Annotated in this window: 57 protein-coding genes (2 of these 57 running past the window's edge); 35 read left to right on the top strand and 22 right to left on the bottom strand. The window is 64.8% G+C overall.

All coding sequences use genetic code 11. The annotated features are described in order from the left end of the window. From ACTU6V_RS08535 to ACTU6V_RS08505, 7 genes are all read left to right on the top strand, one after another. Nucleotides 1-1,074 carry the 3' portion of an ATP-dependent DNA helicase RecG gene (locus tag ACTU6V_RS08535; RefSeq protein ID WP_443468176.1) on the top strand. 1,110 nt of this gene lie to the left of the window's left edge, so only the last 1,074 of its 2,184 coding nucleotides appear in the window; the start codon falls outside the window, past its left edge; it ends in the stop codon at nt 1,072-1,074. Nucleotides 1,075-1,101: 27 nt separating this feature from the next. Then, a complete protein-coding gene (coaD, locus tag ACTU6V_RS08530; protein WP_443468177.1) occupies nt 1,102-1,599 on the top strand; it encodes a pantetheine-phosphate adenylyltransferase in 498 nt (165 codons plus the stop codon). 121 nt (nt 1,600-1,720) lie between these two features. Beyond that, on the top strand, nt 1,721-2,218 hold the full coding sequence (locus ACTU6V_RS08525; protein ID WP_443475566.1) for a YceD family protein: 498 nt from the start codon (nt 1,721-1,723) through the stop codon (nt 2,216-2,218). Nucleotides 2,219-2,220: 2 nt separating this feature from the next. After that, nucleotides 2,221-2,430 carry a 50S ribosomal protein L32 gene (rpmF, locus tag ACTU6V_RS08520; RefSeq protein WP_076680491.1) on the top strand — a complete coding sequence of 70 codons (210 nt, stop codon included), beginning with the start codon at nt 2,221-2,223 and terminating at the stop codon, nt 2,428-2,430. A 16-nt stretch (nt 2,431-2,446) separates the two neighbouring features. Continuing rightward, nucleotides 2,447-3,139 (top strand): ribonuclease III, encoded by a 693-nt coding sequence (gene rnc / locus ACTU6V_RS08515; protein WP_443468178.1) that lies wholly within the window; start codon nt 2,447-2,449, stop codon nt 3,137-3,139. After that, on the top strand, nt 3,132-3,998 hold the full coding sequence (mutM, locus tag ACTU6V_RS08510) for a bifunctional DNA-formamidopyrimidine glycosylase/DNA-(apurinic or apyrimidinic site) lyase (protein WP_443475420.1): 867 nt from the start codon (nt 3,132-3,134) through the stop codon (nt 3,996-3,998). The genes rnc and mutM overlap by 8 nt, the downstream gene beginning before the upstream one ends. Nucleotides 3,999-4,159: 161 nt before the next feature. After that, a complete protein-coding gene (locus ACTU6V_RS08505) occupies nt 4,160-5,128 on the top strand; it encodes a hypothetical protein (protein WP_443468180.1) in 969 nt (322 codons plus the stop codon). An 11-nt stretch (nt 5,129-5,139) separates the two neighbouring features. Here ACTU6V_RS08505 and ACTU6V_RS08500 read toward each other — a convergent pair whose 3' ends face one another. From ACTU6V_RS08500 to ACTU6V_RS08480, 5 genes are all read right to left on the bottom strand, one after another. After that, on the bottom strand, nt 5,140-6,462 hold the full coding sequence (locus ACTU6V_RS08500) for a permease (protein WP_443468181.1): 1,323 nt from the start codon (nt 6,460-6,462) through the stop codon (nt 5,140-5,142). Beyond that, nucleotides 6,459-7,157, bottom strand: coding sequence for an ABC transporter ATP-binding protein (locus tag ACTU6V_RS08495; RefSeq protein WP_443475419.1), 699 nt, complete (start codon nt 7,155-7,157; stop codon nt 6,459-6,461). The genes ACTU6V_RS08500 and ACTU6V_RS08495 overlap by 4 nt, the downstream gene beginning before the upstream one ends. Nucleotides 7,158-7,231: 74 nt before the next feature. Continuing rightward, complete coding sequence (locus tag ACTU6V_RS08490) at nt 7,232-8,308, bottom strand: GNAT family N-acetyltransferase (RefSeq protein WP_443468183.1); 1,077 nt, start codon at nt 8,306-8,308, stop codon at nt 7,232-7,234. Continuing rightward, entirely contained in the window at nt 8,305-9,396 is a 1,092-nt protein-coding gene (locus tag ACTU6V_RS08485; protein WP_443468184.1) for a GNAT family N-acetyltransferase, read from the bottom strand. Before ACTU6V_RS08485 ends, ACTU6V_RS08490 begins: the two co-directional genes overlap by 4 nt. Before the next feature lie 15 nt (nt 9,397-9,411). After that, nucleotides 9,412-9,714, bottom strand: coding sequence for a hypothetical protein (locus ACTU6V_RS08480; protein ID WP_443475418.1), 303 nt, complete (start codon nt 9,712-9,714; stop codon nt 9,412-9,414). 495 nt (nt 9,715-10,209) lie between these two features. Between ACTU6V_RS08480 and smc the strand changes: the two genes are divergently transcribed. The 4 genes from smc to ACTU6V_RS08460 are packed head-to-tail and all read left to right on the top strand — an operon-like array spanning nt 10,210 to nt 17,281. Next, nucleotides 10,210-13,755 (top strand): chromosome segregation protein SMC, encoded by a 3,546-nt coding sequence (gene smc / locus ACTU6V_RS08475; protein WP_443468186.1) that lies wholly within the window; start codon nt 10,210-10,212, stop codon nt 13,753-13,755. Between the two features lie 39 nt (nt 13,756-13,794). Beyond that, nucleotides 13,795-15,858 (top strand): MprF family protein, encoded by a 2,064-nt coding sequence (locus tag ACTU6V_RS08470; RefSeq protein WP_443475417.1) that lies wholly within the window; start codon nt 13,795-13,797, stop codon nt 15,856-15,858. Nucleotides 15,859-15,883: 25 nt separating this feature from the next. Next, nucleotides 15,884-16,759: a signal recognition particle-docking protein FtsY gene (gene ftsY / locus ACTU6V_RS08465; RefSeq protein WP_443468188.1), complete on the top strand. Its 876-nt coding sequence runs from the start codon at nt 15,884-15,886 to the stop codon at nt 16,757-16,759. 21 nt (nt 16,760-16,780) lie between these two features. Then, on the top strand, nt 16,781-17,281 hold the full coding sequence (locus ACTU6V_RS08460) for a DUF2004 domain-containing protein (protein WP_443468189.1): 501 nt from the start codon (nt 16,781-16,783) through the stop codon (nt 17,279-17,281). Nucleotides 17,282-17,363: 82 nt separating this feature from the next. Here the strand turns inward: ACTU6V_RS08460 and lipA are convergent, their stop codons facing one another. Both lipA and lipB read right to left on the bottom strand, forming a co-directional pair. After that, nucleotides 17,364-18,356 carry a lipoyl synthase gene (lipA, locus tag ACTU6V_RS08455; protein WP_443468190.1) on the bottom strand — a complete coding sequence of 331 codons (993 nt, stop codon included), beginning with the start codon at nt 18,354-18,356 and terminating at the stop codon, nt 17,364-17,366. Next, entirely contained in the window at nt 18,353-19,006 is a 654-nt protein-coding gene (lipB, locus tag ACTU6V_RS08450; protein WP_443475416.1) for a lipoyl(octanoyl) transferase LipB, read from the bottom strand. Before lipB ends, lipA begins: the two co-directional genes overlap by 4 nt. Before the next feature lie 78 nt (nt 19,007-19,084). On the opposite strand from lipB, the gene ACTU6V_RS08445 reads away from it, so the two are divergent. Together ACTU6V_RS08445 and ffh are read left to right on the top strand one after the other, a co-directional pair. Beyond that, nucleotides 19,085-19,672, top strand: coding sequence for a TetR/AcrR family transcriptional regulator (locus ACTU6V_RS08445; protein ID WP_443475415.1), 588 nt, complete (start codon nt 19,085-19,087; stop codon nt 19,670-19,672). Nucleotides 19,673-19,720: 48 nt separating this feature from the next. After that, entirely contained in the window at nt 19,721-21,271 is a 1,551-nt protein-coding gene (gene ffh, locus ACTU6V_RS08440) for a signal recognition particle protein (RefSeq protein WP_443475414.1), read from the top strand. Nucleotides 21,272-21,278: 7 nt separating this feature from the next. Here ffh and ACTU6V_RS08435 read toward each other — a convergent pair whose 3' ends face one another. Continuing rightward, complete coding sequence (locus ACTU6V_RS08435) at nt 21,279-22,178, bottom strand: EamA family transporter (RefSeq protein WP_443475413.1); 900 nt, start codon at nt 22,176-22,178, stop codon at nt 21,279-21,281. Between the two features lie 78 nt (nt 22,179-22,256). On the opposite strand from ACTU6V_RS08435, the gene ACTU6V_RS08430 reads away from it, so the two are divergent. Then, nucleotides 22,257-23,135, top strand: coding sequence for a LysR family transcriptional regulator (locus ACTU6V_RS08430; RefSeq protein ID WP_443475412.1), 879 nt, complete (start codon nt 22,257-22,259; stop codon nt 23,133-23,135). Here the strand turns inward: ACTU6V_RS08430 and ACTU6V_RS08425 are convergent. After that, nucleotides 23,125-24,837 carry a glycerol-3-phosphate dehydrogenase/oxidase gene (locus ACTU6V_RS08425; protein WP_443475411.1) on the bottom strand — a complete coding sequence of 571 codons (1,713 nt, stop codon included), beginning with the start codon at nt 24,835-24,837 and terminating at the stop codon, nt 23,125-23,127. The genes ACTU6V_RS08430 and ACTU6V_RS08425 overlap by 11 nt on opposite strands. Before the next feature lie 84 nt (nt 24,838-24,921). Here ACTU6V_RS08425 and ACTU6V_RS08420 point away from each other — a divergent pair, with 84 nt between their 5' ends. Both ACTU6V_RS08420 and glpK read left to right on the top strand, forming a co-directional pair. Continuing rightward, nucleotides 24,922-25,890 (top strand): sugar-binding transcriptional regulator, encoded by a 969-nt coding sequence (locus ACTU6V_RS08420; RefSeq protein ID WP_443475410.1) that lies wholly within the window; start codon nt 24,922-24,924, stop codon nt 25,888-25,890. Between the two features lie 104 nt (nt 25,891-25,994). Beyond that, complete coding sequence (gene glpK, locus ACTU6V_RS08415; RefSeq protein ID WP_443468198.1) at nt 25,995-27,494, top strand: glycerol kinase GlpK; 1,500 nt, start codon at nt 25,995-25,997, stop codon at nt 27,492-27,494. A gap of 1 nt (nt 27,495) precedes the next feature. Here glpK and ACTU6V_RS08410 read toward each other — a convergent pair whose 3' ends face one another. Beyond that, nucleotides 27,496-28,680, bottom strand: coding sequence for a glutamate--cysteine ligase (locus ACTU6V_RS08410; protein WP_443475409.1), 1,185 nt, complete (start codon nt 28,678-28,680; stop codon nt 27,496-27,498). A gap of 167 nt (nt 28,681-28,847) precedes the next feature. Here ACTU6V_RS08410 and rpsP point away from each other — a divergent pair, with 167 nt between their 5' ends. From rpsP to trmD, 4 genes are read left to right on the top strand one after another with little or no spacing between them, the layout of a single operon-like run. Next, on the top strand, nt 28,848-29,279 hold the full coding sequence (gene rpsP / locus ACTU6V_RS08405; RefSeq protein ID WP_417511752.1) for a 30S ribosomal protein S16: 432 nt from the start codon (nt 28,848-28,850) through the stop codon (nt 29,277-29,279). A gap of 5 nt (nt 29,280-29,284) precedes the next feature. After that, nucleotides 29,285-29,515: an RNA-binding protein gene (locus ACTU6V_RS08400; protein WP_417511754.1), complete on the top strand. Its 231-nt coding sequence runs from the start codon at nt 29,285-29,287 to the stop codon at nt 29,513-29,515. Then, on the top strand, nt 29,499-30,095 hold the full coding sequence (gene rimM / locus ACTU6V_RS08395; protein ID WP_443468200.1) for a ribosome maturation factor RimM: 597 nt from the start codon (nt 29,499-29,501) through the stop codon (nt 30,093-30,095). Before ACTU6V_RS08400 ends, rimM begins: the two co-directional genes overlap by 17 nt. 20 nt (nt 30,096-30,115) lie before the next feature. Continuing rightward, entirely contained in the window at nt 30,116-30,799 is a 684-nt protein-coding gene (gene trmD / locus ACTU6V_RS08390; RefSeq protein WP_443475408.1) for a tRNA (guanosine(37)-N1)-methyltransferase TrmD, read from the top strand. A 29-nt stretch (nt 30,800-30,828) separates the two neighbouring features. Here trmD and ACTU6V_RS08385 read toward each other — a convergent pair whose 3' ends face one another. From ACTU6V_RS08385 to ACTU6V_RS08375, 3 genes are read right to left on the bottom strand one after another with little or no spacing between them, the layout of a single operon-like run. Beyond that, on the bottom strand, nt 30,829-31,653 hold the full coding sequence (locus ACTU6V_RS08385) for an SURF1 family cytochrome oxidase biogenesis protein (RefSeq protein ID WP_443468202.1): 825 nt from the start codon (nt 31,651-31,653) through the stop codon (nt 30,829-30,831). Continuing rightward, entirely contained in the window at nt 31,650-31,838 is a 189-nt protein-coding gene (locus tag ACTU6V_RS08380; RefSeq protein ID WP_443468203.1) for a hypothetical protein, read from the bottom strand. Before ACTU6V_RS08380 ends, ACTU6V_RS08385 begins: the two co-directional genes overlap by 4 nt. Beyond that, nucleotides 31,838-32,200, bottom strand: a complete 363-nt coding sequence (locus tag ACTU6V_RS08375) for a DUF3099 domain-containing protein (RefSeq protein WP_443468204.1) — start codon at nt 32,198-32,200, stop codon at nt 31,838-31,840. The genes ACTU6V_RS08380 and ACTU6V_RS08375 overlap by 1 nt, the downstream gene beginning before the upstream one ends. 110 nt (nt 32,201-32,310) lie before the next feature. Between ACTU6V_RS08375 and fabG the strand changes: the two genes are divergently transcribed. Then, complete coding sequence (gene fabG, locus ACTU6V_RS08370) at nt 32,311-33,021, top strand: 3-oxoacyl-ACP reductase FabG (RefSeq protein WP_443468205.1); 711 nt, start codon at nt 32,311-32,313, stop codon at nt 33,019-33,021. Here fabG and ACTU6V_RS08365 read toward each other — a convergent pair. Genes ACTU6V_RS08365 through ACTU6V_RS08355 form a run of 3 tightly spaced genes read right to left on the bottom strand, consistent with a single transcriptional unit; the run spans nt 32,974 to nt 35,677 of the window. Further along, entirely contained in the window at nt 32,974-33,699 is a 726-nt protein-coding gene (locus ACTU6V_RS08365; RefSeq protein ID WP_443475407.1) for an alpha/beta fold hydrolase, read from the bottom strand. The two genes, fabG and ACTU6V_RS08365, sit on opposite strands and share 48 nt — an antisense overlap. Nucleotides 33,700-33,759: 60 nt before the next feature. After that, nucleotides 33,760-34,395 carry a phosphoserine phosphatase SerB gene (serB, locus tag ACTU6V_RS08360; protein ID WP_443468207.1) on the bottom strand — a complete coding sequence of 212 codons (636 nt, stop codon included), beginning with the start codon at nt 34,393-34,395 and terminating at the stop codon, nt 33,760-33,762. Nucleotides 34,396-34,432: 37 nt separating this feature from the next. Further along, nucleotides 34,433-35,677, bottom strand: a complete 1,245-nt coding sequence (locus ACTU6V_RS08355) for a glucose-1-phosphate adenylyltransferase (protein WP_443468208.1) — start codon at nt 35,675-35,677, stop codon at nt 34,433-34,435. A gap of 46 nt (nt 35,678-35,723) precedes the next feature. Here ACTU6V_RS08355 and glgA point away from each other — a divergent pair, with 46 nt between their 5' ends. The 3 genes from glgA (at nt 35,724) to ACTU6V_RS08340 (ending at nt 38,054) form a co-directional block, all read left to right on the top strand. After that, nucleotides 35,724-36,917, top strand: coding sequence for a glycogen synthase (gene glgA / locus ACTU6V_RS08350; RefSeq protein WP_443468209.1), 1,194 nt, complete (start codon nt 35,724-35,726; stop codon nt 36,915-36,917). Nucleotides 36,918-36,927: 10 nt separating this feature from the next. Continuing rightward, the gene (locus ACTU6V_RS08345; protein ID WP_443468210.1) at nt 36,928-37,713 is read left to right on the top strand and encodes an ABC transporter ATP-binding protein; all 786 of its coding nucleotides are present in this window, start codon (nt 36,928-36,930) and stop codon (nt 37,711-37,713) included. A gap of 86 nt (nt 37,714-37,799) precedes the next feature. Then, complete coding sequence (locus ACTU6V_RS08340) at nt 37,800-38,054, top strand: type B 50S ribosomal protein L31 (protein WP_417511774.1); 255 nt, start codon at nt 37,800-37,802, stop codon at nt 38,052-38,054. A gap of 51 nt (nt 38,055-38,105) precedes the next feature. Here ACTU6V_RS08340 and ACTU6V_RS08335 read toward each other — a convergent pair whose 3' ends face one another. Beyond that, nucleotides 38,106-38,831 (bottom strand): 3'-5' exonuclease, encoded by a 726-nt coding sequence (locus ACTU6V_RS08335; RefSeq protein WP_443468211.1) that lies wholly within the window; start codon nt 38,829-38,831, stop codon nt 38,106-38,108. Between the two features lie 77 nt (nt 38,832-38,908). Between ACTU6V_RS08335 and ACTU6V_RS08330 the strand changes: the two genes are divergently transcribed. Beyond that, entirely contained in the window at nt 38,909-39,817 is a 909-nt protein-coding gene (locus ACTU6V_RS08330) for an alpha/beta fold hydrolase (protein ID WP_443468212.1), read from the top strand. Here ACTU6V_RS08330 and ACTU6V_RS08325 read toward each other — a convergent pair. Then, a complete protein-coding gene (locus tag ACTU6V_RS08325; RefSeq protein WP_443468213.1) occupies nt 39,789-40,262 on the bottom strand; it encodes an Lrp/AsnC family transcriptional regulator in 474 nt (157 codons plus the stop codon). The genes ACTU6V_RS08330 and ACTU6V_RS08325 overlap by 29 nt on opposite strands. A 169-nt stretch (nt 40,263-40,431) precedes the next feature. Here ACTU6V_RS08325 and pdhA point away from each other — a divergent pair, with 169 nt between their 5' ends. The 3 genes from pdhA to ACTU6V_RS08310 are packed head-to-tail and all read left to right on the top strand — an operon-like array spanning nt 40,432 to nt 43,938. Beyond that, entirely contained in the window at nt 40,432-41,544 is a 1,113-nt protein-coding gene (gene pdhA / locus ACTU6V_RS08320; protein ID WP_443468214.1) for a pyruvate dehydrogenase (acetyl-transferring) E1 component subunit alpha, read from the top strand. 1 nt (nt 41,545) lies between these two features. Then, the gene (locus ACTU6V_RS08315) at nt 41,546-42,556 is read left to right on the top strand and encodes an alpha-ketoacid dehydrogenase subunit beta (protein WP_443468215.1); all 1,011 of its coding nucleotides are present in this window, start codon (nt 41,546-41,548) and stop codon (nt 42,554-42,556) included. Next, on the top strand, nt 42,553-43,938 hold the full coding sequence (locus ACTU6V_RS08310; protein ID WP_443475406.1) for a dihydrolipoamide acetyltransferase family protein: 1,386 nt from the start codon (nt 42,553-42,555) through the stop codon (nt 43,936-43,938). Before ACTU6V_RS08315 ends, ACTU6V_RS08310 begins: the two co-directional genes overlap by 4 nt. Nucleotides 43,939-43,957: 19 nt before the next feature. Here ACTU6V_RS08310 and ACTU6V_RS08305 read toward each other — a convergent pair whose 3' ends face one another. Continuing rightward, nucleotides 43,958-44,554 carry a TetR/AcrR family transcriptional regulator gene (locus ACTU6V_RS08305; protein WP_443468217.1) on the bottom strand — a complete coding sequence of 199 codons (597 nt, stop codon included), beginning with the start codon at nt 44,552-44,554 and terminating at the stop codon, nt 43,958-43,960. A 97-nt stretch (nt 44,555-44,651) separates the two neighbouring features. Between ACTU6V_RS08305 and ACTU6V_RS08300 the strand changes: the two genes are divergently transcribed. The 5 genes from ACTU6V_RS08300 to ACTU6V_RS08280 are packed head-to-tail and all read left to right on the top strand — an operon-like array spanning nt 44,652 to nt 50,578. Beyond that, entirely contained in the window at nt 44,652-46,205 is a 1,554-nt protein-coding gene (locus ACTU6V_RS08300; protein WP_443475405.1) for a carboxyl transferase domain-containing protein, read from the top strand. 2 nt (nt 46,206-46,207) lie between these two features. Next, nucleotides 46,208-48,160 carry an acetyl/propionyl/methylcrotonyl-CoA carboxylase subunit alpha gene (locus tag ACTU6V_RS08295; protein ID WP_443475404.1) on the top strand — a complete coding sequence of 651 codons (1,953 nt, stop codon included), beginning with the start codon at nt 46,208-46,210 and terminating at the stop codon, nt 48,158-48,160. Next, a complete protein-coding gene (locus tag ACTU6V_RS08290; RefSeq protein WP_443468220.1) occupies nt 48,157-49,305 on the top strand; it encodes an acyl-CoA dehydrogenase family protein in 1,149 nt (382 codons plus the stop codon). Before ACTU6V_RS08295 ends, ACTU6V_RS08290 begins: the two co-directional genes overlap by 4 nt. Then, nucleotides 49,302-49,775, top strand: a complete 474-nt coding sequence (locus ACTU6V_RS08285; RefSeq protein WP_443475403.1) for a MaoC family dehydratase — start codon at nt 49,302-49,304, stop codon at nt 49,773-49,775. Before ACTU6V_RS08290 ends, ACTU6V_RS08285 begins: the two co-directional genes overlap by 4 nt. Next, nucleotides 49,775-50,578, top strand: coding sequence for an HpcH/HpaI aldolase/citrate lyase family protein (locus tag ACTU6V_RS08280; RefSeq protein ID WP_443468222.1), 804 nt, complete (start codon nt 49,775-49,777; stop codon nt 50,576-50,578). The genes ACTU6V_RS08285 and ACTU6V_RS08280 overlap by 1 nt, the downstream gene beginning before the upstream one ends. On the opposite strand, the gene ACTU6V_RS08275 is transcribed toward ACTU6V_RS08280, so the two are convergent. Both ACTU6V_RS08275 and ACTU6V_RS08270 read right to left on the bottom strand, forming a co-directional pair. Further along, nucleotides 50,575-51,159 (bottom strand): histidine phosphatase family protein, encoded by a 585-nt coding sequence (locus ACTU6V_RS08275; protein ID WP_443475402.1) that lies wholly within the window; start codon nt 51,157-51,159, stop codon nt 50,575-50,577. The genes ACTU6V_RS08280 and ACTU6V_RS08275 overlap by 4 nt on opposite strands. After that, nucleotides 51,156-51,995, bottom strand: a complete 840-nt coding sequence (locus ACTU6V_RS08270) for a Sir2 family NAD-dependent protein deacetylase (protein WP_443468224.1) — start codon at nt 51,993-51,995, stop codon at nt 51,156-51,158. Before ACTU6V_RS08270 ends, ACTU6V_RS08275 begins: the two co-directional genes overlap by 4 nt. A 66-nt stretch (nt 51,996-52,061) precedes the next feature. Between ACTU6V_RS08270 and ACTU6V_RS08265 the strand changes: the two genes are divergently transcribed. Beyond that, nucleotides 52,062-52,862 (top strand): TrmH family RNA methyltransferase, encoded by an 801-nt coding sequence (locus ACTU6V_RS08265; RefSeq protein WP_443468225.1) that lies wholly within the window; start codon nt 52,062-52,064, stop codon nt 52,860-52,862. A gap of 5 nt (nt 52,863-52,867) precedes the next feature. Here ACTU6V_RS08265 and ACTU6V_RS08260 read toward each other — a convergent pair whose 3' ends face one another. After that, a complete protein-coding gene (locus ACTU6V_RS08260; protein ID WP_443475401.1) occupies nt 52,868-53,710 on the bottom strand; it encodes an SGNH/GDSL hydrolase family protein in 843 nt (280 codons plus the stop codon). A gap of 56 nt (nt 53,711-53,766) precedes the next feature. Here ACTU6V_RS08260 and ACTU6V_RS08255 point away from each other — a divergent pair, with 56 nt between their 5' ends. Then, nucleotides 53,767-54,908 carry the 5' portion of a DEAD/DEAH box helicase gene (locus ACTU6V_RS08255; protein ID WP_443468227.1) on the top strand. It continues 601 nt past the right edge of the window, so only the first 1,142 of its 1,743 coding nucleotides appear in the window; its start codon is at nt 53,767-53,769; its stop codon lies beyond the right edge, outside the window.

Below are 54,908 nucleotides of genomic sequence, written 5' to 3'. Positions count from 1 at the left end.
TTGCGCGTCGCCTCCGGTCAAGCGCTGATCGTGGTCGGCACACATGCGCTGCTGGGAGAGAAGACGACGTTCGCCGAACTCGGGCTCGTGGTCGTCGATGAACAGCACAGGTTCGGCGTCGAACAGCGCGAAGCACTGCGCGCGAAGGGCACCAGTCCGCACGCGCTCGTGCTGACAGCGACGCCTATCCCGCGCACCGTGGCGATGACAGTCTTCGGCGACCTCGACACTTCGGTGATCCGCACGATGCCGGCGGGGCGAGCAGGCATCCAATCCTTCGTGGCGCCTCTGGCCGAGCATCCGGGATGGTTCCAACGGGTGTGGGATCGTGCGGCGGAGGAAGTCGCGCAGGGGCACCAGGTCTTCGCGGTCTGCGCGGCGATCGATACGACCAAGAAGACGGATGCCGCCGGTGAAGAAGGCGCGGCGCTGCTTCCGACTGAAGAGGGCGCGACAGGTCCGCAGTGGGGGGTGGTCCAGCTCGATGAAGCGCTCCAGACGCACCCGACAGTCGGAAAGCTGCGACGCGCGGTGCTGCACGGCAAGATGCCATCGGATCAGAAGGATGCCGTCATGCAGGCATTCGCGCGCGGCGAGATCGATGTGCTGATCGCGACCACTGTCATCGAGGTCGGGGTTGATGTTCCCAACGCGTCGACGATGATCATCCTGGATGCGGATCGGTTCGGTGTCTCGCAGCTCCATCAGCTGCGTGGACGCGTCGGTCGAGGCTCCATCCCGGGCCTGTGCCTGCTTGTCACCGAAGCCGAAGAGGGCTCACTCGCGCGTGAGCGTGTCGAGGCCGTAGCCGCGACGCTCGACGGATTCGCCCTCGCCGAGGTTGATCTCGAGCTGCGCGGCGAGGGTGATGTGCTCGGTTCGACGCAATCGGGCGTGCGCTCCTCGCTGCGGCTGCTGCGCGTGGTGAAGGACTCCAAACTCATCGCCCGTGCACGTGAGCTTGCGGAGAAGATTCTCGAGACGGATCCGAGTCTCGCCGAGCACGCTGGGCTCCGCGACGTGATCGCACGCCGGGTCACCGAGGAGGATCGTGCGGCTCTTGCCAAGAACTAGTCACTCGACGTGCAATAGGGTGAGATCATGAGCAGTCGGATCGCCGTCGTCCCTGGTTCCTTCGACCCGCCGACCCTCGGTCATCTCGATGTGATCCGGCGAGCGGCGAAGCTCTACGACGAACTGCACGTGCTGGTCGTGCACAACCCGGGCAAAGAAGCGATGCTGCCCATCGCTCAGCGACTCTCGCTGCTTGAGCAGTCCATTGCTGAAGATGGGATGCCGGGGAACATCGTGATCGGCTCCTGGAGCATGGGTCTCCTCGTCGACTACGCTCGCGACGTCAACGCAGGGGTGCTGGTCAAGGGCATCCGCTCTCAGATCGACGTCGCCTATGAATCGCCGATGGCGATCGTCAACCGCCACCTCGCTGATATCGAGACGGTGTTCCTGCTGCCGGATCCCTCGCACGCGATGGTGTCCAGCTCACTCGTCCGCCAGGTCGCCGGTCTCGGCGGCGACATCTCGCCCTTCGTTCCCCGCGCCGTCGCAGCCTTCCTCGACACAGGTGCACGCGGACTCTGAGCGCACGGTCAGCGGATACTGAGCCTGGAGAAAGTCCCGCCGGTAGCATTGAAGCGTGAAGACTCGACTTAACGGCCCCTTCGTGGTGCCCGTGCGCGATATCGTCCGACGACCCGGTGAGATGCGTGAGCATCAGTTCTCCGTTGCCCTCCCAGACCAGTGGGGAGAGGGGATCGTCTCCTTCGAGGCGGGCACCGATCTTGACCTGGAAGTCCGGGTGGAGTCCGTCCACGAGGGCATTCTCGTCTCCGGAACAGCGGAGGCTGAGTACAAGGGCGTCTGCGGAAGATGCCTCAAAGACATCGCCGAGCCTGTCGAAGTCGAGTTCCAGGAGCTTTTCGCGTATCCTGGTGAGGAAGAAACTGACTTCGAGGTTCAAGACGACCACGTGGATCTTGAAACTCTTGTCAGGGAAGCGGCAGTTTTGTCGCTTCCATTTCAGCCGGTGTGTCAGCCGGACTGCCCCGGGCTTGACCCGAACACGGGTGAGCGGCTGACCGGAAGCACCAGGGTAGAGGATGACGCTCCCATCGATCCTCGATGGAGTGCGCTCCGACAGATCGCAGACCAGGGGAGTGCGGCAGAGAGCCGCGGTCCCGAGAACACAGAAGAGAGTTAGCCATGGCTGGTAACCCCCCGAAGCGCAAGGTTTCCCGTTCCAACACCCGCTCGCGTCGCGCGCAGTGGAAGGCGGAGCCGATTGCTCTCGTCAAGACCGTTGAGAACGGCAAGACCGTCTACAGCCGTCCGCACCAGGCGAAGGTCGTCACCGACTCGCAGGGCACCGAGCTGTTCCTCGAGTACAAGGGCCGCAAGGTCGCAGACGTCTGATCACGGTCTCACGATCGTGACAGAGGTCCCGCAAGGGACGGCGAGTCTCGCAGCGAAGCTCAGGGTCGATATCGACCCTGAGCTGCTTGCGTTAGCGTTGACCCACCGTTCGTACGCATACGAGCACGGCGGCATCCCGCACAACGAGCGCCTGGAGTTCCTCGGCGACTCTGTGCTCGGCCAAGCCGTCACCGTCATGCTGTTCGTCACTCACCCCGACATCGATGAGGGGCAGCTTGCCAAACGGCGCGCGAGCGTCGTCTCGACCGTTGCCCTCGCCGAGGTTGCGCGAGCCATCGGGCTCGGTGAGCACCTTCTGCTCGGCCGTGGTGAAGAACGCACCGGTGGGCGCGACAAGGACTCGATCCTGGCCGACACCATGGAAGCGGTGTTCGGCGCCACCTACCTCTCCGCAGGTCAGGATGCTGCGACCGAACTCGTGCTGCGATTGACCGAGCCTCTGCTCGACGATCCAGAACGCTATGGTGCCGCGATGGATCCGAAGACGAGCCTGCAGGAGCTCGCTGCCCGCATCGGCGCCGCACCTCCCACGTACTCCGTGTCGGCTACAGGCCCAGACCACGATCGCCGTTTCACGGCGATCGTCACGGTCGGCGACGTCAGCATGAGCGGTGAGGGCACGAGCAAGAAGACCGCCGAGATGGCGGGTGCCCTCAACGTGTGGCGCGCACTCAGCGAGCGTGCCTGAGCTTCCCGAAGTCGAGGTCGTCCGCGCAGGCCTCGCTCCCGCAGTCATCGGCGCGACGATTACGAGCGTCTCGGTATTCGATGAGCGAGCGCTCACGCGGCATCCCGCAGGAGCGGCGGACTTCGCCGCCCGTCTGGAGGGCGCATCGATTGTCGGCGCATCCAGACGCGGCAAATTCTTGTGGCTTCCCATGGCAGGGGAGACTCACGCGCTCACTGCCCATCTGGGGATGAGCGGTCAGATGCTGCTGCGCACTCCCGAGGCTCCCACTGAGCGTCATGAACGCATCCGCATCGGCATCCAGCATCCACAGCATGGCGACTTCGCCGTTGTTTTCGCAGACCAGCGCACGTTCGGTTCGCTGGCAGTCGATGAGCTCACTGCCGACGGCAGCGATCTGATTCCGACACAAGTACGGCATATCGCGCGCGACCCACTGGATGCCGCGTTCGACGACGATGTCTTCATCGGCGCCGTGCGACGTCGGGCGAGCGCGGTCAAGAGGATTCTGCTGGATCAGACCGTCGTCAGCGGAATCGGAAACATCTACGCTGACGAATCGCTCTGGGCTGCGCGCATCCACCCTGAGTCACACGGGCGCACATTGACGGGTGCTGCAGTTGACCGCCTTCTTACAGAAGTGCGACTGGTGCTTGAGAAGGCTCTCGCCGAGGGCGGGACGAGCTTCGATGCCCAGTACGTGAACGTCAACGGCGAGGCGGGGTACTTCGCCCACTCGCTGAACGCTTATGGACGAGGCGGGCAAGCCTGTCCGCGCTGCGGGGGCGAGATCCGCCGGGAGGCCTTCATGAATCGGTCGTCGCACTTCTGCCCGCGGTGCCAGCGCAAGTCCAGATAGCCTGAGATCTGAACAAAAGCGGGGGACGACTGGTGGATCTGTACTGGCTTTCGGCTCCTGATCGCGAAGTCGCGGAGGCGATGCACCGGCGCAGGATCAGCTCACGCCCTCGGTGGGTGCCGACGAAACGCCGAGTGCTCTCGGACATCAACGATTGTCTGATGCTCTGGTATCTCTGCATCGTGTTGATGGTTCTCGGGGTCCGCATCGACACACTGCAGGACAACCGCATCGAAGCGCGGGACGTCGGGGACATCACGATCTGCAGCGCCATTCTCGTGGCGTGGATCGTCTTCGCCGTCTGGCTGCACAGATGGTCGGCAAGGCCGCCATCGCCGCGGATGCGGATTCGGGCGTGGCGTCAGGAGCTCACCGCGCTCTCAAACGGGTTCGAGCCTCAGTCGGGGGGAGGTGCTGCTTTCGCCTCGCTCATCACCGCGGAAGATCGCATCCACTCATCTGCGCGTTTCGTCGCGGATGGCATCGAGTTCGGCAATATTCGGTATCGGAGCCGATCGCGGTCTGGATCTTGGCAGTACATCGCGCTCCACCTGCACGCACCGCTTCCGCACATGCTGCTCGAATCACAAGCGGGCAAGAGCCTCGCGCGCATGCTGCCCGTGCATATCAGCGGTTACCAGACACTCTCGCTGGAGGGCGATTTCGACCGCTGGTTCCGACTTTTCGTGCCAGCGGGTTACGAGCGGGATGCTCTGTTCCTGCTCCCACCGGATGTGATGGCGGCCTTGATCGATCACGCGCCGGCGTTCAGCATGGAGACGATCGCAGATCGAATGGTCTTCTTCCGGTCGTCAGCCGCCGACTTCGCGAACCCCGAGCCGTGGAAAGTGGTCGCAGAAGTCATTGAGGGAGCGGCGAAACCGTTCGTGCGCAACGCCTCGGGCTACCGCGACGAACGCATTCCTGAACAGGACACGCCATACGCCGTGGAGATGATGCCCACAGGTCGTATTGCAAGCGATGGCACTCGGCTTGATCTGCGAGATCGGCGCACCGGCATCTGGTGGATACTCGGTGCAACCGGATGGGCCGCAACGCTCGTGTTTCTGTACGCGGTACCCGCGATCTTCGCCTTCGCAGGCCTCATGTCGATCGTCGACGGCAGATAAGACGGCGATCATCACGCAGGCGCAAAGGCGCGAGCCAGCAGCGGACGAGTGAGACGGGTGCTCAGCCACACGATGCCCACCCCGGAGACGAGTACCGCGAGGATCGTCACGATCGAGAGGGGCTGCACGATCAGCGCGAGGCCGATCAGCGGCAGCACCAGAACAGCCGCGCACAATGCCGAGCAGATCGCTGTGACCAGCAGAGGCGCCATGACAGCGCGGGTGCGTGCGGAATCGACGACCTCCAGAGGCACTCCGAAGAAGTGCAGGCTGCGGTGCAGTTCCCCCTGATCGATGATTGCGGATGCTTGATTGACTCCGACTGAGACAGCGACCATGACGAACGAGGCGACGAGCGTAATGATGAGCCCGGTGCGGATGTCACCGATCAGTACGAGGGTCGCATCATCGGCAGCCGCAGCAGATGCTGTGTCGACCATGGCAACGCCCGCGCCCGCGAAGACGGCCATGAAGCTGGCCATCGCCACTCCGCTCACCTGGCGCCAGGCGGCCTTGGGAGATTCGAGGATGAAGCGCATGGCGAGCAATCGACTCGGCTGTTCCGCGCGTCGCAGTCCACGTCGGGCATGCGCTTTCAGAGCCCAAGGCCCGACCAGGTTCAGCACCGCAAGCGCTGCGGCGAACATCCCTGCCACGACGATGATCGTGACGACGACGCCTGTCGTACCGGGGAACCACATCATGGTCGCAAAGGCGAGCGCGATGACAGCGATCGCGCCGACGGCACGCATCCAATGCACTCGCGGCACTGCAGCACGCGTTCGCACGCCGAGCGGCGAGATCACGACCAGCCTCAGGCCGATCACCGCGCTCACCCCGGCCAGAGCGATCATGCACGCAGCGATTCCGGCGATGGCGAGCGGCGACAGCAACACGGCGGTGAGCCCCAGGGGTGTCCCGCGGAAAGTGATGAGACCGAGCAGCGGGACGCACGCGATGTAGAGGACGATTCCCGCGAGCGCACCCGCCGCAGCGAGGAGCGTCGATTCCACAACCGTGGCAGTGATGACGCCGCCAGGAGAAACACCCATCAGGCGCAGGGTCGACAGCCGCTCGTCACGGCGTCGTGCAGACAACCGTGCCGCCGCACCGCCGAGGCTGACCAATGGCACGACCAGCAGCACCAGGGCGATGGCCGCGAGAGCGTGGTAGATGCTGGCTTCCGGATCAGTCCAGCTCCAGAACGCCTGGGCGCCGCCCATGACGACCAGCACGATTGCGGTCACCAACGCGAAGGCGATCATCGGAAGCGCGATGATGCCGCCTTGGCCAGGACCGGGACGCAGGAGCAGAGCCAGAACACGGGCGTTCATGCCTGCGCTCCGGCAGCTGCGGTGATGCGTCCATCGCGCACGTGGACGGTGCGCGAGCAGCGAGATGCGACATCGGCATCATGGGTCACCACGATCAGCGTGCGGCCCTGACCCGTCGTCGACCACAGGAGCGCGTTCATCACGTCTGCCGAGGTCTGACTGTCCAGAGCACCAGTGGGTTCGTCCGCGAAGACGAGTTCCGCACCGGTCACCTGTGAGCGTGCGATTGCGACGCGCTGTGCCTGTCCACCGGATAGCTCGCCGATTCGGCGATCCTCGAACCCCACGAGACCGAGTGATGCCATCCACCCCGCCGCACGCTCGATGGCTGTCCGACGCGGTGTCGCGTTGATCATCAGAGCGAGGGCGATGTTCTCGATCGCCGTGAGCTCAGGAATCAGCAGCCCCTGCTGGAAGACGAACCCGAAGGACTCTCGTCGCAATCGCGAACGGTCACGCTCATTCATCGTGGTGACATCCGCGGCAGGCCCGGTGACCGGGGAGAACAGCACTCGACCAGCATCCGGCGCGGTGATTCCCGCAAGAACGTGCAGCAGCGTCGTCTTGCCGGATCCGGACGCGCCCATGATCGCGACGGACTCGCCGCGCTGCACCGTGAGGTCCACACCGGCTAGTGCAGTCGTGGTGCCGAATGCCTTGGTCAGGGACTTCGCTTCGATGACGGAAGAATTCATGCTTTCAGCCTCGCGAGCAGGATTGGTCGTGTCGTCAGCCTGGAGTCGCCACTGCATACATCGCTCGGATGATCTCAACGAAGCTTCTTCTGCCACCCTCCCGCGTAGGATGCTGGCACGAACCCGATTGCTTCGTTGATACCGAGCATCGGTCTGTTCTCCTCGGCGTTGAACGTCGTCACCTTCGGCGAATCCGGTGCAATCTCCCGCCAGCGCAGAAGGTTCGCGCACTTCACGATCGTGCCGAGCCGCTTGCCCCGATGCTCACCCAGGACGAGCGTGCCCCACTGCTGGGTGACACCTGCGCGGTCTTCACCGACGGCCAATTCATTGAACGCGACCATCTGTCCTGATGGCTCATGCACAACGGCAACGATCGACAGCGTCTGTCCGGCGGCCATGATCCGCTCGTCGTGACGCACGAGCTTGTCTTCATCCCATTGCTCTTCCTGCGTGACCAGATCACCGGTCGGAATGTTGGTGATCATGCTGGCGATCAGGTGCGCATACCCGGTGCGAAACGGCGGTGGTGTCGGCAGACTCCAGGAAACAACGCGGTAGTCGGGCCCAGCGTAGGCGCTGGCCTCTTCGAGACGGGCACACACATCCTCGAGCGGCCCCTGCAATGGCAGCACGCTGTTCCGCTCGACCTGCTCGAGGGCGTAGCCGCGCGCGATGAGCAGGTCTGACATCGGCGTCGAAGAGACAGAGCCCCAGCCCGTTGCAGGGGTGAGAGTCCCTCCGGAGTGGCGTGCCGGGTGCAGGGTCCACGTCTGCAGCACTGAGCGTCCCAGGGATGCGGCCTCGTGTTCGAGGCGATCGAGCAGCACCTGAGCGGTACCCCCTGGGAACTCGGCGGCCGGCACCATCAGAGCGAGATCTGCAGCAAGCGTGCCGGCGGCGGTGGACGTGGAGAGCTCAGCCGCACCGACGATCTCATCACCTCGTCGGGCGATGAAACCCGCGCGGAGTTGGTCGGTCTGATCCAGCCAGGATGGCAGGGATTCCGCGACGGTCTCGTCGAGGTCATCGATCCCGGCATCCTTCCTCGCCATTTCATTCCCGAGACGCACCATCGCGCGCAACTCATGTGCCTCTGGTGTATCCAGGTGGGAGGGCACCACCATCGGGGTGATGACGATGTCACTCATGTGAGGTCCTTCTTCCATGCGCCCTCATACGACATGGGCGCGAATCCGATCGTCTCGTTGATGCTTAGCATCGGACGATTCTCTTCCGCGTTGTACGTGATCACGCGCGGTGACTGAGGGTAACGGTCATGCCAGCGGAGGAGTCCCGCGGTCTTCACGAGCGTCCCGAGGCGATGCCCGCGATGACCGGCCAGCACGAGAGTGTCGTACTGGTGTGTCGTCCCGGCCGGTTCGCAGAGGTTGATGGCGAGTTCGTTGAACGCGCACAGCTCGCCGCCCGCGATGTGCTCAGCCGCAGTCACCTGAATGGTGAATCCCTTCGCAGCCTGCCGCTGCTCGAGCTCAGCGACACGTTCGGCGTCCCAGACCTCTTCAGGAATCCCAAGTTCTGCATCAGGCACATCGGTAGACATGCGCGACTTCATCCAGGCATAGCCGTCGACGAACTCGGGAGGTGTGGGCAGAACCCACTGGACGACCCGGTAGTCGCGCGCGTGCTCCTGGGCAACGTTGAGAGATCGAGTCAATCGCGTGTGCGTTTCCGCTGACCAGACGAGTTCGCTCGCGCGCTCGACCTGTTCCAGGGCGAAGCCGCGATTCTCCAGGAACTCTGCGGTTGCGTCCCGCGGAACCGCTCCGAAACCGGTTGGTGAGTGAAGCGAGTTCGTCTGGTCGCCGTGATGCTCGGCCCAGCCGAGAAGCGCCCGCACGCCTGCGGCGCGGAGTTCGGTTTCCAGCACCGCGAGGGCAGCCGTGCCGATGCCCTGGCGCCAGTGCGAGCGCAGCAGAGCGATGACGGCGATGGCGGTGTCCGCGGATGCATCCTGCAGCATGTCCACGGCCATGCATCCGACCATCTCGCCGGCATCCATAACGAACCACTGCCGCTTTCGCGACGCGCGACTGCTGTAGAGCACGGGCAGAAGCGCTGCGGCAGACAGGGCGTCATCGTCACGACCGGTCGTCTCGAGAAGGGACCGGTTGCGTACGTCCGCGTACGCGCGGATCTCATCGGTGGGCGCCGCATCCGCCCCTGCGGGAAGCAGGAGCGGATGCAGTGTGGCCGATTCGGTGAGGTGAATAGTCATGACAGTGCCTCCCATTCAGAGCATGTGGCGCTGCATGTCGTAGGTGAGGATCGCCACCTTTTCGCGCTCGGTGAAGTGGGTGAGTCCCCCGGGGCGCTGGGCGTCGAGGAGCCGAGCTGCCTCTTCACGACTCATCATCGTGCGGCGGTTGCGGGCTGAGCGCTGCGTGCGCAGCATCAGCCAGAGTCCGAGCCGCAGCGAAAGCCGGTCGGCGATGTTCAGTTGTTTTCGGTCTGCGGGAACAGTGATCTCAAGAGTCTCCTGTTCCTGGCTACATGGTGGGTGGATGGTGTTGCGAAGCAGTGCTTCAGTACTCACGAGAGTGCTCGTTTCTTATCGAACTTTTCTGGGGGAAGGAAGCGCGAGATCCGGGGACGGCCGGAGCGCGGACGAGAGGTCTCAAAGAGTGGAGACGTCACCTGAGGTGGGATGCAGAGGGTCGAAGTCATCGACCGATGCGGGAGCGGCGGGAACCGGCGGAGATCAGGCTCGAGAGGAGGAGATCTCCGGCAGAGGCTCTACGAGAGCGCGCTACGTCGGACGCCGAAGGCGGAGGACGAATCATGCGCTGAACGCTTCGCATCGAAGCCGATGGCTGATGCCTTGACAGTTGCGGTAATCATGAGGTCCTCCTTTCGTGAGCGATCCGGCTTGCAAAGTTAGTGGATCTTCACAGCAGACGTCAAGGATTTGTTTGTTCATCGGCGTGTCGCATCGTGCGCAGATCCACCCAGTCACCGCGCGGGATGCCGGGATCACGGTGTGATTCCGGTAGCGTGGCGGCGTGATTCTCCCCGGACGGACGGTGCGCGCATGCATCTGAAGAGCTTGACGCTCAAGGGCTTCAAATCGTTCGCACAGCCCACTTCGTTCGTCTTCGAACCGGGCGTGACCTGCATCGTCGGACCCAACGGCTCCGGCAAGTCGAACGTCGTCGATGCGCTCGCCTGGGTGATGGGTGAGCAGGGAGCGAAGACGCTTCGCGGCGGCAAGATGGAAGACGTCATCTTCGCCGGTACGTCCACGCGCGGCCCGCTCGGTCGCGCAGAGGTCCAGCTGACGATCGATAACAGTGATGGCGCGCTGCCGATCGAGTTCGCAGAAGTCACGATCAGCCGCACACTCTTCCGCAACGGCTCGAGTGAGTATGCCATCAATGGCTCCAGTTGCAGACTTCTCGATGTGCAGGAGCTGCTGAGTGACTCCGGTCTTGGTCGCGAGATGCACGTCATCGTCGGGCAGGGACGCCTGGATACCGTGCTTCAGGCTTCACCGGAGGACCGTCGCGGATTCATCGAAGAGGCAGCCGGGATCCTCAAGCACCGACGCCGCAAGGAGAAGACGCTCCGGAAGCTCGATGCGATGGAGGCCAATCTCACGCGCCTCAGCGACCTCGCCGGTGAGATCAGGCGCCAGCTCAAGCCGCTCGGACGCCAGGCGGAGATCGCCCGCGAGGCCCAGACGATCGCTGCCGTCGTGCGAGACGCGAAGGCACGCATCTTCGCCGACGATGTGGTGGCGCTGCGGACGTCGCTTGCCGACCATGCCCGTACGGAGCAGGAGCGTCACACCGAGCGTCTTGTGATCACGGAGCAGGCGGATGCCGTGCGGACCGCGATTGCAAAGCTCGAGGCTGATCAGAATTCGGCGGCAGTCGACGAGGCTCGTGGAGTCGCATTCGGCCTTGAGCAGGTCCAGGAGCGCATGCGGTCGCTCTACACTCTCGCCAATCAGCGCCTCGCACTTCTCGGCTCAGAAGAGGACGACGCGGCCGTCGCTTCCGTCACGGTCACGCAGGCGACGATCGATGAGGCCAAGGACGAGATCACCACGATCTCTGCCGGGCTCGGTGAGGCACAGGATGCCGCGTCCGCCGCCAGCCGTGAAGTGGTCAATGCGCGTGCAGAGCTCGACACGCTCGATGTCGACATCGCCGAGCAGAGCGCTCTCGTCTCCGAACATGACATGCATCTGACGGCGTTGCGGGGTACGGCAGAAGCCGCGGCATCCGCTCTCGCCGCTGTGCGCGGTGCTGTGCAGCGCCAGGCGAGCGCGCTTGAGGCGGCGAACGAACGACGCCGTGAGGCAGCCGAAGCGCTGGAGCAGATCGACGACGCGCAAGCCCCCGAGGGAAGTGCCGCCGAGCATGCGGCAGCGTACGACAATGCTCAGCGCGATGCGACAGCGGCTGAAGCAGCGCTCGAGGAGCTGCGCGAACGATTGCACGCCGCCGAGCGCGAAGCAGGGTCCCTGACGGCGAAGGCGGCGGCGCTCAGCAGCGCTCTGTCGCTCTCTGGAGGAGCCGCCGAAGTCGTCAAGAGCGGCGCCCCCGGTGTTCGAGGGCTCGTCGGAGACGCCGTGCAGGTCACCGCGGGGTACGAGGCAGCGATCGCGGCAGTACTCGGACCGCTGGCTGAAGGCGTACTCGTCGACGATGCAGAGGCGGCGTTCGCGCTTGCTGCGTCGGCAGTGGCAGACCGGCGCGGCGTGGTCGATTTCGTCATGGCGGACGCCATGGCGGGGGCCGTTCAGCTCCCCGCATTGGCAGGCGTCACCCCGGCGGCCTCGGTGGTCACCGCGCCCACGGGCGTGCTCGGCGTGCTCGCACACGTGCTCGTCGCTGACGACCTCGATGCGGCACGGAATGCTCGTGCAGCTCTGGACGCGCTGGGTGACAGCGCGGTGACGATCGTCACGATCGGTGGCGACGTGATCACCGCTCAGACCCTTCGCACGAGGTCTGGTGGAGAACGGTCGCGCCTCGAGCTGACAGCTGAGCGGGATGCTGCGCAGGAACGCCTCACCGAAGTGCGGGTGATCGTCGACTCGATGCGCGAAGCACGGACGGATGCTTCAGAACGAGTGAATGCGACGCGTCAGCGAGCGAAGGATGCGCTGCGCGCACTGCGTGAGCACGACGCCGCTCTCGCGACGCATGCCGAGCAGTTGAATCGGGTCACCGTTCGGCACGAGTCGGCAGTCGCCGAGTGCGAGCGCCTGGAATCCGGGCTTTCGCAGGCGCAGAGCGCCGTGACAGATGCTGAGGCTGCGGCAGCAGCCGCGCAGGGAGAACTCGAAGCCGCAGAGACCAAGCCGCGTCCGGTGCTCGATGCATCCGCTCGAGACGGCCTCCTCGAAGCGCTTGAAGCAGCTCGTGAAGGCGAGGTGCGCGCAAGACTCGAGATCGAGACGTTGCGTGAACGCGTGCGCGCGGCCCAGGCGCGTGTCGCGAGCCTTGAACGCCAGCGCGAGCAGGAGCGGGATGCCGCGGCCGAAGCCGCGCGTCGTGCGGTCATCCGCCGCGCGCAGCGTGAAGCGGCTTCCGGCGTCGCGTCTGAGCTTCCTCGGATCCTCGATTCCCTGGACCGCTCGACCGCCGAAGCGCGACTGGCGCTGACTGAAGCGGAGAGCGCGCGTTCCGCGCAGAACGAGGAGCTCACTGCGCTGCGCGTGCAAGAGGGTTCCCTGCGTGAACGTCTTGCTGGCCTCACGGAGAGTGTGCACGGTCTTGAACTGCAGATCCACGAGAAGAAGCTGCACCTCACGAGTCTGTTGGAACGAGTATCCTCAGAACTCGCACTCGACGAAGATATTCTCGTTGCGGAATATGGACCGGAACAGCCTGTTCCCCGTGATCCGCTTGCTGAGGTCGATCCTGAGTCCATTGACGGCATCGACTCCACGGCGATCCCGTACGACCGGAGAGTGCAGGAGCGGCGCCTCGCTGAATCCCAGCGCAAGCTGACACAGCTCGGACGGGTGAATCCTCTGGCCCTGGAGGAGTTCGCAGCGCTCGAGCAGCGGCACGCATTCCTCACCGAACAACTCGCTGACCTGACCCAGACCCGCCAGGATCTGCTCACGATCATCGCGGATCTCGATGAGCGCATGCAGACGATCTTCGCGAGCGCGTTCGAAGACACTCGGCAGGCGTTCACTGAGGTCTTTCCGCTGCTGTTCCCTGGCGGTACAGGGAGCATCTCTCTGACCGATCCGGAGAACATGCTCACCACGGGAATCGAGGTGGCGGTTCGCCCGGTCGGCAAGAAGATCGAGCGGCTCTCCCTGCTTTCCGGTGGGGAGCGCTCGCTTGCTGCGGTGGCTCTGCTCGTGGCGATCTTCAAGGCTCGCCCGAGCCCCTTCTACATCCTCGATGAGGTGGAGGCCGCTCTCGACGACGCGAACCTCGGGCGCCTGCTGACCGTGTTCGAACAGCTCAGGGAGAGCTCGCAGCTTCTGGTGATCACGCACCAGAAGCGCACGATGGAGATTGCCGACGCCCTGTACGGGGTATCGATGCGGCAGGATGGTGTCTCTGCGGTGGTCGGGCAGCGCGTCGGAGATCGCGCGGCAAGCTGACCTTCTGTGCGACATCCGCACACCAATATGCTGAGGCGCATGACCTTCGTGCTCCAGGGTGTGCGCCGGATGCCCTTCACACTCGCCTTTACGTTCGTGTTCCTGCTGATCGGCGTGATCACGGGCTCGCTGTGGTCGGCGGCGCACGACAAGCCCTGGTTCGAGATGGTCGCCACAGGGTTGCCCTCGTTCGCCGAGGGACGCTGGTGGACCCTGTTCACTTCGCCGCTCTTCGCGGATCCACCGTTCGCCTACCTGACGCTTCTTCCACTGATCCTCGGTGGGATCGGCTGGGCGGAATGGCAGTTCGGCTCGCTGCGCACCATCGGCCTCGTCATCGTCGGACATCTCGTCGGCGTGCTGGGAGCCGCGGGGATTCTCGCTCTGTTCACGCCTGTCGATTGGCGCTGGTCGGATCGGCTGTCGCAGGCACTGGACGTCGGCCCTTCGTGCGGCGCCATGACCGCCCTGGTGTTCGCGATCGCCACTCTGCCGTCGCCCTGGCGTCTGCGCGCACGCATTGCGATCGTGCTGTGGGTGACGATCTCGGTGCTCTACCTCGGGCAGCTCTATGACCTCGAGCACGCCGTCGCCATGACTGCAGCCCTTGTGGTCAGCGGCATGCTTCCCGCGTTCCGCCACCCCGAGGGGCGACCGACTGAGCGCGAATGGCGCCTCCTCGCCTTTGCCGGTCTGATCGCGATCGGCGCGATTCAGATCATCGATCTCGCGGTTCCTTTTGATGGCCCGCTGGGGGAGAACGCGCCGGTCTATTCGTTCTTCGACGTGGCTCTGGACGTCGTGGTGATCGCATTCATCGCGAACGGAGTGCGAATCGGGTACCGGATCGCGTGGCTAGCAACTGTCGTCCTCGCAATCTTCAACCTCGTCACCGCAGTGATCTCGTTCGCCCTGATCCCTGTGCTGCTGAGCGGCGGTCGGATCGGTTCCGTATGGGACGTTGTCGGGCTGCAGATCGCGCCCACGTTGCTGTGGGTCGCGATGCTCATCGTGATGTTCATCGCACGAGGGGCGTTCCGCGTTCCGTTTCGCCGGTCGCGCCGGCGTCTCTCGACCACGCCCGTCACGCCACAGGCCGTGCGCGAGACGCTTCACGAGACCGGCGGAGGAACGCTGTCGTGGATGGCGACCTGGCGCGGGAACAGTCATATGGAGGCCGCGGACGGAGTGATCGCCTACCAGACTCACTCCGGCGTCGCGATTCTGCTGGGTGATCCGATCGTGCCCGATGGCAACGAACGGGACGCTCTCGAGGCCTATGCGTCAGCGGCGCAGCAGATGGGCTATATCCCGTGTGCGTTCTCGTCGAGTGAGAAGATCCGTCTGGCGATGCCACAAGGATGGCGCTCCATCGTCGTGGCCGAAGACACTCTCGTCGATCTTCCAGGGCTCGAGTTCAAGGGCAAGGCCTGGGGCGCGGTGCGGACCGCTATCAATCGCGCTGCGCGCGAGAACATCGAGTTCAGGATGGTGCGGCTGGCAGACGAGCCGTGGAGCGTCAGGGCGCAGGTCCGCGCAATCTCCGAGCAGTGGACCGGCGACAAAGGGCTGCCCGAGATGCGTTTCACTCTCGGCACGGTAGATGACGCGATGGATCCTGAGGTCGCCGTCGGGATTGCGGTGGATGCTGAGGGGAGCCTGCACGGTGTGACCTCGTGGCTTCCGGTCTACGGCCCTGGCGGTGTTGTCGAGGGTTGGACGCTGGATCTCATGCGCCGCAGAGATGGCGGATTCGGTCCGGTGATGGAGTTCCTGATCGGCGCTGCGGCGCAGCACTTCTCAGAACAGGGGCATTCCTTCATCTCGCTCTCGGGTGCTCCACTGGTGCGAACCGAGGACACTGAGACGAACGCGATCTACGCCGTGCTTGATCGCGTCGCACAGCTGGTCGAACCGCTCTACGGCTTCCGCTCGCTCCACAAGTTCAAGCAGAAGTTCAATCCTCGCGCCGAGCCGATGCACCTGCTCTACCGCGATGAGGGCGACCTCCCGCGCGTGGGGATCGCACTGACTCGGGCGTATCTGCCGGATTCCTCACTGCACGACCTCGTCGGCTCCGCAGCTCCCGCATTGCGTGGCTGAGCTACCCGCACCGTAGGCTGGAGTCATGGCGGAGAAGTCCTGGACCCTCGGTCGCGCGCTGCGCGGCATGTTCGTCAAACCCACAATCGATGAGACGACGTGGGAAGACCTCGAGACGGCGCTGATCACTGCCGACTTCGGCCCCGACATCTCCGAGCGAATCGTCGATGAACTGCGCGAGAAGGTCGAACGCTACCGTACGACTGACCCGAAGGATCTGCAGCGGATGCTGCGCGAAACGCTCGAAGAGCATTTTGCGAAGTTCGACACGACTCTGAAGCTCACCGAGCGGCCAGCCGTTGTGCTCGTCGTCGGCGTGAACGGTGTGGGCAAGACGACGACGATCGGCAAGTTCACGAAGTTCCTGCGCGGATACCAGCGCAGCGTCGTCGTCGGAGCAGCCGACACCTTCCGTGCGGCCGCAGTCGATCAGCTCGCGACCTGGGCTCAGCGTGGAGGAGCAGCGATCGTCCGTCCGCAGCAGGAAGGACAGGATCCGGCCTCCGTCGCATATCAGACGGTCGAGTTCGCGCAGCGCGAGGGCATCGAGATCGCGATCATCGACACCGCCGGCCGCCTGCACACCAAGGGCGGACTCATGGACGAGCTGACCAAGATTCGTCGCGTCATCGAAAAGCAGGCGCCCATCAGTGAAGTGCTGCTCGTGCTCGATGCCACGACCGGACAGAACGGCGTCATGCAGGCTGAGGCCTTCCTCCAGCACGCTGGCGTCACCGGACTCGTGCTCACCAAGCTCGATGGTTCAGCCAAAGGCGGGTTCGTTCTCGCCGTGCAGGAGCGCACCGGCATCCCCGTCAAACTGCTCGGCCAAGGTGAGGGAATCGACGATCTCACCGGCTTCACGCCGCACATCTTCGCGGCATCCCTTGTCGGTCAGTGATCGGACTGGTTTCATAGCGTTATGGCGATCGAACACGACTACTTCGGGCTCCTGTCTTCAGGTCCGGATGGATCGATCTTCTGGTCCGAGACGGTGGATCTCGGCGACCAGACGGTGACTGTCGATCTCACAGCTCCCGACCAGGACGATATCTCTACGGATGCACTCGACATCGCCGCAGCCCTCATCTCGGGCCTTGAGGACGTGGACGCCACGGCGCGGCGCGGCATGCTCGCGGAAGTAGACGACCGCGCGAGCGAAGTGACTGAGTTCATCCTGCAACAACAGGAAACCTATGGCGAGGAGCTTCCGGAGATGCTGGTCGACGTCAGCGGTGACGACGCCGTCGACATCATCCGGTCCCTGCGTCTCATGAGCATGACGATCCTTGCCGATGAGCACGGCGGCACCGAGCCGTTCGCTGTCCTCGAGTACGCGCTCGATGCCGAGGACACCGACGAAGTGCTCCTCGTCAATCTCTCCTCCGACGGCATGGTTCAGTCGGTGATGAGCGCCGACTAGACCTCTCGCGAAACTGCAAAACCACGCCGAGACGCACGCGAAAACGCGCTGTCTCGGCGTGGTTTTGCGGTCTCGGGGAAGCTCACACCGCCTGGGCGAAGCCGAGATCGGCGCTGGCTGCGATGTGCGAGAGGTGCGGCGGAATCTCGCGCCCCTTCGAGATCATCGACTGCGCCCACAGGCGACCCGCGCGGTACGACGAGCGCACCAAGGGGCCCGCGAGCACACCGAGGAATCCGATGCGCTCCGCCTCCCCCTTGAACTCGACGAACTCCGCAGGTTTGACCCACCGGGCCACTGGCAGATGCCTCGGCGTCGGACGCAGGTACTGCGTGATCGTGATGATGTCGCATCCGGCATCACGGAGATCCTGCAGCGCATCGACGACTTCCTCTGGCGACTCGCCCATGCCGAGGATGAGGTTGGACTTGGTGATGAGTCCGGCGTTGTGCCCCTGCGTGATCACGTCGAGTGAGCGCTCGTAGGTGAAGGCGGGGCGGATGCGGCGGAAGATGCGCGGCACCGTCTCGACGTTGTGCGCGAACACCTCGGGACGGGCGTCGAAGATCTGGCCGAGGTAGTCGGGGTTGCCGCTGTGGTCGTTTGCGAGCAGCTCGACGCCGGTATTGGGGTTCTGCGCGTGGATCTGACGCACGGTCTCTGCATTCAGCCACGCGCCGGTGTCGGGCAGATCATCACGGGCAACACTGGTCACCGTCGCGTAGCGCAGATCCATTCGCGTGACGCTCTCTGCCACGCGCCTGGGCTCATCGGTGTCATAGGCGGCGGGCTTGCCCGTGTCGATCTGGCAGAAGTCGCAGCGCCTGGTGCACTGCGAGCCGCCGATCAGGAAGGTCGCCTCGCGGTCCTCCCAGCATTCGAAGATGTTGGGGCACCCGGCCTCCTGGCAGACCGTGTGCAGACCCTCGTCCTTCACGAGCGAGTGCAGAGCCTGATACTCGGGCCCCATCTTCGCCTTGGTCTTGATCCATTCGGGTTTGCGCTCGATCGGGGTCTCGGCGTTTCGGACCTCGAGACGCAGCAGCTTTCGGCCATCGGGAACAGCAGCACTCATGCCGAGACTCCTTCCATCGCAGTATCCGCATACGCGGTGACGAATGCCGACGACACGGCGTCGACGATGTCAGCGGGGGAGACCTCGCGACCAGCGACCTCGCTCACAGTGGTGACGCCGGCGTCCGCGATTCCGCAGGGGATGATCCCCCCGAAGCCGGACAGCGTGTTGTCGCAGTTGATCGCGAACCCGTGCATCGTCACTCCGCGCTGGACGCGCACGCCGATCGCGGCGACCTTGTCCTCACTGAGCGGACGGCGTACCCAGACGCCGCTGCGCCCTTCAACCTGGTAACCGTCGACGCCGAGTGGACGCAGCACATCAATCAGCACGCGCTCGAGATGGCGGACGTGGGCGACGACATCCATCGGTTCAGGAAGACGCACGATCGGGTATCCGACGAGCTGACCGGGCCCGTGCCAAGTGATCTTGCCGCCGCGGTCGACATCGATGACCGGGGTGCCATCCTGCGGCCGTTCGTGTTCTTCCGTGCGCTTTCCTGCCGTGTACACGGCCTCGTGCTCGAGGAGGATTAGCGTGTCGGGACGCGTGCCCTCGACCACATCGTGATGGATGCTCCGCTGCAGGTCCCACCCATCGAGGTAGGGCACGAAGAGTGGGGCGAGTCCCGCGTTCAGAATCTCGAGCATGATCACCTTCCGGGTTGTTGGATGCCGTCTAACAATACTCCCGCGCTGAGGAATCGGCGCGCGCGGTACGGTGAAAGTATGAAAACGGAGCCTCGAGCTGGACGTCCTCGCGCATCGTCGCGCGAAACGCTCGCCGAGGCCGCGTGTGAACTCTTCTTGGAGCAGGGGTACGACGCGACCTCGGTCGCGGACATCACGCAACGCGCTGGAGTGAGCCGCTCGAGCTTCTTCAACTACTTCTCATCGAAGGGCGATGTGCTGTGGTCGGGGTTGGATGCGCGGATCAGTGAGGCTCTTGCTGTGCTCGCGACACTCGGAGCGGATGCTGATGGCGGTGCCGTCCGGAGCATCCTGTTGCGCGTGGTGCATGATTTCGCACCTGACCCGCTCGCGCTCGCGCTGCGCAATGCCACGGCGATGGGTCTCGACGACGAGCTGATGCGCGAAGCCGGCGTGCGCCAGGCGCGACTCGCGGCCGCCATCGCTTCTGCGGCAGTGACCGTGGGGATCTCATCGGTGAAAGCAGACATTCTCGGTGCCGCACATGCGGCTGCCGTGCTTTCATCACTGCGTGTGTGGGCCGAACGAGGTGCCGGTCACGGCACATCCGAGGGGCTCCTGCAGGAGGCGATGCACGGCATCTACGACCTACCGTGGTCGGACTGATCGAAAGGATCGGCGCTACGGCGCCGCTCGCGTAGAATCAGAAGCACCATGGCTACCTTTGGCACGCTCTCCGATCGGCTGACCGAAACCTTCCGCAACCTTCGCACGAAGGGAAAACTGACCGCGGCTGATGTCGACGGCACGGTTCGCGAGATCCGGCGCGCACTGCTCGACGCCGATGTCGCGCTTGCGGTGGTCAAGGACTTCACCGCGAAGGTGCGCGAGCGCGCACTCGGCGATGAGGTCAACAAGGCGCTGAACCCGGCGCAGCAGGTCGTGCAGATCGTCAACGAAGAGCTCGTCGGCATCCTCGGTGGCGAACAGCGCCGCCTGGAGTTCGCCAAGACTCCGCCGACGGTCATCATGCTCGCCGGTCTTCAGGGCTCGGGTAAGACGACTTTCGCCGGAAAGCTCGCGAAGCAGCTCGAGAAGGACGGTCACACGCCTCTTCTCGTCGCAGCCGACCTCCAGCGTCCGAACGCCGTGAACCAGCTCCAGGTCGTTGCAGAGCAGGCCGGTGCCACCATTTACGCGCCAGAGCCCGGCAACGGCGTCGGAGATCCGGTCAAGGTGTCGCGCGACGGTGTCGAGCACGCCCGCCGCCAGCAGCACGACGTCGTCATAATCGACACCGCAGGACGCCTCGGCGTGGATGCCGAGCTCATGAAGCAGGCATCCGACATCCGCAAGGCGGTCCAGCCGGACGAGGTCCTGTTCGTCATCGACGCGATGATCGGTCAGGATGCCGTGAACACGGCAAAGGCGTTCCAGGAGGGGGTCGACTTCACAGGTGTCGTCCTCTCGAAGCTCGACGGTGACGCCCGCGGTGGTGCGGCGCTTTCCGTGGCATCAGTCACCGGACGCCCGATCATCTTCGCCTCGACAGGTGAGGGGCTCGACGACCTCGAGCCGTTCCACCCCGACCGCATGGCGAGCCGTATCCTCGACCTCGGTGACATCCTCACCCTCATCGAGCAGGCACAGCAGGCCTTCGACGAAGAAGAGGCACAGAAGGTCGCCGAGAAATTCGCGACCGATCAGTTCACGCTTGAGGACTTCCTCGGCCAGCTTCAGCAGATGAAGAAGATGGGCTCGATGAAGAAGATGCTCGGGATGCTCCCGGGTATGGGCCAGATGAAGCAGCAGCTAGACGACTTCGACGAGAAGGAGATCGATCGCACAGAGGCGATCATCCGGTCGATGACGCCAGGCGAGCGGCAGAACCCCAAGGTCCTCAACGGCTCGCGTCGCCTCCGCATCGCCAAGGGATCCGGCATGACCGTCACCGACGTCAACCAGCTCGTGCAGCGCTTTGATCAGGCCGCCAAGATGATGAAGACGGTTGCCCGTGGTGGCACTCCGCACATCCCCGGAATGGGCGCGATGCCAGGCATGGGCCGCCCCGGAGCCTCTTCCAAGCGCGGCAAGAAGGGCAAGGCCAAGGGAGCTTCGCGCTCGGGCAACCCGGCAAAGCGCGCCGCCGAGAACGCGGGTCTTCCCAGCAGCCCTTCGACCGGCTCAGGCTTCGGCCTCGGCGGACAGACGGCCCCGACTGAGGCCGATCTCGCCGAGATTCAGAAGCTCTTCGGCAAGAGCTGACCGGCGCTCACTCCCGGAGCGGCCCTGCGACCACGACGGGAGCGAGCGTCGGTTGGCGACCGCGAGCGGCGAACTGTCCTCCGGCAAGCGAGCCGAACGCAAGAGCCAGGCCGATGAGCTGGATGCCGGTGAAGGCCTCGCCCGCGACGATCGTGCCGAGTACTGTCGCGACGATCGGCGACAACAGTACGAGAAGGCCGGGAACGATCACGGGTAGTCGCTGGATGCCGCGGAACCACAGGGCGTAGGCGATCAGCCCACCGGCGATGCCGAGCCAGGCGTAGCCGAGGACGGCGTCGCTGTCGAGCTGTCCGGGCAGCCCCTCGAACGTCATGACGAACGGCAGCAGAAACAGTCCACCGGCGGTGAGCTGCCAACCCGCGTAGGAGACCGCGTCGACGCCAGGCGGGCGCCCCCAGCGCTTGGTCAGCACGATGCCGCTGGCGGTTGCCATGACGCCGCCGATCGCCGCAAGAATTCCTCCGGCGTCGAGGGCCGCTGCGGGGCCGAGGACGATCAGTGCGACACCGGCGGTGCCCGCAAAAGCGGCGATGGCAGACGCGATGCGGATGCGCTCACCGACCACGAGGGCGCCAAGGCCGAGAATGATGAGCGGTTGGATGGCGCCCACGGCTGCTGCCACACCGCCCGGTAGGCGCTCGGCAGCGACGAACAGCAGGGGAAAGAAGGCGCCGATGTTCAGGAAGCCGAGAACTGAGGCTTTCCACCACCAGTCACCGCGGGGGAGCCTGCGCCCGATAGTGATCGCCAGCAGCCCCGCAGGAAGGGAGCGCAGTAGCCCCGCCAAGAGCGGATGCCCGGGGGGCAGCAGCTCGGTCGTGACGATGTACGTGGTTCCCCACACGGCTGGTGCGAAAGCGGTGAGCAGGATCGTGAGGAGCGGCATGCATCCAGGCTCTCCTCAGAAGAACAATGAGTCCAACGCATTCTTGTCACATCAACTATGACGTGCTTTCATGTACATATGGATCTGCAGCAGCTTCGCTACGTTGTCGCGGTTGCCGATACCGAGAGTTTCACCCGAGCTGCGGCGAAGTGTTTCGTCACGCAGTCGGCTTTGAGCCACCAGATCGCCGCGCTCGAGCGTGAGATCGGTCAGCGTCTATTTGCTCGTACCAGCAGGAGTGTTCGCCTGACAGAGGCGGGCACGGCGTTCGTCACGCATGCGCGAGAAGCGCTGATCGCCGTGAACAGTGCCACGGAGGAGGCGGTCGCCGCAGCAGGCGAGGTCCGAGGAACGCTGCGGTTGGGCGTCATCCCCACCGTCACAGCAGTCGATGTGCCGCACCTACTGCGCGCCTTCCATGATGCGCACCCGCATACGAGGGTCGAGCTTCGTGTCGGCAACAGCGACGCGCTCGTGGCCGCTGTACGAAGCAGCGAGATCGATGTGGCTCTGCTCGGGCTGCGTGAGGGCGTGGTTCCCGCGTCGGTGGCCGTTCGGCAGCTCGCGCGTGGGCGGTTGCTGGCGGTCCTCCCGGGCTCTCACCGGCTGGCGTCGCGGCGGCGAGTCAGCCTGGCCGATCTGGCTGACGAGACCTTCGCGGATTTTCCGGCTGGCACGTCTGGCCGCGCCCAGTCGGATGCCGCATTCGAATCGCTCGGCATCTCACGCGACGTCGCCTATGAAGCAGACTCGGCCGATCTCATTCTTAGCTTGGTCAGCGCCGGCCTCGCCATCGCGCTGCTGCCACCCGGTATCGCTCGGGAGACTGGAGCAGTCGTTGCACTCCGGCTCGTCGACGGCCCGGTGCGCGTGGAGTACGCGGCCTGGGATCAGCTGGCACCCCGGAGCGTCACGAGGGCATTCGTCGCCGTGATCGAGGCTGCGATCACACCGTGACGGTGCCGCGCTCGGCGATATCCACCCCGTGCGCCTCGCGCAGCTGGGTTGCTGTGTCTTCGATCTCCGCATCGACCGTGGCCGCATCCCAGCTGAGCAGGGGTGCGAGAGCCTCGGCGATCGCACGGACGACCTGCGCATCCACGTCACCCGTGAATGCGAGGCTCGTGCGGCGGAAGATGACGTCCGCGACGTGCTGAACCTTCTCGTGAGCAACCATCCATTCGAGCTCGCGGCTCGAAAGAGCGTCCCCGACAACCGGTGAGTCGTCGGCCTCGCTGATGAATGCGGCAACGTCCGCTGCGCGCGTTCCATAGCGGGTGAAAAGCACGCGTCCGCGCTCATCGTCGCCCACGTTGTCGCGGAGCCATTCGAGCTTGCGGCGAGGCGTCTTGGGGTACCCGTTGCCGCCGCCGATGCGCACGCCAGCTGTGTTCACGACGCGCTGGCGTCCGAGCTCGCCGAGCACGTGATCGGTGAGGTTCTCGCCGAGAGCGCGGAAGGTCGTCCACTTTCCGCCGACCAGGCTGAAGACCGCGGGCCAGCCCGCATCCTCGCGCCGTTCGATCCGGTAGTCGCGCGAGACGAAACCGGGAGCGGTGTCATCGTGGTGGGGCAGGGGGCGGATGCCGGAATACCTGTACACGATCTGCGAGCGTTCGACGGCGATCTTCGGGAAAACGTGTGCGATGAGGTCGAAGAAGTACTGCACTTCTTCTTCCGTGCAGCGCGCGGGTTCGCGGGGGTCGGCTTCGAGGTCGGTCGTGCCGACGAGCACGCGGCCCTTGAGCGGGTAGATGAGCACGATGCGCCCATCGGAGTGCTCGAAGAAGATCTCGCGTCCGCCGGTGGCATCCAGGAGTTCCGGGTGATCGAGAACGATGTGCGAGCCCTTCGTGCCGCCCATGAACGCGGTTTCGGTGCCCATGGCGTCGTTCGTGAGGTCTGTCCAGGGTCCGGATGCGTTGACGACGACGTCACTTTGCACGTGGAACTCGCTGCCCGTCTCGCGATCGCGCAGGCGCAGTCCCTCGGCATCGAGTCCGACAGCCTCGATGTAGTTGAGCGCATGAGCGCCCTCATGAGCTGCTTCGCCATCGCGGAGTACGTCGAGCGCGAGGCGCTCAGGATCGTGCACCGATGCATCGTAGTAGGTCGCCGTGTACTTGATGTCGTGGTCGAGGTGCGGAAGCTGCTCAAGCGACTTCTTACGACCGTGGAACCGGTGGCGGGGCACGTTCCCACCGTCTCGGGAGAATGTGTCGTAGAGCGTGAGGCCGACTTTGATCAAGAAGGCGCCGCGCTCCTGCGGTTTGCCCTGCTTGTGCGTCAGGAACCGCAGCGGCGCGGCAAAGATGCCCGAGAACGTCGAGTAGATCGGGATCGTCGTCTGCAGGGGCTTGACGTAGTGCGGGGCGATCTTCAGCAGACCGTTGCGCTCCTGCACGGACTCCTTGACGAGACGGAACTCGCCGTTCTCCAGATAGCGAATGCCGCCGTGGATCATGTGGCTGGATGCGGCTGTTGCACCGGATGCGAAGTCACCTCGCTCGACGAGCAGAACGTCTACACCCTGCATTGCGAGGTCACGGAACGTGGAGATTCCGTTGATGCCCCCACCGATCACGATCACACTCGTGCGTCCGCTCTCGCGCACGTCACGAACGCTCTGTCGTTCTGCCGGGGTGGTTGCAGCGCTCATCGTCTCTCCTTGGTGGGCCGTCACATATATCCTGATCTGAGCAGCACACCCGCGCAACAACGCTGCACGAACGTGCAAGGAGAGATGATGATCGACAGAGCTGAGGATGATTCGAAGACGGCACAGGCTCTTCGTGCAGCCCAGCTCTACTACCTGCAGGACATGACGATGGACGCCATCGCTCGAGAGCTCGGGACCTCGCGATCATCCGTGTCACGCCTGCTCAGCCACGCGCGCGAGACAGGGCTTGTCGAGGTGAGGATCCATCCGCCGCAGGGGCAGGCGCTCCGCCTGGAAGAAGCGATTCGAGCGCGTTTCGGGATCGCCGCGCACGTGGTGCCGATCCCGCAGGGGCTCTCAGATGTGGAGCGATTCGAGCGGGTGGTGATGAGTGCGGCTCGTCAACTGCCGCTGTACTTCGACTCCAATATGACCCTCGGCATCGCGTGGGGCTCGACGCTCGATGCGATCAGCAGACACCTGCCGAACAAGGAGACCCACAACTCCTCGGTGGTCCAGCTCAACGGGGCCGGAAACACGTTCACTAGTGGCACCGACTACGCCAGCGAGATCCTCCACCGGTTCGGACAGGCATTCAGCGCTTCGGTCCAGCAGTTCCCCGTGCCTGCGTTCTTCGATGATCCGCTCACCAAAGAGGCGATGTGGCGTGAGCGCAGCACGAGGCGAGTGCTCGATCTGCAGGCACGGGCGGATATCGCCCTCTTCGGACTCGGCTCGCCGTTCGCCGAAGTGCCCAGTCGCGTCTACGTCGGCGGATACCTCGACCGCGCGGACTACCGAAACCTGCGTGATGAGAAGGTCATCGGGGACGTGGCCACAGTCTTCTACCGGCAGGACGGGAGCTGGAAGGACATCGAGCTGAACAAGCGGGCTACCGGTCCTTCGTTCTCGGTGCTCCAGCGAGTGTCGCGCCGGATCTGCGTCGTCGCCGGAGTGCAGAAGCTGCCGAGCTTGAGAGGCGCGATCGCGGCCCGTCTCATCACAGATCTCGTTCTGGACGAGCACCTGGCAGAACAGCTCATCGAGGTGTGAGCACCGCTCTGCACGTTCGTGCAGAGCAGCGAACGCTCGTTCCGCGGTCTTCTAGGCTGGGATGCACGCGGACAGCGCCGTCACCGGCTGGAGAGAACAACCCTATGCACATCGTCGCCATCGATCAGGGCACCACGAGCACCCGAGCCATCGTCTTCGACGCGAGCGGCAAGATCGTCACCACCGGTCAGCGGGAGCACGAGCAGATATTCCCGCGCGCTGGGTGGGTCGAGCACGATGCCACCGAGATCTGGTCGAACACGACAGCCGTGATCGATGAGGCGCTGGATGCGGCGGACATCACGGCGGCCGATGTCGCAGCCATCGGCATCACCAACCAGCGGGAGACCGCGATCGTCTGGGACCGCATCACGGGCGAACCAGTGCACAATGCGATCGTCTGGCAGGACACGCGGACGCAGCCTTTCATCGACGAGCTCGCAGCTGACGGCGGCATCCGTCGCTTTGCCGAGATCACCGGGCTTCCACTGGCCACCTATTTCTCCGCATCCAAGATCGCGTGGATCCTCGACAACGTCGATGGCGCACGCGATCGGGCGGAGAAGGGGGAGCTGCTGTTCGGAACGCCCGATACCTGGGTGCTGTGGAACCTCACTGGCGGCCCTGACGGTGGAGTCCACGCCACGGATGTCACGAACGCCAGCAGGACCCTCCTCATGGACCTGCGCACGCTGGACTGGCACGACGAACTTCTGCGCGCGTTCAACATCCCGCGCGCGATGCTTCCCGGCATTCGCTCCTCATCGGAGGTGTACGGCGCAGCCAGAGGCACGGCGCTCGATGGCACCCCGATCGCGTCGATCCTCGGCGATCAGCAGGCTGCCACGTTCGGCCAGGCGGCGTTCGAGCGCGGTGACTCGAAGAACACCTACGGCACCGGAAACTTCCTCATCGTCAACACGGGTGAAGAGATCGTGGTCAGCGAGAACGGGCTGATCACCACCGTCGCCTACCAGCTCGGCGACGAGGCCCCCCGCTACGCGCTGGAGGGCTCCATCGCCGTGACGGGGTCACTCGTGCAGTGGCTGCGCGACAATCTCGGACTGTTCGATGAGGCGGCAGACGTAGAGAAGCTCGCGCTGAGCGTGGAAGACAACGGCGACGTGTATATCGTTCCGGCTTTCTCGGGACTTTTCGCTCCGTACTGGCGGCCGGACGCCCGCGGCGCGATTCTGGGGCTCACGCGCTACGCGAACAAGGGTCACATTGCTCGTGCGGCGCTGGAAGCGGTTGCGTTCCAGACCAGGGAAGTGCTGGATGCCGTCGCCGCAGACACTGGCGAAACCCTCGAAGAGCTGCGGGTCGATGGGGGAATGGTCGCCAACGACACGCTGATGCAGTTCCAAGCGGATGTGCTCGGCGTTCCGGTTGTGCGTCCCGAGATCGTCGAGACGACCGCTCTGGGGGCGGCGTACGCGGCGGGCCTCGCGGTCGGTGCCTGGTCAGATATCGATGAGCTGCGCGGAATGTGGCGCGAAGACGTTCGGTGGCAGCCGATGATCGACGAAGAGGAGCGCGAACGGCGCCTCGCTCGCTGGCACAAGGCCGTCACGCGCACCTTCGACTGGGTCGACGAGGACTGAATCAGATCACGGGAGATCCGGGTCCCGACCGGAACTCCCGGATCAGGTGCTGCACGACTTCCCGGAGGTCACCGCCGGATGCTTCGGCGACTCTGATCTGTCTTTCGTAGCTCGCGCCTGAGTCGATGATCTTCTTGGTCGCCGCGAACTCGGTCGAACAGCCGAGATCGACGGCCACTGGTGCGAGATCGGTGAGCATCTCTGCGACGTGGTCGCGCACGAGACGCTGAGTGCCGACGGCATCCACTATCAGACGTGCATCCATCCCGTAGCGTGCGGCGCGCCACTTGTTCTCGCGATGGAACCACGGAGGCATGATCGCAAGTGTCTCCCCAGCATCCAGCTGACGAGAGAAGTGCTCGACGAGAACCTGGGTGACCGCCGCGATCGAAGAGAGCTCTGTGAGCGTGGAGAGACCGTCGCAGGCGCGGACCTCGATGGTTCCCCAGCGCGGTGCCGGCCGAATGTCCCAGCGCACTTCGGTTGCATCGGCCATCACACCCGTGCGGACCATGTCGTCGAGGTACCGCTCGTACTCCGACCACGATTGCAGAGTCCAGGGGAGTCCGGCGGTCGGAAGCTGCTGGAACACCAGAGCGCGGTTCGATGCATAGCCCGTTCGCTCGCCCGCCCAGTACGGACTCGAGGATGCGAGCGCCTGCAGGTGGGGAAGATATGCGGTCAGGGCGCCGATGATCGGCATGACCTTGTCGCGGTCCTCGACGCCGATATGCACATGGATGCCCCAGATCATCATGTTGCGGCCCCACCACTGGGTGCGCTCGATCAAGCGGTGATACCGGCCCTTGTCGGTGACCTGCTGATCGAACCACTGGGCGAACGGGTGGCTGCCGGCCGAAAGCAGTTCGATCCCGGCAGGATCCGTCGTCGCCCGCACCGCCGCGATGGCGGCGGCGATGTCACCGATCGCATGCGCGACGCTGTCGCCGATCCCACTGGTCACTTCGATCGTGTTCGTGAGCAACTCGCCGGTGACGGTGTGCCGTTCGGGTGCGCTCTCGTCCTCGAGCGCGTCGAGCAGCTCAGGGGCTCGACCGACCAGGTCGCCCGAGTCAGGATCAGCGAGCATGATCTCCCACTCGAGCCCGACAGTCGAACGAGCGGATTCAGTGAATTCCTGCGTCACGAGCAAAGTCTGACACGCAGCGCCTCGGAGAACCGACATACCGACGGTCCCGTTTCGCGCACGGCGCCATGATCTGGCAGAATAGAGGGTCGGACGACGATCTCGACCCTCTATCCAGATCGCGTCCACTCATTTGAGCTTCCGCCGGGTGTGCACCCCACTCTCCAGGCGATCAGTTCGTTCCTTCCACACCATTCAGGAGAATCGTGGCTGTAAAGATTCGTCTCAAGCGTTTCGGTAAGATCCGTGCGCCCTACTACCGCATCGTCGTCGCCGACTCGAAGACCAAGCGCGACGGTCGCGTGATCGAGGAGATCGGCAAGTACCACCCGACCGAGCAGCCCTCGTTCATCGAGGTCGACTCCGAGCGTGCGCAGTACTGGCTCTCCGTCGGCGCACAGCCGACCGAGCAGGTCGCCGCAATTCTCAAGCTCACGGGCGACTGGGGCAAGTTCAAGGGCGACAAGGACGCGAAGTCCACCGTTCAGGTCGCAGAGCCCAAGGCTCCGTTCGAGATCGACTCGGCGAAGAAGTCGGTCGTCAAGCCCAAGGTCGAGAAGAAGGAGGCTCCCGTCGAGGAGGCTCCCGCCGCCGCCGACGCGGAGGCCGCTGAGGCTCCCGCCGCCGACGCAGAGTAATCGCTGTGCTCGCCGCCGCGCTCGAACACATCGTCAAGGGGATCGTTGATCACCCCGAAGATGTTCGCATCACCGCATCCACGTCGCCGCGAGGCGATCTGCTCGAGGTGCGCGTGCACCCCGACGACCGTGGGCGCGTGATCGGGCGCGGCGGCCGCACCGCAAAAGCACTGCGCACGCTCATCTCCGCACTGGCGGATGGGCAGCGTGTCCGCGTTGATGTCGCGGACGACTGACGTGGTTGCCAGCGATCGCAATCAGGGCAAGAACCAGCTGCGCGTAGGGCGCCTCGTCAAGCCTCACGGCCTCAAGGGCGCTCTCAAGCTCGAGCTGTATACAGACAACCCCGAACGTCGCTTCGTTCCGGGAGCCGAATTCACGTTGCAGGTGCCTGAGGCATCTCCGTGGCACGGCAAGTCCATCACCGTTCGCGAGTATCGGGTGATGAACGGCAATTCCGTCGTCTTCTTCCAGGGTGTCGATGACCGCGAGGGAGCCGAAGCGCTCGCTCGCGCCATCCTCTGGATCGATCAGGATGCTGACGAGCCCGAAGACAACGCCTGGTACGACCACCAGCTCGTGGGTCTCGACGTCGTTCGCGACGAGCAGGTGATCGGTGAGGTCGTCCGCGTGGAGCACCTCCCGGCCCAGGACCTCCTGATCGTCAAGGCGAAGGCCACTGGCGACGAGGTCATGGTGCCTTTCGTCGAAGCCATCGTCCCTGCGGTCGAGATCAACGAGGGCCGCATTCTCGTCACTCCTCCTGCTGGCCTCTTCGAAGAGGTCGCAGATTCCGCGGCCGACTCCGCTGAGTGATCGATCGTTACGATCAGCCCATGCGCATCGACGTCGTTTCGATCTTCCCGTCGTACTTCGATGGGCTGACCCTCTCCCTGCTGGGCAAGGCCCGCGAGAACGGCATCTTGGATCTGCACGTCCACGACTTGCGCGACTGGACGAGCGACCGGCATCGCACTGTCGACGACACCCCGTATGGCGGGGGAGCGGGCATGGTCATGAAGCCGGAGCCCTGGGGTCTTGTCCTCGACGAGCTTGCGGGTTCATCCAAGCCGACGATCATCTTCCCCTCGCCGGCGGGCGAGGTCTTCCGTCAGAGCACCGCTCGCGAGTTCGCAGAGCACGATCACCTCATCATCGGCTGCGGTCGCTATGAGGGCATCGACGAGCGCGTCTTCGAGTATGCCGCGACGCTCGGTGAAGTTCGTCTGGTGAGCCTCGGAGACTACGTCCTCAACGGCGGCGAAGTCGCAGCGATGGCGATGATCGAAGCGATCGGACGCCTCGTTCCCGGCGTGGTCGGCAACCCCGAGAGCCTCATCGAAGAGTCACACGAAGACGGGCTTCTGGAGTACGCCTCGTACACGAAACCCTCGACCTGGCGTGACCGTGAGGTTCCCGGCGTGCTGCTCAGCGGCAATCACGCCGCCATCGCCGCATGGCGCCGTGAGCAGCAGATCGAAAGAACCAGGGCGCGCCGCCCCGACCTGCTCAGCGACTGACGTCCCATCTGCTGATCAGACAGGCACGATCAGACGGGCAGATTCGCCTCGTCGAGAAGATCGTCCTCGGCGTCAGCATCCTGATCACGCCGTCGTCGCCTCTTCTCGGGCGTCGGGCGACCTTCGAGCTCTTCGCGATGCTTCTGCACCTCGGTGCGGATGATGTAGAAGATGAAGATGAATCCCATCACACCGAACAGGATCCACTGAATCGCGTAGGAAAGGTGCGGGCCGGGATCTTCGGTAGGAGACTCGAACGCGCCGAGCGCGGCATCCGGTGCGGGGCTCTCTTCCACCAACCGGCCGTAGCCGCTCACAATGACATCGCCAGTGACTTCTGAGGCGATCGTAGGCAGATGAATCGTGGGAACCTGACCCTCGGGTGCGCTTCGTCCCGAAGACGGCAGCTGCTCGCCTGGTCGCAACCGGACGATCACCGTCACTTCGCCGGTAGGCGGCGCCGCGACAGCATCCGGCAGGGCGCCCTCGCCCGGCGCCACCCACCCTCGGTCCACGATGAAGACGCGACCGTCGTCGTCTTGGAACGGCACGAGCACCTCGAAAGCACTTGTGCCGCCGTGCGGACGATTGCGCACGAGCAGCTGTTCGTCCGCGAGGTATTCACCCTGCAAGACGACGGGGTGCCATTCGTCACCGGGTCGCATCTCGCCGTCGGCGCCGATCAGATCGCGAAGCGGCACAGGATCGGCATCATAGTTCTGCTCGACGAGCGCGAGATCCTCAGCACGACTCTCGTTCCTCTCGAACTGCCAGTTCGAGAGGAACACGCAGGCGGCCGCGAATCCGATCGCGATCAGAAGATAGACGCCCCAGCGCAGGAAACGATTGTTCACTCCGGCAACCCCTCACGCACGGCGACAGGGAAGTCGCGTGCCGCAAGGTAATCATGCAGGAAGCCCGCATGCTCATCGCATGCCAGCCAGATCTTCTCGCGGTCCGCGCTGTGGATTCGCGGGTTTCGCCAGACGATCTGCTGAGTCGCGTCGATTCGGCATCCCGCTCGAGAGCACTTGTGCATCACTTCTCGTCCTCTTCGGGGTGTTCGGCGACGGCGGGCGTTTCGCGGATGGTGATCACGGTTGGATCTGCAGGGGTCTCTTCCGTGCGCGGTGCGGCTGTGATCTCCTGCACCGGCGACTCCGCCGGCGGCGTCGCGGTCGGACTCACCGCGTTCGCGAAGACCACTGCGATATACGGCAGAATCGCCGCCGCGAAGGCGAATACCCAGGTGTACCAGCCGTAGGGGGTTACAAGGACGGTCAGCGCGAAACACGCCATGCGGATCCCCATCGTGATCCAGTACCGGCGCACACGGGCGGTCGCCTCCTCCTGCGGGGATTGCGGGAGGGACGTCACAGGGGCGGCATGTGAGTGTTTCACGGTGCTTCAAGCCTACGCCGCGGAGCGGGGCACGGATGGCCTTTGGTGTCCGGATAAGATGGCCCGGGCCGGTCACTCGGCAGATCGTAGAACCCGGTGGGAGAACAATCATGAGTTCAGAGCGTGTCGTCCTGGTAACTGGCGGAAATCGCGGCATCGGTCGTGCGATCGCCGAGCGCTTCGTGCGCGACGGCTACCGCGTTGCGGTCACCGCGCGCAGCGGTGAAGGTCCGGAGGGCACCCTCACCGTGCGCGCCGATGTCACGGACGCCGTGTCGATCGATGCCGCTTTCACCGAGGTCGAAGCCGCACTCGGACCGGTCGAGGTCATCGTCGCCAACGCTGGCATCACCAAGGACACCCTGCTCATGCGCATGAGCGAGGATGACTTCGACAGCGTCGTCTCGACGAACCTCGGCGGAACCTTCCGTGTCGTCAAGCGCGCATCGAAGGGCATGTTGCGTGCGCGCTTCGGCCGCATCATCCTCATCTCCAGCGTCGTCGGACTCTACGGCTCGGCGGGGCAGGTGAACTACGCCGCATCGAAGAGCGCCCTGGTGGGCTTCGCTCGTTCTGTCACGCGCGAACTGGGGGCGCGCGGGATCACCGCCAACGTGGTCGCCCCCGGATTCATCGAGACGGACATGACTGCGGCGCTTCCCGAAGAGACGCAGAAGCAGTACAAGGCCAACATTCCGGCCGCGCGCTTCGCAACGCCGGACGAGGTCGCGGGCGTGGTCACGTGGCTTGCAGGCGCGGATGCCGCCTACATCTCAGGCGCCGTCATTCCCGTCGACGGTGGACTGGGCATGGGCCACTGATTCATTGATCAGCTCAGCCAGTCTTGCTGGCTGGGAGAACTGGGGCCAGTGGCCGGAGCCGATCTTCCTCACCGTGACGTCGGCGATCGCGCGGTACTCATCGGCGTATGAGGACCACTGATCGATCACGGCTTCGAGCTGCTGCCTGTCCATACTGCCCATGAGGATGGTGACCGGCACACGATGCTGCGCTCCGGTGAGTGGTACGGGGTCGGTAGGGACACGGGCCGGTACCGACTGGGTCAGCGGCAGGGTTCGTGCGCGCGTCTCAGCGTCGAGGTCGTAGACATCCTCGGCGGGGAAGTAGTCCCACCCAGGAAAGGGAGTCACGCCATCGATGACGTCGAACTCAGAGATGCTCGCATCATCTGGCGGCGGCGTGGTGTCGACGAAGATGACTTGGGCGACGCGGTCGGCCCGTGCAGCAGCCGCGCCCCACACGACGTTGCCTCCGCCGCTGTGACCCACGAGAACGACCGGCTCTGATGCGACGTCGATCTGTGTGACGACGGCGTCGACCCAATCGGCTATTCCGATGTCTGCAGAGCGCTCAGCGGGATCGCCGACGCCGGGAAGGGTCAGCGGAAGAGGCGTGTGACCTGCTGCCGTAAGCGCGGGGACGATGTCGTCCCACGAGGATGAATCCAGCCAGAGGCCCGGTACGAGAAGGATGTCCATGCCGCGATGCTAATGGTGGGTTCTGACGTTATCCAGACCTCGTTCAGGGGCAGGCGCCGTTCAGGGCAGCAGGGCGATGACTTCGCGCAGATCCTGCGGTGCGATGACGAGGCTTGCGACCGCGCGCACCGCGGGCTTCGCATTGAATGCGATGCCGAGCCCTGCGACCGCCATCATCTGCAGATCATTGGCGCCGTCGCCGATCGCGATCGTTGCGTGCGACGGCACGCCGAGCTCGTTCGCCCACTCCTGGAGAGATGCGGACTTGGCTGCAGCATCCACGATTTCGCCATCGACTGTGCCGGTGAGCACGCCATCGGCAACAGCGAGGCGATTGGCGCGCCACCGGTCCACGCCCAGGTCCGGAGCAATGTGATCGAGGATCTCGTGGAACCCACCGGAGACGACACCGACCACTCCGCCCCGGTCGTGAACAGCGGAAGTGAGCTCGCGGACACCCGTGGTCGGCTCAATGCGCGCGCGAACTCGTTCGAAAGCATCCGTCGAGATGCCGGTCAGCGCCTGCACTCGCGAGCGAAGACTGGTCGCGAAGTCCACCTCTCCGCGCATCGCGGCCTCGGTCGCGGCTTGCACCTCTTCGCGCCTCCCCGCCTCGTCAGCGAGGAGCTCGATCACCTCGTTGCGGATGAGGGTGGAATCGGCATCGAGGACGACGAGGAAGCGCGCTGCAGTCACACGATCGACAATAGCGCCAGGTGGGGTACGGCCCTGATCAGAGTTCGACCAGCTCGCCCTTTCCGACGATCGTGATGCCAGATTCCGTCACGGTATACCCGCGGTCCAGATCTCGCTGCCTGTCGACGCCGACTGTGGCGCCATCGAGCATCACCACGTTCTTGTCGAGGACGGCTCTGTGCACTCTCGCCCCTTGACCCACGACGACGCCATCGAACAGCACAGAGTCGGTGATCGTCGATCCGCCGGCAGCCAGTGTGCCAGGGCCGATCACGCTGCGCTCCAGATGCGTCCCGGAGAGGACCGAACCGGGCGAGACGATCGAGTCGATCGCGTTGCCGATGCGACCGACGGCGTCGCGGACGAACTTGGCCGGCGGCGCGTTGACGCTCTGCGTGCGGATCGGCCACAGCGTGTTGTACAGGTTGAAGACGGGCAGCGTGGCGATGAGGTCCATGTGGGCGTCGAAGAAGGAATCGATGGTTCCGACATCGCGCCAGTACGCACGGTCGCGCGGGGAAGACCCTGGCACGTCGTTGTTCTTCATGTCGTAGTACCCGGCCGTACCGCGGTCCACGAAGTACGGGACGATGTCGCCGCCCATGTCGTGGTGGGATGAGGCGATTTCGCCGTCGGCTTCGACGGCCGCGATCAGAGCATCCGCATTGAAGATGTAGTTGCCCATGGAGGCCAGGACCTCGTGAGGCGAGTCCGCCAGGCCCTCAGCATCCGTCGGCTTCTCGAGGAACGCGCGAATGCGTCCCGATCCGTCCGGATCGGCGTCGATCACACCGAACTGGTCCGCAAGGGCGAGTGGCTGGCGGATGCCGGCGACGGTCGCCTCTGCGCCGGAGGCGATGTGCGCATCGAGCATCTGCTGGAAGTCCATCCGGTACACGTGATCGGCGCCGATCACGATCACGATGTCCGGCGTCTCGTCATTGATGAGGTTGAGGCTCTGCAGGATGGCGTCGGCCGAGCCCGAGAACCAGCGCTTGCCGAGACGCTGCTGGGCGGGCACCGAGGTGATGTAGGAGTCGAGCAGCGAAGACATCCGCCAGGTCTGGGTGATGTGGCGATCAAGGCTGTGCGACTTGTACTGAGTGAGTACCACGATCTGCCGGAGCCCGGAATTGATGAGGTTTGAGATCGCGAAATCGATGAGCCGATACTGGCCACCGAAGGGCACAGCAGGCTTCGCGCGGTCTGCTGTCAGCGGCATGAGACGCTTGCCCTCTCCGCCGGCGAGGATGATGCCGAAAACCTTCTTTGGGGCTGCCATGGCTCCACAATAGAACCCGAAGGTGTCGCTGTACTAGCGTTCAAGCATGCGCGTCGACATGATCACCAAGGAGTACCCGCCGGAGATCTACGGCGGCGCGGGAGTGCACGTTTCGGAACTGGTCGCAGCGATGCGATCCTCCCTCGACGTGCAGGTGCGTGCGTTCGGCGCTGAGAGGTCAGAACCGGGCACGACGTCCTATCGGACGCCTGCCGAGCTTCTGGGGCAGAACCAGGTGCTGCAGACTCTCGGAACCGATCTGTTGATGGTCGGCGACGTTGCCGGTGCCGATCTCGTGCACAGTCACACCTGGTACGCGAATTTCGCCGGTCACCTCGCCGCACAGTTGCACGGCATCCCGCACGTGATCACTGCGCACAGCCTTGAGCCGCTGCGGCCCTGGAAGGCGGAACAGCTCCGCGGCGGGTACGCCGTCTCCGGTGGAGTGGAGAAGCTCGCGTACGAGAATGCGAATGCCATCATCGCCGTTTCCGCGGGCATGCGTGCTGATATCTTGCGCGCGTACCCGCAGGTGAGCCCCGAGCGGATCCATGTGATCTACAACGGCATCGATGTAGAGCGGTGGCGTCCTGTGAACGATCCGGCCTTTCTCGACGAGATCGGGATGGACCCGAGTCGGCCGTCCGTCGTGTTCGTCGGGCGGATCACGCGGCAGAAGGGCCTGCCATACCTGCTTCGCGCCGCAGAGCTGCTGCCGGCTGATGTGCAACTGGTGCTGTGCGCGGGCGCGCCCGACACGCCCGAGATAATGACCGAGATCCAAGAAGGCGTCGGGCGGCTGCAGCAGACGCGCGGGGGAGTGATCTGGATCGAGCGCATGCTGCCGCGAGATGAGCTCAGCGCGATTCTCGCCGCAGCGACCACGTTCGTGTGCCCTTCGGTCTACGAACCGCTCGGCATCGTGAATCTCGAAGCCATGGCGTGCGGCGCGGCAGTCGTCGGCACGGCGACCGGCGGCATTCCCGAGGTCGTCGCTGATGGCGTCACCGGACGACTCGTGCCCATCGAGCAGGTGCAGGACGGTACAGGCACCCCGATTGACCCGGACCGGTTCGTCGCCGATCTTGCCCGGGTTCTCACCGAAGTCGTTTCAGACCCTGCACGGGCGCGTGAGTACGGCCGGGCAGGGCGCGAGCGTGCGACGGATGAGTTCAGCTGGGCGGCGATCGCCGACACGACGCGGTCGCTCTACGCCGAGCTGACGGACGAGAGCGTCTAGGCTGGGCAGTATGCCGAGCGCTCTTGATTTCACCGATGTCGTCGTGCGCCGTGACGGGCGCAACATCGTCGATCATGTGACCTGGCAGGTCGCAGACGACCAGCGATGGGTGGTGCTCGGCCCGAACGGAGCGGGCAAGACCACCCTGCTTCAGCTTGCCGACACGCTCATGCACCCGACGGGTGGAACCGTGACGATCCTCGGCGAGACTCTCGGGCGCACTGATGTCTTCGAGATCCGCCCGCGGATCGGTTTCGCGTCCTCGGCGATGGCAAGGCGCATCCCCCGCGAGGAGACAGTCCTCAACGTCGTGCTCACCGCTGCCTACTCAGTGACCGGCCGGTGGAACGAGAAGTACGAGAACATCGACGAGCGCCGCGCGCTGCGTGTACTGGGGGAGTGGAAGCTCGACCACCTCGCCGATCGGACCTTCGGAACGCTCAGCGATGGCGAGCAGAAGCGCGTGCAGATTGCGCGTGCAGTGATGACCGATCCCGAACTTCTGCTTCTCGATGAGCCGACTGCTTCGCTGGATCTCGGGGCGCGTGAGGAGCTTCTGAGCCTCCTCAGCGGTTACGCGTCATCTCCGACGACGCCGGCGATGGTCATGGTGACCCATCACGTAGAAGAGATACCGGTTGGATTCACTCACGTGCTGCTGATTCGCGAAGGCGCCATCGTCGCCGCGGGCCCGATCCAAGAGACGCTGACGCCGGATGCTCTGGCCGAAGCCTTCGGAATGCCGATCGCGCTCTCGGCCGAAGACGGACGCTACGCGGCGCGTGCCACGTCCTGAGCTCGGCATCTGCTAATATTGACCCTTGGTGCTTCTGCACCCTTTGACTTTCATTCTGTACGCACCCCGCAATCCAAGGATTCCGCATGAAGACTGACATTCACCCCGACTACAAGAACGTCGTGTTCCGCGACCTCGGCTCGGGCGAGACGTTCCTGACCCGCTCGACGGTCACCAGCGACAAGACGATTGAGCTGGATGGCGCGGAGTACCCGGTCATCGACGTCGAGATCTCCTCTGCTTCGCACCCGTTCTACACGGGTAAGCAGCGCATCATGGACTCGGCCGGTCGCGTCGAGAAGTTCAACCAGCGCTTCAAGGGCTTCGGCGGCAGCAAGTAAGCTCCCGCAACGAAAGGAAGGCCCCGCTTCGGCGGGGCCTTCCTTGTGTTCTCAGCGCGTTTCGTGCGCCGTTTCTCGCACAGGCCACTGCCCGTCGAGAGCATCTTCTGGATCGATGCGACCGATGCGGATGAAGTACTCGGTAAGGCTCTCAGCTTGCGTCCGCGCCCAGCCGATCTGCTGTGCGTGCAGTTCTTGCGCGGACGTCGCGAGCGGGAACGCCCGTGCGAGCGCCTGTGCGACTCTGCCGGCAGCGATGGCGTCTGCGGATGCCTCGTGCGCACCGTCGAGCGTCACTCCATAGTGCTGCGCGACGAACTCGAGAGTGCGCTTGCCTTTGCGGTACCGGTCGACTGCCTTGTCGATCACCAGTGGATCGATGACCGGACCGGGTGCCTCGAGAACCGCGACACCGTGCCGGTGGCACTCATGCGCGAGCAGTGAGAAATCATACGAGGCGTTGTAGGCGACCACAGGGAGCCCCTGCGCGAACAGCGAGCTGAGCGAGGACCTGATCTCGGCGACTACTTCGCAGGCATCTCGGCCTTCGCGCTGAGCGCGTTCGGTGGTGATCCCATGCACGGCGGCTGCCCCGTCTGGAATCGGCACCCCAGGGTCGGCGATCCATGATCGTGCGGCGACCTCGTCGCCGCGGGAATCGAGCACACCGACGTATGCGGTGACGATGCGATCGGTCCCGACATCGACTCCCGTCGTCTCGAGGTCGAAGACGCCGATGCGACCGAGCCAGGCCGGCAATTCCAGATCGAGTGCCATGAACTTCTCCTCTGTCACCTCTCACGCTAGGGATGGCCTCGGACATTGCGGCGCAGGCGCGCCCGTAGACTGAAGGCATGCCCGTGCCATCGCCATATGCCGACAGGCTGAGTCGTCTTCCCGTCGAGCGGCACGAGGTCGAGGTCTCTGGCGGTAGGACCGCGTACTGGGTGTACGGCCCCGCTACCGACTCGATGGAACCGGTGACGGTGATCGCGGTGCACGGATTCCGCGGCGAGCATCACGGTCTGGAGCCGGTGCTCGCCTTCCTTCCCGAGCTCCGCGTGATCGCACCCGACCTGCCCGGTTTCGGCGAGACCGAACCTCTTCCCGGCGGTGTCCACGATCTCCAGGCATACGCGCAGTGGCTGCGCGAGTTCGCAGCAGCTGTCGCACCTGGCGCTGTCATCCTCGGCCACTCCTTCGGGTCGATCGTGACTTCTGCAGCCGTCGCGGGCGGTCTCCAGACGCCGCAGCTGATTCTCATCAACCCGATCGGCGCTCCTGCTCTGCAGGGACCGAAGGGCATTCTCACCAAGCTCGCCGTGTTCTATTACGCGCTCGGTGCGAAGCTCCCGGCGCGCATCGGAACAGCGCTGCTACGGAACCGACTGATCGTGCGCGCAACGAGCATCGCGATGGCGAAGACAGCAGACGCGGATCTGCGCCGCTTCATCCACGATCAGCACGACACGTACTTCTCGAGGTTCGCCGATCGCGATGTTCTGCGTGACGCGTTCGTCGCCAGCGTCTCGAACGATGTGCGAGCGTTCGCTCCCGAGATCGACGTGCCGACGCTGCTGGTGGCTGCGCAGCACGACGACATCACCCCTATCGAGGACGAGCGGCGTCTGGCGGCGCTGTTCCCCGATGCCGAGCTGGTGGAGATCGCAGACGTCGGTCACCTCATCCACTACGAGACGCCCGCCGAGGCCGCTGGTGCGATCCGTCGATTCCTCAGGGTTCCCGTTTCGCGAGACCGATGAGACCCGCGACGCGATAGGGGATCACCTCGCCCATCGCGAGCGAGGTCTCCGTGCGTTCCACGCCTTCGATCGACAGAATGCGGGCGTCTGTATCGAACAGATGCCGGGCGTCGCGGCAGGCGACGCGCGCGAGCAGGTCGATAGATCCGCTCAGTCCGTGCACCTGAAGAACCTCGGGAATGCGCGCAAGCTCTGCGGTGATCCGTGGCAGCTCGGTCTGTCGGAGTCCGATGCTGATGAACGCCTGCAGAGGAAAGCCCAGCACTTCTGCTGAGAAGGATCGCTCGTAGGAGAGGAACACGCCAGTCTGCTCGAGCCTGGCCATTCGCGCCTGAATGGTGTTGCGCGATAGGCCCAGACGTTCGGCAAGCGCGACGACGGTGGTTCTGGGGTCTTCCGACAGCGCAATGAGCAGTTCGAGATCTACTCGATCAAGCGTGGACATAGTGCCAAACCCTAGCAGGTGACAAACGGCATTATTGGGCAACATGCTCAAGCAAACTGTGAATGCTTGAGCGTGCTGATGAACGGACGTACGCTCGAAGTGACCGACGGAGCCGTCGGCGTCAGGCGTGCTGGTCCTCACGAGGGACTCACCCGTCAGGAGGACGAAGATGTCATCGCAAACCACCCCGAACACAGACACCGGCCAAGATCTTGAGCTTGTTGAGAGACTCATCGCGCCGGATGGAACCCGACTGAGCAACCCTGAGCTCGATGCGCTCGTGGCTGACGTTGATGCAGCGCAGCTTCGCGGGCTGCACCGCGACATGGTGATCCTGCGTCGGATCGATTCCGAAGGCATCGCCCTGCAGCGTCAGGGGCAACTGGGTCTCTGGGCTCCTTGCAACGGCCAGGAAGCAGCGCAGATCGGCACGGCCCGCGCGATCGATCCGATCGACTTCGTCTTCCCCAGCTACCGCGAGACCGGGGTCCTCTACGCGCGCGGCGCGCAGCCAGGTGACTTCGTGCGGGTCTGGCGCGGCGAAGAAGGGGCGCCGTTCGATCCCCTGGAGATGCGGGTAGCCCCACTGCAGATCATTATCGGCGCGCAGACTCTGCACGCGGTGGGCTACGCCATGGGCATCAAGCACGAGCAGGCTCCTGAAGTTGCCGTCACCTACTTCGGTGACGGTGCGACCAGCCAGGGAGACGTCAACGAGGCGATGGTCTTCGCCGCCTCCTACCAGGCCCCGGTCGTCTTCGTATGCCAGAACAACCATTGGGCGATCTCTGAGCCGGTGACAGTGCAATCGCAGTACCCGATCGCCGGGCGAGCACCCGGATTCGGCATCCCGAGCCTGCGTGTCGATGGCAATGACGTGCTCGCCTGCATGGCGGCCATGCGCTGGGCACTCGCGCATGCGCGATCGGGCAAGGGGCCGGTGTTCCTCGAGGCTGTCACCTACCGCATGGGGCCGCACACGACGTCGGATGACCCGACCCGATACCGCGATCCCGCAGAGCTCGAATCATGGAAGCAACGCGACCCGATCGCTCGCGTCGAGGCGTATCTTCGCGGCCTCGGCGAGATCGACGACGAGCAGATCGCTGCTGCGCACGCCGATGCCGACAAAATCGCCCGAGAGATGCGAGCCGCGTGCCTCGGCATGGTCACCCGCGAGCCGCTCGCCGTGTTCGACGGGGTGTACGCAGAACCGCACTGCGGCATCGACCGCGAACGCGAAGAGTATGCCGCGTATCTCGCGTCGTTCGAAGAGGTGTGACATGACTCAGATGACATTGGGCAAGGCATTGAACGCCGGCCTCCGAAAAGCGATGAAAGACGAACCGAAGGTCGTCCTGATGGGGGAGGACATCGGCAAGCTCGGCGGTGTCTTCCGCATCACCGACGGTCTCCTCGATGAGTTCGGGGCGGCGCGCGTCATCGACACGCCTCTGGCGGAATCGGGCATCGTCGGCACTGCAGTCGGGCTCGCGTATCGCGGCTATCGTCCCGTCGTCGAGATCCAGTTCGACGGGTTCGTTTATCCGGCCTTCGATCAGATCGTCTCGCAGGTCGCCAAGCTGCACTACCGCACACAGGGGCGCGTGAAGATGCCGATCACGATTCGGATCCCCTGGGCGGGAGGAATCGGGGCGGCTGAGCATCACTCGGAGTCGCCCGAGGCCTACTTCGTCCACACTGCCGGCCTGCGCGTGATCGCGGTCTCCAATCCGCAGGATGCGTACCGATGCCTGCAGCAGGCGATCGCCTCGGATGACCCGGTCATCTTCTTCGAACCGAAGCGGCTCTATCACCACAAGGGTGAGGTCGATCTCGACGCCTCACTCGCGGATGCGTCGCCGATGGGGCTTGCGCGTGTCGTCCGCCCAGGGGCTGATGTCACAGTCATCACCTACGGGGCGATGGTGTCGACGGCGTTGGATGCCGCAGCTGCCGCAGAGGACGAGGGGCTGTCGCTGGAGGTCATCGATCTGCGCTCACTCTCACCGGTGGATTACGGAACGATCGCCGCATCCGTTCGGCGCACAGGACGCGTCGTCGTCGCCCATGAAGCCTCCCGTGAGGCGGGCGTCGCAGCAGAAGTGATCGCCAGCATCACCGAGCGGTGCTTCGAGTACCTCGAGTCGGCGCCTGTGCGCGTCACCGGCCACGATGTGCCCTATCCGCCCGCGAAGCTGGAGAAGTTCCATCTTCCGGACCTCGATCGGATTCTGGATGCCGTCGACCGCGTACTCGATCGACCGAACAGCCTTGCGGGAGCCGAGTCATGATTCAGGAATTCCATCTTCCAGACCTCGGCGAGGGGCTTACCGACGCCGAAGTCGTCCAGTGGCTCGTGGCCCCCGGCGATACCGTGACGTTGAACCAGACGCTCGCCGAGGTCGAGACGGCAAAGGCCGTCGTCGAGCTTCCGTCTCCCTTCGAGGGCACGGTCTCAACGCTGCACGCCGAAGCGGGAGAGACCGTCGCGGTGGGCGCGCCGCTCATCGCCTTCGACGTCCCCGGCGACGACGCTGCCGAGCCCGAGCCTGGCAGCGAGGAGAGCGCCGCGCAGACTGAGAACGCGGATGCTGACGACACGGAGGCGACGCCACCGAACCTCGTCGGATATGGTGCTGCCCCATCGAGCAAGAAGCGTCCGATGCGCCGTGTGCGTCGTGTCATGGGGAGCACGGTTCCCGCGGACACCGCCGTGCTGGAGGCGGCACCGCACGATGTGCTTCCTGATGAAGCGCCGGCGACCGTGAGGGTCGGTGAACGGCCGCGCTCGACGCCCCCGGTGCGCGCACATGCCAAGCGACTTGGCGTCGACATCGTCCTGGTCGCCGCTGAAGTCGGCGATCGCGTGATCACTCGTGAAGACATCGATGCCTACGCCGAGCGTGTCGGTGCGAGAACGGATGCGCCAGCACCTCAGCATCTGGCCATCAGCGTTCTAGGTACGACCGACGCGCGCGAAACTCGCATCCCGATCAGGGGTGTGCGCAAGCACACCGCTGCGGCGATGGTGCAGAGTGCATTCACCGCACCGCACGTGACGACTTTCCACACGGTGGATGTGACCGCCACCATGGAGCTCATCGCGACACTGCGTGAAGATCGCGAACTGACCGCGCACAAGATCGGTCCACTCGTCGTCGTGGCAAAGGCCGCGTGCCTGGCTCTGAGCCGCACACCCGGACTGAACTCGCGGTGGGACGAAGAGGCCGGCGAGATTGTGCAGCACCACTACGTCGATCTCGGAATCGCCGCGGCGACGGAGCGTGGGCTCATCGTGCCGAACATCCGTGCCGCAGACAGCATGACGCTGCCGCAACTCGCGGACGCGCTGACCGTGCTGGCTCAGACAGCGCGATCGGGAAAGACGACGCCGGCAGAACTCGCCGGCGGCACATTCTCGATCACGAATATCGGTGTGTTCGGCATCGATGCCGGCACTCCGATCCTGCCTCCTGGCCAGTCGGGGATTCTCGCGGTCGGAGCTGTTCGCCGCATGCCGTGGGAGCACCAGGGCGAGATCGCGCTTCGGCAGGTGATGACACTGAGTCTGTCCTTCGATCATCGCATCGTCGACGGCGCAGAGGGGGCCCGATTCGTGAAGGATGTCGCGGACATTCTCGAGCAGCCGGGTCGCGCGATGCTCCTGCGCTGACCGGGCTGTCACCCCGGCCTCAGCCGACGGGTGCGAGCAATGCTGCGTACGCCATCTCTCTGAGCACGGCGGCGGTGGCTCTCGTGGATCGTGAGGCGCTGCGGGTGCTGTGCGGTGTCGAGTTGATCAGACCGAAGCACGCCTGCACCCGCAGTCTCAGCTCGTCTGTGGATGCGTCGAGAAGGGGCACAAGCGTCGACATCCACAGTCCGATGTAGGCGCGCTGCAGCGTGCGCACGGCGGCGCGATCCTCGTCGCAGAGGTGTGCGAGATCGCGATCCTGAACCAGGATGATGTCGGCGTTGCCGAGCGCGAAGTCGACGTGGAACGCGATCAATGCGCGCATTCTCTCGGAGGTGCCCGCGGCTTCCTCAGCCACTGCCGTGCCGCCGACGACGAGGTCTTCGCTGACTTTCACCAGGACAGCGCCCAGGAGCGCCTGCTTGCCATTGAAATGACGGTAGACGGCAGGGCCCGATACGCCGACAGCAGCGCCGATGTCTTCCAAGCTCACGCCCGAATAGCCTCGTGCGGCGAAAAGGCGGGCGGCTTCGTGCAGAAGTGCGTCGGCACGTTCGGCTTTCGCGCGGTCACGAGAGGTGAGAGGGCTTGTCATTTCAGTTAACGCTCGCTAACCTAAAATTGTCGGGTTAGTGAACACTAACCGTTAATGCACGGTGGATGCCACTACGTGAGTCGAGGAGGACGTCACGATGACAGTGACACAGCAGTCGCTCGCAGCACAATTGCGCGAACGACTCGATCGTGCGGCCGCAGGCGGCCCTGAGCGTGCGCGGGAGCGTCACGTCGCCAGAGGCAAGCTGCTGCCTCGTGAGCGCATCACGAGACTCCTCGACGAGGGAAGCCCCTTTCTCGAGATCGCCCCCCTCGCGGCAGAAGGCCTGTACGGAGGCGAGGTGCCGGCCGCAGGCGTGATCGCAGGAATCGGACTGGTGCACGGCCGCCACGTCATGGTCATCTGCAACGACGCGACAGTCAAGGGCGGCAGCTACTTGCCGATGACGGTCAAGAAGCATCTGCGCGCGCAGGAGATCGCATTGGAGAACCGTCTTCCCTGTCTGTACCTGGTCGATTCCGGGGGAGCCTTCCTTCCGAAGCAGGATGAAGTCTTCCCTGACCGCGACCACTTCGGGCGCATCTTCTTCAATCAGGCGCGGATGAGCGCTGAGCGCATTCCGCAGCTCGCGGCGGTGCTGGGTTCGTGCACGGCGGGCGGCGCCTATGTCCCGGCGATGAGCGATGAGACCGTCATCGTCCGCAATCAGGGCACGATCTTCCTGGGCGGACCGCCACTTGTGAAAGCGGCGATCGGCGAAGTCGTCACCGCAGAGGAACTGGGGGGCGGCGAACTCCATGCCCGCCGCTCCGGCGTCGTAGACCACCTGGCAGAGAACGACGAGCACGCCCTCGAGATCCTTCGAGACATCGTGCAGACCCTGCCTGCGCCCGCGGCTCCGGCGTGGGAGATCGCGGCATCCGTCGCCCCCGAAGACGAGTCAAGTCTGTACGGTGCGGTCCCCGTCGACGTCAACGCCCCGTACGACGTGCACGAGGTGATCAGCCGGCTTGTCGACGGCGACTCCTTCCGCGAGTTCAAAGCCGAATACGGCACGACCCTCGTCACCGGCTTCGCGCGTCTACACGGTCACCCGATCGGCATCGTCGCCAACAACGGGGTGCTGTTCAGCGAGTCCGCGCTCAAGGGTGCCCACTTCATCGAGCTGTGTGACCAGCGCGGCATCCCGCTGCTCTTTCTGCAGAACATCACGGGTTTCATGGTCGGCTCGGTCGCCGAGGCAGGCGGCATCGCGAAGGACGGCGCGAAGATGGTGACCGCTGTGGCCACCACCCGCGTGCCGAAGCTGACCGTCATCATCGGCGGATCCTTCGGCGCCGGAAACTACTCGATGTGCGGGCGGGCGTACTCGCCGCGCTTCCTGTGGACGTGGCCGGCCAGTCGCATCTCGGTGATGGGCGGCAACCAGGCAGCATCTGTGCTCGCCACCGTCAAAGAGGACCAGCTCACGGCCCGCGGCGAGTCCTGGGATCCCGAAGAGCGCAGCGCCTTCGAAGACCCGATCAGGGCACAGTACGAAGACCAGGGAGAGCCCTACTACGCCACCGCACGCCTATGGGACGACGGGATCATCGACCCCGACGAGACACGCGAGCGGCTCGGTCTCGCACTGGATGTCATCGCCCGCAGCCCCCTCCCAGAACCGCGCTTCGGCGTCTTCAGGATGTGACCATGAGCTTTCAGACCGTGCTCGTCGCCAATCGTGGCGAGATCGCCCGCCGCATCATGCGCACTCTTCGTGAGCAGGCAATCCGGAGCGTCGCCGTGTATAGCGATGCCGACGCGGATGCTCCGCATGCCCGTGAAGCCGACACTGCTGTACGGATCGGTCCGGCGCCAGCATCCGAGTCCTATCTCGATGTGGATGCCGTCATGAGCGCTGCGCGCGAGTCCGGCGCCCAGGCGATCCACCCCGGGTACGGCTTCCTGTCTGAGAGCGTCGCCCTCGCCCAGGCCTGCGCCGAGGCCGGGATCGTCTTCATCGGGCCTTCCGCCGGGGCGCTGAAGATCATGGGGGACAAGGTCGCGGCCCGGGAGCAGGTAGCTTCTCGCGGTGTTCCGGTCGTGCCAGGATTCGATGCGGCAGGGCTCAGCGACGGCCAGATCGCCGTGCGGGCGAGTGAAGTCGGATACCCGATGCTCGTGAAACCGAGCGCGGGTGGTGGCGGCAAGGGTATGGAGGTCGTCTCCTCTGAAGCGCACCTCGACGATGCACTCGCTTCTGCCAGGCGCGTGGCAAAGTCAGCGTTCTCCGACGACGCGCTGCTGCTCGAGCGCCTCATCACGAGGCCGCGCCACATCGAGGTGCAGATCTTCGGAGACGCACACGGTACCGTCATCGCACTCGGCGAGCGCGAATGCACCCTGCAGCGCCGCCACCAGAAAGTGATCGAGGAGGCGCCTTCCGCGGGTCTTCCTGACGGGGTACGAGAGAAGCTGTTCGACGCGGCAGTGCGTGCGGCCGAGAGCGTCGACTACGTCGGTGCGGGGACTGTCGAATTCCTCATCGATGCGGACTCACCGCAGGACTTCTTCTTCATCGAGATGAACACGCGACTGCAGGTGGAACATCCGGTGACTGAAGCGGTGACCGGACTCGACCTCGTCGCATTGCAACTGTCGGTCGCCGCCGGCGAGAGGCTTCCGGCTGCGCCGGTGGTGACAGGGCATGCGGTCGAAGCCCGAATCTACGCGGAGTCACCAGAGCGCGGATTCCTTCCGTCCACTGGGCGCGTGCTGAGATTCGATGCGCCAGGAGATGTGCGGGTGGATGCCGCGGTGGAGACCGGAAGCGAAGTTACCGGGTTCTATGACCCGATGATCGCGAAGGTGATCGCTTACGCTCCCGATCGCGATTCTGCGCTCGAGAGGCTCGATGCGGCTCTTACACGGACGACGATCCTCGGTGTGGAGACGAACATCGCCTTCCTGCGGATGCTGTTGCAGAACGAACGCGTGCGGTCCGGCGACTTGGACACAGGACTCGTCGACACGCTGCTTCCTGTTCCGGCTGCAGTCGCGTCGCCGCAGATGGTCGACGCCGCGAGAATCGCGTTGCGCGACGAGACGGCTGCTGCCAGCGCAATTCTCGCCGCGCAGACGAGTTCTCGCGCGGGCGGGGTGTGGGCGGCGCTGGCGGATGCGAGTGCGCGGGAGGTCGCATTCCTGACGGATGCCGGGGCGCTGGTGGATGCTGGGGCGCTGATGGATGCAGCCAGCAGCGAGCCCACGGCGAGCGGCGCCGCGGCTATGCTTCCCACCGCGATCGATGCCGACGGCGCGATCTGGGTGAGCGAGGAGGGGAGCTCCGTGCGGCTGAGGCCGCTCGATCGGCGCGCCCGCATGCGGCATGAGCTCGCTGGCCGCCAGCCAGAAGCTGCTGCGACTTCTCCCGAGGCGCGTGCGCCGATGCCGGGAAGCGTCGTCGCGGTGCACGTCTCCGACGGCGTACGCGTGTCCCAGGGCGACCCGCTCGTCTCGATCGAGGCGATGAAGATGGAGCATCCGGTGCTCGCGCCGCACGACGGCACTGTGCACCTGCTGGTCGCCGTCGGTGACCAGGTGCGACGAGATCAAGCAGTCGCGACCGTGACCGCAGACCAGACCGACGAAGGAGCAGCATGACCATCGATCTCACTGAAGAGGAAACCGAACTCAGCGCCATGGTGCGCGAGTTCGCCGATGTCGTCGTCGCGCCGCAGGCCTACGAGGCCGACCGCACGCACACGCTGTCGATGGACGTCGTCGCCCAGATGGGTGAGCTCGGACTCTTCGGGCTGCCCTTCCCTGAGGATCACGGTGGCCAGGGCGGTGACTACATGGCGCTGTGCCTCGCGATCGAAGCGCTCGGCCGCGTCGACCAGTCCATCGCCATTACCCTGGAGGCGGGCGTCAGCCTCGGTGCGATGCCGGTCTTCCGGTTCGGCGATGACGCCCAGCGCGAAGAGCTCCTTCCCGATCTTCTTGCCGGTCGTGCACTGGCCGGCTTCGGACTGACCGAGCCCGAAGCAGGCAGCGACGCAGGGGCGACTCGCACGACGGCGCGTCTGGACGCAGGCGAGTGGGTCATCAACGGATCGAAGCAGTTCATCACCAACTCGGGCACGCCGATCACGCGCTTCGTCACGGTCACCGCGGTCACCGGTGAGAGCGACGGTCGCAAAGAGATCTCCACGATCATCGTGCCCAACGGCACCCCCGGATTCACCGTCGAGCCGGCGTACGACAAGGTCGGCTGGCACGCCTCTGACACACACCCTCTGACGTTCGACGAGGTCCGCGTTCCGGAGGGCAACCTGGTCGGGCAGCGGGGGAGCGGGTTCAAGAACTTCCTCAGCATCCTCGATGAGGGCCGCATCGCCATCGCCGCGCTCTCGACGGGGGCTGCGGAAGGATGCCTGGAGGCAGCTGTCGAGTATGCCAAAAGCCGCACGGTATTCGGGGCAGCCCTCAGCACGCGTCAGAACGCACAGTTCACGCTCGCGCGCATGCGTGCTCGAGTGCACACCGCGCGCCTCGCCTGGCATCACGCGGCACGTCTGCGCGACGCGGGCAGGCCCTTCGCCGAAGCAGCCGCGATCGCCAAGCTCGCAGCGGGAGATGCCGCCATGGACAACGCTCGCGACGCGACCCAGATCTTCGGCGGAAACGGCTTCATGAACGAGTTCTCGGTCGGCCGCCACTATCGTGACTCGAAGATCCTCGAGATCGGCGAGGGAACGACCGAAGTGCAGCTGCTGGTGATCGCACGCGGATTGGGGCTCGTATGACAGACATCATCCAGCGCGGCCTGTACTTCGAAGAGTTCGAGGTGGGTGCGCGCTACCTGCACCGTCCTGGGCGCACGGCGACAGAGGCCGACAACGTCCTGTTCACCACGCTCACGATGAATACGCAGGCACTGCATCTGGATGCGGCATTCGCAGAAGCGGGCGAGTTCGGTCAGCGCCTGATCAATTCGATGTGGACTCTTTCGACGATGGTGGGTGCCTCGGTGGCTCAGCTCACGCAGGGGACGCTGGTCGCGCAGCTCGGCCTGCACGACATCTCTTTTCCCCATCCGCTGTTCGCCGGTGACACGCTCTACACCGAGAGCGTCATCACCGAGAAGAGACTCTCGAACTCTCGCCCGGGTCAGGGGATCGTCACGATCACACACACCGGACGCAACCAGGACGGCGTCGTCGTCGCTACGGCCACGCGCACCGCGCTCATGTACTGCAGACCGGAGGAGGGCTGATGGGGTTCACGCTGGGACCGGCGCTGCTGTTCTGCCCCGGTGATCGCCCCGAGCGCTTCGCGAAAGCGGCCGAGCGGGCGGATGCCGTGATCCTCGATCTTGAGGACGCCGTCGCCCCGGACAGCAAGACAGCTGCTCGGGCGCACGTTGCGGCATCCGATCTTGACCCCACGCGCGTGATCGTGCGGGTGAACGCGCCCGACACGTCGGACTTCTCTGCGGATCTCGAAATGCTCCAGCACTCGCCGTTCCGCACGGTGATGGTCGCGAAAGCCGAGGACGCGGCACTGCTGGATGTCTTCGACCCGTCGTTCTCAGTGATCGCCCTCTGCGAGACCGCTCGAGGCGTGAGCGCCGCGGGCGCACTCGCGGCTCACGATCGGGTCTGCGCGCTCATGTGGGGCGCTGAGGATCTCATCGCCTCGCTGGGCGGCACCTCCAGCAGACACGCGAACGGCCGCTACCGCGATGCGGCACGCTACACGCGGGCGCGTGTGCTGATGGAGGCCGGGGCGCACGGCAAGGCGGCGATCGATGCCGTCTACATCTCGATCGAAGACGTCGAAGGGCTCGCGGCCGAGGCAGAGGATGCTGCGGCTTCCGGGTTCCACGCGTCAGCGTGCATCCACCCTGGGCAGGTGTCCACGATCCGCGCAGCGTACGCGCCTGATGCGGACACGCTCGCCTGGGCGCAAGAGGTGCTGAAGGCAGCCGAGGGTGAGCGCGGCGTGTTCCGATTCCAAGGGCGGATGATCGACGAGCCGCTGCTGCGGCACGCCAGATCCCTAGCCGCGCGAGCCTAGATCGAAACAGGCTCGAGCAGTCGCAGCAGGCCAGGTGCCAGCTCGAAGCGGTAGGCAGAGCCGTTCCGCAGCACATCACCTTCACGGGGCAAGGTGCCGCCGGAAGCGTGATGGAGCAGTGCCCGGATGACGCCGCCGTGCGTGACGACGATCACCGACTCTGCTGCGGGGGCGGAACGGCGCCGTGACTCACGAGCAATCGTCTCAAGGGCTGTGAGCGCACGATCGCGCACCGTGTCGAGCGTCTCCGCACCTGAAGGAGCGCCATGCCAGTCGGTGAAGCGCTCGAGGTACTCCTGCACCAGGAGCCCTTCACCCTCTCCGAAATCGCGTTCGCGCATGCCATGCGTGATCGTGGGGTCGGTAAGACCCAGCTCGGATGCGATGATGCGGGCAGTCTCGTGCGCCCGGATGAGGGGACTCGCATACATGACGTGGTGCGTCTCGCTGCGTAGAAGCGCAGCGGCGGCGAGCGCGTCGCTGCGCCCGGTCTCGTTGAGCGGAATATCGGTCGAACCCTGGATGCGACGCGCGAGGTTCCAGTCCGTCTGGCCGTGGCGAACGAGAGTGATGAGGGTCACGTGAGCTGCTCCTTGAGAGTGGGAAGCACGTTACCCGTGCCTCCGGCGAGTACGACGTCCGCCCACGGATCGGCGCGGGTCGGCTCGTGATTGATGATGACGAGCGGGATGCCGCGGCGCCTGGCCCGCTCGACGATGCGGACTCCGGAGTTCACGACGAGCGAAGAGCCGGCAACGATCAGAGCATTGCTGCTGCGCAGCAGGGATTCCGCGGCGCGAAAGCGATCAACGGGGACGAACTCGCCGAAGAACACGACATCGGGTTTCAGCATTCCGCCGCATACTGTGCACGACGGCACGATGAAGTCATCTGTGCTCTCCGGCGCGACATCGCCGTCCGGGTTCAGCACGATGTTCTCGGGAACCGTGATCCAGGGATTGCGCTCTTCGATCTGAGAAGCGATGTCGCGGCGGTCGAAGACCTGCCCGCACTGCAGGCAGAGTACACGGCGCATGGTGCCATGAACCTCGACCACTCGTGAACTGCCCGCCCGCAGGTGCAGTCCATCGACATTCTGCGTGATCACTCCGGTGACCAGACCATCGCGTTCCATATCTGCGAGTGCGATGTGCGCTCTGTTCGGCTGGGCGGAAGCGAATGCCTTCCAGCCGAGGTGTCCGCCGATCCAGTAGCGGCGCCGCGCTGCCTCGTCTGCGAGATAACGGGCCCCTGTCATGGGATCGGCCCTGGTGCGTGCTCCCTCGCCGCGATAGGCGGGAATACCGGAATCGGTGGAGATTCCCGCCCCCGTGAGAAGAGCGATGCGGCGCCCGCGCAGAAGTTCGGCCGACTTCGCGATGTCGGCAGCCAGTGCAGTACTGATCGTCGCAGTCACGGAACCTCCTCGACGAGTCTACGGTGCGGCGCGATCGTGGGACGTTGCGATGGCAGAGTTGTCGGTATGCACATCGAGCGCGTCGACGACGCATCCGACCCGCGTCTGGCCGACTACCGCAACCTCACCGACACCGCCCTTCGTCGTGTGCAGGAGCCGGCGGGCGGGCTATACATCGCCGAATCGGCGAAGGTCATCGAACGCGCGCTCGGCGCAGGGCATACGCCTCGCTCAGTGCTCGCGCAAGAGCGATGGCTGCCGGGATTGGAACGGCTTCTGGTCGATTCAGCGACACCTGTCTACGTCGTCCGAGACACCGTCGCCGAGCACGTCACCGGTTTCGCCGTGCACCGTGGAGCACTGGCATCCATGCATCGCCCCGCGCTTCCGAGCATCTCTGAGGTGCTGGAAGGCTCACGCGTCGTGCTCGTGCTGGAGGACCTGATCGAGCATCAGAACGTCGGCGCTGCCTTCCGTGCCGCTGCCGGGCTGGGGGCGGATGCTGTGGTGCTCACCCCCCGCTGCGCTGACCCGCTCTACCGTCGCAGCGTGAAGGTGAGCATGGGCACGGTCTTCCAGGTGCCGTGGACGCGGATGACCGATCGCGAGGCGGGGCTTGCCGAACTGAGCGCGGCCGGCTTCGAGCTCGCTGCGCTCGCACTGAGCGAAGGCGCACTGCCGCTCGGTGCCTACGCTGCGAACCGGCCGGAGAAGGTAGCCCTTGTGCTCGGCACCGAGGGCGACGGTCTCTCGTCCGTGGCCTTGGAGGCCGCTGATGTCGTCGTCACGATTCCGATGCGCGGGGGAGTGGACTCGCTGAACGTGGCATCCGCCGCCGCGGTCGCGCTGTGGGCCCTGACGAGTTGACCGCGCTACTCGGTGCTTCGCTTGTCGTCAGGGACGAGGAACACAGGTGACGGTTCGGGCCGCTTGGCGGTGATGAGGTCTCCCGAGGACTGGTGACGCACGCCTCGCAGCACCCACGGCACCAGGTGCTCCCTGGCCCAGCCGAAGTCTTCGGTGCGCGCTTCGCGCCACGTGCGAACCGGGAGCGGATCGGGCTGCATCGCCTGCAGATCATTGGGGACGTTCAGTGCACGCAAAACCATGCGGGCGACTTCGTGGTGTCCGAGTGCGTTGTAGTGCAGCCGGTCGTCATCGAAGAAGCGCGAGTCCTGCACGGTCTTCAGCGCCCACTGGTCAGCGACAATGCAGTCGTGCCGCTCGGCGACCGCGCGGACGTTCTCGTTGTAGATGGCCACTTTGCCGCGGAATGCGCGGAGCACGGGTGTGAAGCCCGTGTCGATGCCGGTGAACAGGATGATCGCTGCACCCGTGGACGCGAGACGAGACACGGCATCATCGAGTTGTGCCGCGATGTCGTCTGGATCCGTGCCGGGGCGGATGACATCGTTGCCACCAGCGCAGATAGAAACCAGATCGGGATGAAGCGCGACGGCGGGCTCGATCTGGTCGGCGACGATCTGTGCGATGAGCTTGCCGCGTACGGCGAGGTTGGCGTAGGCGAAGTCGTCGACCTGGGTCGCGAGCACTTCGGCGACCCGATCCGCCCAGCCGCGGTTGCCTCCGGGCGCGTTCGGATCGGGGTCACCGATCCCCTCGGTGAATGAATCACCCACTGCAACGAAGCGGTGCCACGGATGGGGACCTTCGTTGGAGACGAATGGGGCCCTGGACGGTTCCTGATCGGTCATCACGCTCTCCTTCGACATCGACCGATCCTAGCGCGGGAGCTATTACCCTTGGACTGATGCTCTCTCCGTCCTTCCCCCAGCGCGCCCCATGGGGGACGGCAGACAAGCTTCGCGCATGGCAGCGGGAAGCGCTTGATCTCTATTTCGTGCGTGATCAGAGAGATTTCCTGGTTGCGGCGACACCGGGTGCAGGCAAGACGACGTTCGCGCTCACTCTCGCGGTCGAGCTACTGCGGATGGGTGAGGTCAACCGCATCATCGTGGTGGCGCCGACCGAGCACCTGAAGACGCAGTGGGCGGATGCTGCGGCACGTGTGCACATCCGTCTGGATCCGCGTTTCCGCAACAGTCACTGGGCGCCATCGCGTCAGTATCACGGGGTCGTGGTCACTTACGCGCAGGTGGCCGCGAAGTCCTCGGTGCACCGTCACCTCACTGAGGATGCGAAGACGCTGGTGATCCTCGATGAGGTGCATCACGGTGGTGATGCGCTCAGCTGGGGCGACGCGATCCGTGACGCCTACGGTCCGGCGAAGCGGCGTCTGTCTCTGTCCGGCACGCCCTTTCGCAGCGACACCGCCCCGATCCCGTTCGTCACTTACGCGCCCGACGAATCGGGCGGCCGCGTATCATCGACCGACTACGCCTACGGCTATGGTCGCGCCCTGGCCGACGGTGTCGTCCGTCCCGTGCTGTTCCACATGTACTCCGGCAAGATGCGCTGGCGCACCAGCGCCGGAGACGAGCTGGAAGCGCATCTCGGACAGGACAACACGAAGGACGTCACCTCTCAGGCCTGGCGCACCGCCCTCGATCCTGAGGGCGAGTGGATGCCGGCGGTGCTGTCAGCCGCAGACAGACGACTGACGGAGATTCGACATCACGTGCCGGATGCCGGGGGGCTGGTGCTCGCCACCGATCAGACGGTCGCCCGTGCGTATGCCAAGATCCTGCACAGCCTCACGGGGCAGCGGCCCACCGTGGTGCTCTCCGATGATGCTGCAGCATCCGAGCGCATCGAGAAGTTCAGTCAGAACGACTCTCGCTGGATGGTCGCGGTGCGCATGGTGTCCGAAGGCGTCGACGTGCCGCGGCTCGCTGTCGGCGTCTATGCCACGTCGTCCTCGACACCGCTGTTCTTCGCGCAGGCCATTGGCAGGTTCGTGCGCGCCAGACGCCGTGGCGAGGCCGCGAGCGT

The sequence above is a fragment of the Microbacterium zouquanmingi genome, from assembly GCF_052266675.1.
Classification (GTDB): Bacteria; Actinomycetota; Actinomycetes; order Actinomycetales; family Microbacteriaceae; genus Microbacterium.
This window is presented reverse-complemented; position numbering and strand designations above follow the sequence as displayed.

Coding starts and splice junctions, on each gene's coding strand:
- coaD (WP_443468177.1), top strand. CDS start 1,102: ATGAGCAGTCGGATCGCCGTCGTCCCTGGTTCCTTCGACCCGCCGACC.
- ACTU6V_RS08525 (WP_443475566.1), top strand. CDS start 1,721: ATGCGTGAGCATCAGTTCTCCGTTGCCCTCCCAGACCAGTGGGGAGAG.
- rpmF (WP_076680491.1), top strand. CDS start 2,221: ATGGCTGGTAACCCCCCGAAGCGCAAGGTTTCCCGTTCCAACACCCGC.
- ACTU6V_RS08505 (WP_443468180.1), top strand. CDS start 4,160: ATGCTCTGGTATCTCTGCATCGTGTTGATGGTTCTCGGGGTCCGCATC.
- ACTU6V_RS08500 (WP_443468181.1), bottom strand. CDS start 6,462: ATGAACGCCCGTGTTCTGGCTCTGCTCCTGCGTCCCGGTCCTGGCCAA.
- ACTU6V_RS08495 (WP_443475419.1), bottom strand. CDS start 7,157: ATGAATTCTTCCGTCATCGAAGCGAAGTCCCTGACCAAGGCATTCGGC.
- ACTU6V_RS08490 (WP_443468183.1), bottom strand. CDS start 8,308: ATGAGTGACATCGTCATCACCCCGATGGTGGTGCCCTCCCACCTGGAT.
- ACTU6V_RS08485 (WP_443468184.1), bottom strand. CDS start 9,396: ATGACTATTCACCTCACCGAATCGGCCACACTGCATCCGCTCCTGCTT.
- smc (WP_443468186.1), top strand. CDS start 10,210: ATGCATCTGAAGAGCTTGACGCTCAAGGGCTTCAAATCGTTCGCACAG.
- ACTU6V_RS08470 (WP_443475417.1), top strand. CDS start 13,795: ATGACCTTCGTGCTCCAGGGTGTGCGCCGGATGCCCTTCACACTCGCC.
- ftsY (WP_443468188.1), top strand. CDS start 15,884: ATGGCGGAGAAGTCCTGGACCCTCGGTCGCGCGCTGCGCGGCATGTTC.
- ACTU6V_RS08460 (WP_443468189.1), top strand. CDS start 16,781: ATGGCGATCGAACACGACTACTTCGGGCTCCTGTCTTCAGGTCCGGAT.
- lipA (WP_443468190.1), bottom strand. CDS start 18,356: ATGAGTGCTGCTGTTCCCGATGGCCGAAAGCTGCTGCGTCTCGAGGTC.
- lipB (WP_443475416.1), bottom strand. CDS start 19,006: ATGCTCGAGATTCTGAACGCGGGACTCGCCCCACTCTTCGTGCCCTAC.
- ACTU6V_RS08445 (WP_443475415.1), top strand. CDS start 19,085: ATGAAAACGGAGCCTCGAGCTGGACGTCCTCGCGCATCGTCGCGCGAA.
- ffh (WP_443475414.1), top strand. CDS start 19,721: ATGGCTACCTTTGGCACGCTCTCCGATCGGCTGACCGAAACCTTCCGC.
- ACTU6V_RS08435 (WP_443475413.1), bottom strand. CDS start 22,178: ATGCCGCTCCTCACGATCCTGCTCACCGCTTTCGCACCAGCCGTGTGG.
- ACTU6V_RS08430 (WP_443475412.1), top strand. CDS start 22,257: ATGGATCTGCAGCAGCTTCGCTACGTTGTCGCGGTTGCCGATACCGAG.
- ACTU6V_RS08425 (WP_443475411.1), bottom strand. CDS start 24,837: ATGAGCGCTGCAACCACCCCGGCAGAACGACAGAGCGTTCGTGACGTG.
- ACTU6V_RS08420 (WP_443475410.1), top strand. CDS start 24,922: ATGATGATCGACAGAGCTGAGGATGATTCGAAGACGGCACAGGCTCTT.
- glpK (WP_443468198.1), top strand. CDS start 25,995: ATGCACATCGTCGCCATCGATCAGGGCACCACGAGCACCCGAGCCATC.
- ACTU6V_RS08410 (WP_443475409.1), bottom strand. CDS start 28,680: ATGTCGGTTCTCCGAGGCGCTGCGTGTCAGACTTTGCTCGTGACGCAG.
- rimM (WP_443468200.1), top strand. CDS start 29,499: ATGTCGCGGACGACTGACGTGGTTGCCAGCGATCGCAATCAGGGCAAG.
- trmD (WP_443475408.1), top strand. CDS start 30,116: ATGCGCATCGACGTCGTTTCGATCTTCCCGTCGTACTTCGATGGGCTG.
- ACTU6V_RS08380 (WP_443468203.1), bottom strand. CDS start 31,838: ATGCACAAGTGCTCTCGAGCGGGATGCCGAATCGACGCGACTCAGCAG.
- fabG (WP_443468205.1), top strand. CDS start 32,311: ATGAGTTCAGAGCGTGTCGTCCTGGTAACTGGCGGAAATCGCGGCATC.
- ACTU6V_RS08365 (WP_443475407.1), bottom strand. CDS start 33,699: ATGGACATCCTTCTCGTACCGGGCCTCTGGCTGGATTCATCCTCGTGG.
- ACTU6V_RS08355 (WP_443468208.1), bottom strand. CDS start 35,677: ATGGCAGCCCCAAAGAAGGTTTTCGGCATCATCCTCGCCGGCGGAGAG.
- glgA (WP_443468209.1), top strand. CDS start 35,724: ATGCGCGTCGACATGATCACCAAGGAGTACCCGCCGGAGATCTACGGC.
- ACTU6V_RS08345 (WP_443468210.1), top strand. CDS start 36,928: ATGCCGAGCGCTCTTGATTTCACCGATGTCGTCGTGCGCCGTGACGGG.
- ACTU6V_RS08340 (WP_417511774.1), top strand. CDS start 37,800: ATGAAGACTGACATTCACCCCGACTACAAGAACGTCGTGTTCCGCGAC.
- ACTU6V_RS08335 (WP_443468211.1), bottom strand. CDS start 38,831: ATGGCACTCGATCTGGAATTGCCGGCCTGGCTCGGTCGCATCGGCGTC.
- ACTU6V_RS08330 (WP_443468212.1), top strand. CDS start 38,909: ATGCCCGTGCCATCGCCATATGCCGACAGGCTGAGTCGTCTTCCCGTC.
- ACTU6V_RS08325 (WP_443468213.1), bottom strand. CDS start 40,262: ATGTCCACGCTTGATCGAGTAGATCTCGAACTGCTCATTGCGCTGTCG.
- pdhA (WP_443468214.1), top strand. CDS start 40,432: ATGTCATCGCAAACCACCCCGAACACAGACACCGGCCAAGATCTTGAG.
- ACTU6V_RS08315 (WP_443468215.1), top strand. CDS start 41,546: ATGACTCAGATGACATTGGGCAAGGCATTGAACGCCGGCCTCCGAAAA.
- ACTU6V_RS08310 (WP_443475406.1), top strand. CDS start 42,553: ATGATTCAGGAATTCCATCTTCCAGACCTCGGCGAGGGGCTTACCGAC.
- ACTU6V_RS08305 (WP_443468217.1), bottom strand. CDS start 44,554: ATGACAAGCCCTCTCACCTCTCGTGACCGCGCGAAAGCCGAACGTGCC.
- ACTU6V_RS08300 (WP_443475405.1), top strand. CDS start 44,652: ATGACAGTGACACAGCAGTCGCTCGCAGCACAATTGCGCGAACGACTC.
- ACTU6V_RS08295 (WP_443475404.1), top strand. CDS start 46,208: ATGAGCTTTCAGACCGTGCTCGTCGCCAATCGTGGCGAGATCGCCCGC.
- ACTU6V_RS08290 (WP_443468220.1), top strand. CDS start 48,157: ATGACCATCGATCTCACTGAAGAGGAAACCGAACTCAGCGCCATGGTG.
- ACTU6V_RS08285 (WP_443475403.1), top strand. CDS start 49,302: ATGACAGACATCATCCAGCGCGGCCTGTACTTCGAAGAGTTCGAGGTG.
- ACTU6V_RS08280 (WP_443468222.1), top strand. CDS start 49,775: ATGGGGTTCACGCTGGGACCGGCGCTGCTGTTCTGCCCCGGTGATCGC.
- ACTU6V_RS08265 (WP_443468225.1), top strand. CDS start 52,062: ATGCACATCGAGCGCGTCGACGACGCATCCGACCCGCGTCTGGCCGAC.
- ACTU6V_RS08260 (WP_443475401.1), bottom strand. CDS start 53,710: ATGACCGATCAGGAACCGTCCAGGGCCCCATTCGTCTCCAACGAAGGT.